The organism is Bradyrhizobium sp. USDA 372 (assembly GCF_053629095.1).
In genome coordinates this window covers 3779578-3836901 of the sequence record NZ_JBRJHR010000001.1, presented here as the reverse complement: position 1 = coordinate 3836901, position 57324 = coordinate 3779578, and the positions used below count along the sequence as shown (strand labels likewise).

At 64.7% G+C, this 57324-nt stretch carries 48 protein-coding genes, 1 tRNA gene and 1 pseudogene (2 of these 50 cut by a window edge); 22 read left to right on the top strand and 28 right to left on the bottom strand.

Annotated elements, in window-relative coordinates; translation table 11 throughout:
- On the bottom strand, window positions 1-472 hold the 5' portion of the coding sequence (locus AB7M16_RS18120) for an alpha/beta fold hydrolase (protein ID WP_453944709.1). The gene continues 293 nt to the left of window position 1, outside the view; the window shows 472 of its 765 coding nt (coding positions 1-472); the start codon lies at window positions 470-472; its stop codon lies off the left edge, out of view.
- 498 nt (window positions 473-970) lie between these two features.
- Here AB7M16_RS18120 and AB7M16_RS18115 point away from each other — a divergent pair, with 498 nt between their 5' ends.
- The 3 genes from AB7M16_RS18115 (at window position 971) to AB7M16_RS18105 (ending at window position 5246) form a co-directional block, all read left to right on the top strand.
- On the top strand, window positions 971-1462 hold the full coding sequence (locus AB7M16_RS18115) for a (2Fe-2S)-binding protein (protein WP_135163526.1): 492 nt from the start codon (window positions 971-973) through the stop codon (window positions 1460-1462).
- Entirely contained in the window at window positions 1459-3741 is a 2283-nt protein-coding gene (locus AB7M16_RS18110; RefSeq protein WP_453944708.1) for a molybdopterin cofactor-binding domain-containing protein, read from the top strand. Before AB7M16_RS18115 ends, AB7M16_RS18110 begins: the two co-directional genes overlap by 4 nt.
- 410 nt (window positions 3742-4151) lie before the next feature.
- The gene (locus tag AB7M16_RS18105; protein ID WP_453944707.1) at window positions 4152-5246 is read left to right on the top strand and encodes an HD-GYP domain-containing protein; all 1095 of its coding nucleotides are present in this window, start codon (window positions 4152-4154) and stop codon (window positions 5244-5246) included.
- A gap of 127 nt (window positions 5247-5373) precedes the next feature.
- Here AB7M16_RS18105 and AB7M16_RS18100 read toward each other — a convergent pair whose 3' ends face one another.
- Together AB7M16_RS18100 and AB7M16_RS18095 are read right to left on the bottom strand one after the other, a co-directional pair.
- Entirely contained in the window at window positions 5374-6954 is a 1581-nt protein-coding gene (locus tag AB7M16_RS18100; protein ID WP_453944706.1) for an AMP-binding protein, read from the bottom strand.
- Between the two features lie 226 nt (window positions 6955-7180).
- Window positions 7181-7600: a VOC family protein gene (locus AB7M16_RS18095; protein WP_453944705.1), complete on the bottom strand. Its 420-nt coding sequence runs from the start codon at window positions 7598-7600 to the stop codon at window positions 7181-7183.
- A 124-nt stretch (window positions 7601-7724) separates the two neighbouring features.
- Between AB7M16_RS18095 and AB7M16_RS18090 the strand changes: the two genes are divergently transcribed.
- The 4 genes and pseudogenes from AB7M16_RS18090 (at window position 7725) to AB7M16_RS18075 (ending at window position 10414) form a co-directional block, all read left to right on the top strand.
- A complete protein-coding gene (locus AB7M16_RS18090; protein ID WP_453944704.1) occupies window positions 7725-8699 on the top strand; it encodes a Bug family tripartite tricarboxylate transporter substrate binding protein in 975 nt (324 codons plus the stop codon).
- 166 nt (window positions 8700-8865) lie between these two features.
- Window positions 8866-9318, top strand: a complete 453-nt coding sequence (locus tag AB7M16_RS18085; protein ID WP_453944703.1) for an ArsR/SmtB family transcription factor — start codon at window positions 8866-8868, stop codon at window positions 9316-9318.
- Between the two features lie 11 nt (window positions 9319-9329).
- A pseudogene (locus AB7M16_RS18080) lies at window positions 9330-9662 on the top strand (SRPBCC family protein); the annotation flags it as partial.
- 14 nt (window positions 9663-9676) lie between these two features.
- The gene (locus AB7M16_RS18075; protein WP_453944702.1) at window positions 9677-10414 is read left to right on the top strand and encodes a DUF899 domain-containing protein; all 738 of its coding nucleotides are present in this window, start codon (window positions 9677-9679) and stop codon (window positions 10412-10414) included.
- 166 nt (window positions 10415-10580) lie between these two features.
- Here AB7M16_RS18075 and AB7M16_RS18070 read toward each other — a convergent pair whose 3' ends face one another.
- Window positions 10581-11825, bottom strand: coding sequence for a S1C family serine protease (locus AB7M16_RS18070; protein WP_212255626.1), 1245 nt, complete (start codon window positions 11823-11825; stop codon window positions 10581-10583).
- Between the two features lie 205 nt (window positions 11826-12030).
- Between AB7M16_RS18070 and AB7M16_RS18065 the strand changes: the two genes are divergently transcribed.
- The 4 genes from AB7M16_RS18065 (at window position 12031) to AB7M16_RS18050 (ending at window position 14366) form a co-directional block, all read left to right on the top strand.
- Window positions 12031-12648: a hypothetical protein gene (locus tag AB7M16_RS18065; protein WP_453944701.1), complete on the top strand. Its 618-nt coding sequence runs from the start codon at window positions 12031-12033 to the stop codon at window positions 12646-12648.
- Window positions 12635-13009: a transcriptional regulator gene (locus AB7M16_RS18060; protein WP_025033235.1), complete on the top strand. Its 375-nt coding sequence runs from the start codon at window positions 12635-12637 to the stop codon at window positions 13007-13009. Before AB7M16_RS18065 ends, AB7M16_RS18060 begins: the two co-directional genes overlap by 14 nt.
- 30 nt (window positions 13010-13039) lie before the next feature.
- Window positions 13040-13780, top strand: coding sequence for a di-trans,poly-cis-decaprenylcistransferase (locus AB7M16_RS18055; RefSeq protein ID WP_453944700.1), 741 nt, complete (start codon window positions 13040-13042; stop codon window positions 13778-13780).
- A gap of 100 nt (window positions 13781-13880) precedes the next feature.
- Complete coding sequence (locus tag AB7M16_RS18050; RefSeq protein WP_172787947.1) at window positions 13881-14366, top strand: Crp/Fnr family transcriptional regulator; 486 nt, start codon at window positions 13881-13883, stop codon at window positions 14364-14366.
- Here the strand turns inward: AB7M16_RS18050 and AB7M16_RS18045 are convergent.
- The 3 genes from AB7M16_RS18045 to AB7M16_RS18035 all read right to left on the bottom strand — a co-directional run bounded on the left by AB7M16_RS18045 (window position 14305) and on the right by AB7M16_RS18035 (window position 17751).
- A complete protein-coding gene (locus AB7M16_RS18045) occupies window positions 14305-15132 on the bottom strand; it encodes a metallophosphoesterase family protein (protein WP_453944699.1) in 828 nt (275 codons plus the stop codon). The genes AB7M16_RS18050 and AB7M16_RS18045 overlap by 62 nt on opposite strands.
- Before the next feature lie 150 nt (window positions 15133-15282).
- Window positions 15283-16353, bottom strand: a complete 1071-nt coding sequence (locus tag AB7M16_RS18040) for a hypothetical protein (RefSeq protein WP_453944698.1) — start codon at window positions 16351-16353, stop codon at window positions 15283-15285.
- Window positions 16354-16356: 3 nt separating this feature from the next.
- Entirely contained in the window at window positions 16357-17751 is a 1395-nt protein-coding gene (locus AB7M16_RS18035; RefSeq protein ID WP_453944697.1) for an MBOAT family O-acyltransferase, read from the bottom strand.
- Between the two features lie 256 nt (window positions 17752-18007).
- Here AB7M16_RS18035 and AB7M16_RS18030 point away from each other — a divergent pair, with 256 nt between their 5' ends.
- Window positions 18008-18694 (top strand): DNA-3-methyladenine glycosylase I, encoded by a 687-nt coding sequence (locus tag AB7M16_RS18030; RefSeq protein ID WP_453944696.1) that lies wholly within the window; start codon window positions 18008-18010, stop codon window positions 18692-18694.
- A gap of 204 nt (window positions 18695-18898) precedes the next feature.
- Window positions 18899-19192: a hypothetical protein gene (locus AB7M16_RS18025; RefSeq protein WP_172787942.1), complete on the top strand. Its 294-nt coding sequence runs from the start codon at window positions 18899-18901 to the stop codon at window positions 19190-19192.
- Window positions 19193-19292: 100 nt separating this feature from the next.
- On the opposite strand, the gene dinB is transcribed toward AB7M16_RS18025, so the two are convergent.
- Window positions 19293-20393, bottom strand: coding sequence for a DNA polymerase IV (gene dinB / locus AB7M16_RS18020; RefSeq protein WP_453944695.1), 1101 nt, complete (start codon window positions 20391-20393; stop codon window positions 19293-19295).
- Window positions 20394-20522: 129 nt separating this feature from the next.
- Between dinB and AB7M16_RS18015 the strand changes: the two genes are divergently transcribed.
- A complete protein-coding gene (locus tag AB7M16_RS18015; RefSeq protein ID WP_260381351.1) occupies window positions 20523-20732 on the top strand; it encodes a hypothetical protein in 210 nt (69 codons plus the stop codon).
- An 87-nt stretch (window positions 20733-20819) separates the two neighbouring features.
- Here the strand turns inward: AB7M16_RS18015 and AB7M16_RS18010 are convergent, their stop codons facing one another.
- From AB7M16_RS18010 to AB7M16_RS17950, 13 genes are all read right to left on the bottom strand, one after another.
- A complete protein-coding gene (locus AB7M16_RS18010) occupies window positions 20820-21608 on the bottom strand; it encodes an alpha/beta fold hydrolase (RefSeq protein ID WP_453944694.1) in 789 nt (262 codons plus the stop codon).
- Window positions 21609-21878: 270 nt separating this feature from the next.
- Window positions 21879-21955, bottom strand: a tRNA-Arg gene (locus AB7M16_RS18005).
- Between the two features lie 62 nt (window positions 21956-22017).
- Window positions 22018-23055 (bottom strand): sensor domain-containing diguanylate cyclase, encoded by a 1038-nt coding sequence (locus tag AB7M16_RS18000; RefSeq protein WP_453944693.1) that lies wholly within the window; start codon window positions 23053-23055, stop codon window positions 22018-22020.
- On the bottom strand, window positions 23055-26177 hold the full coding sequence (locus tag AB7M16_RS17995) for a bifunctional diguanylate cyclase/phosphodiesterase (protein WP_453944692.1): 3123 nt from the start codon (window positions 26175-26177) through the stop codon (window positions 23055-23057). The genes AB7M16_RS18000 and AB7M16_RS17995 overlap by 1 nt, the downstream gene beginning before the upstream one ends.
- 179 nt (window positions 26178-26356) lie before the next feature.
- The gene (locus AB7M16_RS17990; RefSeq protein WP_260381347.1) at window positions 26357-27442 is read right to left on the bottom strand and encodes a branched-chain amino acid ABC transporter permease; all 1086 of its coding nucleotides are present in this window, start codon (window positions 27440-27442) and stop codon (window positions 26357-26359) included.
- On the bottom strand, window positions 27439-28449 hold the full coding sequence (locus AB7M16_RS17985) for a branched-chain amino acid ABC transporter permease (protein ID WP_453944691.1): 1011 nt from the start codon (window positions 28447-28449) through the stop codon (window positions 27439-27441). The genes AB7M16_RS17990 and AB7M16_RS17985 overlap by 4 nt, the downstream gene beginning before the upstream one ends.
- Window positions 28446-29168 carry an ABC transporter ATP-binding protein gene (locus AB7M16_RS17980; protein WP_453944690.1) on the bottom strand — a complete coding sequence of 241 codons (723 nt, stop codon included), beginning with the start codon at window positions 29166-29168 and terminating at the stop codon, window positions 28446-28448. Before AB7M16_RS17980 ends, AB7M16_RS17985 begins: the two co-directional genes overlap by 4 nt.
- Window positions 29165-29938 (bottom strand): ABC transporter ATP-binding protein, encoded by a 774-nt coding sequence (locus tag AB7M16_RS17975; RefSeq protein WP_453944689.1) that lies wholly within the window; start codon window positions 29936-29938, stop codon window positions 29165-29167. The genes AB7M16_RS17980 and AB7M16_RS17975 overlap by 4 nt, the downstream gene beginning before the upstream one ends.
- A 155-nt stretch (window positions 29939-30093) precedes the next feature.
- Window positions 30094-31278, bottom strand: coding sequence for a substrate-binding domain-containing protein (locus tag AB7M16_RS17970; protein ID WP_453944688.1), 1185 nt, complete (start codon window positions 31276-31278; stop codon window positions 30094-30096).
- 106 nt (window positions 31279-31384) lie between these two features.
- Window positions 31385-33412 (bottom strand): acyl CoA:acetate/3-ketoacid CoA transferase, encoded by a 2028-nt coding sequence (locus AB7M16_RS17965; RefSeq protein ID WP_453944687.1) that lies wholly within the window; start codon window positions 33410-33412, stop codon window positions 31385-31387.
- 245 nt (window positions 33413-33657) lie between these two features.
- Window positions 33658-35100, bottom strand: a complete 1443-nt coding sequence (locus tag AB7M16_RS17960) for a sigma-54 interaction domain-containing protein (protein WP_453944686.1) — start codon at window positions 35098-35100, stop codon at window positions 33658-33660.
- A 255-nt stretch (window positions 35101-35355) separates the two neighbouring features.
- Window positions 35356-37092: a putative bifunctional diguanylate cyclase/phosphodiesterase gene (locus AB7M16_RS17955; protein ID WP_453944685.1), complete on the bottom strand. Its 1737-nt coding sequence runs from the start codon at window positions 37090-37092 to the stop codon at window positions 35356-35358.
- 439 nt (window positions 37093-37531) lie between these two features.
- The gene (locus AB7M16_RS17950; RefSeq protein WP_172787928.1) at window positions 37532-38497 is read right to left on the bottom strand and encodes a sensor histidine kinase; all 966 of its coding nucleotides are present in this window, start codon (window positions 38495-38497) and stop codon (window positions 37532-37534) included.
- 176 nt (window positions 38498-38673) lie between these two features.
- Between AB7M16_RS17950 and AB7M16_RS17945 the strand changes: the two genes are divergently transcribed.
- Window positions 38674-39513 carry an SDR family NAD(P)-dependent oxidoreductase gene (locus AB7M16_RS17945; RefSeq protein WP_453944684.1) on the top strand — a complete coding sequence of 280 codons (840 nt, stop codon included), beginning with the start codon at window positions 38674-38676 and terminating at the stop codon, window positions 39511-39513.
- Window positions 39514-39739: 226 nt separating this feature from the next.
- On the opposite strand, the gene AB7M16_RS17940 is transcribed toward AB7M16_RS17945, so the two are convergent.
- Both AB7M16_RS17940 and AB7M16_RS17935 read right to left on the bottom strand, forming a co-directional pair.
- Complete coding sequence (locus AB7M16_RS17940; RefSeq protein ID WP_172787926.1) at window positions 39740-41116, bottom strand: cytochrome P450; 1377 nt, start codon at window positions 41114-41116, stop codon at window positions 39740-39742.
- 321 nt (window positions 41117-41437) lie between these two features.
- Window positions 41438-42673, bottom strand: a complete 1236-nt coding sequence (locus AB7M16_RS17935) for an LLM class flavin-dependent oxidoreductase (RefSeq protein ID WP_172787925.1) — start codon at window positions 42671-42673, stop codon at window positions 41438-41440.
- A 637-nt stretch (window positions 42674-43310) separates the two neighbouring features.
- Here AB7M16_RS17935 and AB7M16_RS17930 point away from each other — a divergent pair.
- Entirely contained in the window at window positions 43311-44510 is a 1200-nt protein-coding gene (locus AB7M16_RS17930) for an extracellular catalytic domain type 1 short-chain-length polyhydroxyalkanoate depolymerase (protein ID WP_453944683.1), read from the top strand.
- A 192-nt stretch (window positions 44511-44702) separates the two neighbouring features.
- Here AB7M16_RS17930 and AB7M16_RS17925 read toward each other — a convergent pair whose 3' ends face one another.
- Window positions 44703-45383: an MBL fold metallo-hydrolase gene (locus AB7M16_RS17925; RefSeq protein ID WP_172787922.1), complete on the bottom strand. Its 681-nt coding sequence runs from the start codon at window positions 45381-45383 to the stop codon at window positions 44703-44705.
- Window positions 45384-45544: 161 nt separating this feature from the next.
- Between AB7M16_RS17925 and AB7M16_RS17920 the strand changes: the two genes are divergently transcribed.
- Window positions 45545-47143 (top strand): alpha-amylase family glycosyl hydrolase, encoded by a 1599-nt coding sequence (locus tag AB7M16_RS17920; RefSeq protein ID WP_453944682.1) that lies wholly within the window; start codon window positions 45545-45547, stop codon window positions 47141-47143.
- Window positions 47144-47317: 174 nt separating this feature from the next.
- Here AB7M16_RS17920 and AB7M16_RS17915 read toward each other — a convergent pair whose 3' ends face one another.
- Window positions 47318-49018, bottom strand: a complete 1701-nt coding sequence (locus AB7M16_RS17915; protein ID WP_453944681.1) for an alpha-amylase family protein — start codon at window positions 49016-49018, stop codon at window positions 47318-47320.
- Between the two features lie 315 nt (window positions 49019-49333).
- On the opposite strand from AB7M16_RS17915, the gene AB7M16_RS17910 reads away from it, so the two are divergent.
- Complete coding sequence (locus AB7M16_RS17910) at window positions 49334-49822, top strand: MmcB family DNA repair protein (protein ID WP_172788010.1); 489 nt, start codon at window positions 49334-49336, stop codon at window positions 49820-49822.
- Between the two features lie 345 nt (window positions 49823-50167).
- On the opposite strand, the gene AB7M16_RS17905 is transcribed toward AB7M16_RS17910, so the two are convergent.
- Entirely contained in the window at window positions 50168-51421 is a 1254-nt protein-coding gene (locus AB7M16_RS17905) for an IS110 family RNA-guided transposase (protein WP_172789764.1), read from the bottom strand.
- 524 nt (window positions 51422-51945) lie between these two features.
- Here AB7M16_RS17905 and AB7M16_RS17900 point away from each other — a divergent pair.
- The gene (locus AB7M16_RS17900) at window positions 51946-52917 is read left to right on the top strand and encodes an IS110 family transposase (protein ID WP_453944235.1); all 972 of its coding nucleotides are present in this window, start codon (window positions 51946-51948) and stop codon (window positions 52915-52917) included.
- A gap of 202 nt (window positions 52918-53119) precedes the next feature.
- Here AB7M16_RS17900 and AB7M16_RS17895 read toward each other — a convergent pair whose 3' ends face one another.
- Window positions 53120-53674: an ActR/PrrA/RegA family redox response regulator transcription factor gene (locus AB7M16_RS17895; RefSeq protein ID WP_271505019.1), complete on the bottom strand. Its 555-nt coding sequence runs from the start codon at window positions 53672-53674 to the stop codon at window positions 53120-53122.
- 102 nt (window positions 53675-53776) lie between these two features.
- Window positions 53777-55099 carry an ActS/PrrB/RegB family redox-sensitive histidine kinase gene (locus AB7M16_RS17890; RefSeq protein ID WP_453947220.1) on the bottom strand — a complete coding sequence of 441 codons (1323 nt, stop codon included), beginning with the start codon at window positions 55097-55099 and terminating at the stop codon, window positions 53777-53779.
- A 119-nt stretch (window positions 55100-55218) separates the two neighbouring features.
- Between AB7M16_RS17890 and AB7M16_RS17885 the strand changes: the two genes are divergently transcribed.
- The 3 genes from AB7M16_RS17885 to AB7M16_RS17875 all read left to right on the top strand — a co-directional run.
- Window positions 55219-56022: an ABC transporter ATP-binding protein gene (locus tag AB7M16_RS17885; protein ID WP_172787918.1), complete on the top strand. Its 804-nt coding sequence runs from the start codon at window positions 55219-55221 to the stop codon at window positions 56020-56022.
- Between the two features lie 109 nt (window positions 56023-56131).
- Window positions 56132-56947: an ABC transporter permease gene (locus AB7M16_RS17880; protein WP_453944680.1), complete on the top strand. Its 816-nt coding sequence runs from the start codon at window positions 56132-56134 to the stop codon at window positions 56945-56947.
- Window positions 56948-57067: 120 nt separating this feature from the next.
- Window positions 57068-57324: the 5' portion of a polyhydroxyalkanoate depolymerase gene (locus tag AB7M16_RS17875; protein WP_172787916.1), read on the top strand. 1072 nt of this gene lie beyond the right edge of the window; 257 of the gene's 1329 nt are visible here — the first part of the coding sequence; its start codon is at window positions 57068-57070; its stop codon lies off the right edge, out of view.

Here is a 57324-nt window from a genome sequence, read left to right as displayed (position 1 = left end):
CGCGCGTCGCCGCCTTCAACACGTCGAGGCCTTCGCGGTCGAGCCGCTCTGCGGTGGCAAGTGCCCGCGCGTTCCAGGCCTCGCGCGCATCGTCCTTCCTGAAGCCGGGGCCGGTGTCGATGATCAGCAGCGCGCGGGCCCGCTCCGGATGTGCGCGATAGAACGCGAGCGACATGTAGCCGCCGAGCGAAAGCCCGCCGATGATGGCGCGCTTCGCACCAACCGCATCGAGGATCGCCGCCATGTCGCCGACCGTCAACGCTTCGCTGTATGCGTTCGCATCGTCGGGATAATCGGACTGGCCGTGGCCGCGCATGTCCCACAGGATCAGCGTATGATCCTTCGCCAGCGCATCGATCTGCCCATGCCACATCGCCGATGTCGAGGAATAGCCGTGCGTGAGCAGCAGCGGCGGCCCGTTGCCATGAACCTCGTAGTAAATGTTGACGCCGTCCCGGTCGATCTTCGGCATTGTTTCCGCCCTTTCTTTTCCTCGCCACTAACTCGGTGCTTCACCCTCCCCTGGAGGGGGAGGGTCGGCTCACATGGAGCGCAGCGAAATGTGAGACGGGGTGGGGTGACGGTCTTTCCACATCCAACAGTGCCCGGGTGGAGAGATCACCCCACCCCGCTCGCGCTTCGCGCGATCGACCCTCCCCCTCCAGGGGAGGGTAAGGGTTTGCGTGCGGCTGCACTCTAGCTCGCCAAGTTACCTCGAAGAAACCGCTCGAACGCGATGGCACGCATGCCTGACGCACGCGCTGTTGTGTCCAGTGGCTGCGTCGCCGCCCTTGGCGCGGCGCACAACGGGCGAGTGTGGCGGTCGTTTTTTCGACTCGTTCCAAATTGCATTTGCCTCCGCGCCGGAACGCGATCATTCTCGCGGGCAAGGTTGACGCCAGCCCGGTGGGCGTCCGCCATTCAAGTTGCCGCCGTAAGCGGCTTCATGCACCGGCAGGGGAAGACGCCTATGCCAACTCTCACCATCAACGGGCGGAGTCTGTCCGTGGATGCGGCGAACGACACGCCGCTCCTCTGGGCGATCCGCGAGCAATTGCAGATGACCGGCACCAAGTTCGGCTGCGGTGCCGGGCTGTGCGGTGCCTGCACCGTGCACGTCAACGGTGAAGCCGTGCGCTCGTGCCAGACCATGGTCGGCGACGTCGCCGGCAAGAAGATCACCACCATCGAAGGTCTCTCCGCTAAGGGCGATCATCCCTTGCAGAAGGCCTGGATCGCCGAGCAGGTGCCGCAATGCGGCTACTGCCAGTCCGGGCAGATCATGCAGGCGGCTTCGCTGCTCGCAAAGAATCCCAATCCGACCAAGGAAGAGGTGGTCGCCCATATGGACGGCAATCTCTGCCGCTGCATGACTTATTCGCGGATCCAGAAGGCGATCATGCGCGCCGCATCCGAGATGCGCACTGCATCCGCCACCTCCAACGAGCGGAGGCCCACATGAACGAGCATGTGAAGAACGTGACACGCGAGACGACGGATCTCAGCCGCCGCTCCTTCCTCGTCGGCACCGCCGCGACCGGCCTCGTGCTCGGCTATGCCGGCGTGCCCGGCATCGAATCGGCAGCCGCCGCGCCGGCCAATTTCGAGCCGGGCGTCTGGTACGCGATCTCGCCGGACGGGCTCGTCACCGTGACCTGCGGCAAGGCCGACATGGGCCAGCACATCGCCTCCACCATGGCGCAGATCGTCTGCGAGGAACTGGGCGCGAAATGGAGCGATATGCGCGTGCAGCTCGCCTCCAACGATCCCAAGTTCAACGATCCCGTGCTGGGCGCGCAGATCACCGGCGGCAGCTGGTCGACCATGATGAACTTCGAGGCGATGAGCCGGGCCGGTGCGGCCGGGCGGATCGCACTGACCGAAGGTGCCGCCGCCGCCATGGGCGTGCCGGCATCGGAGCTCGTGGTGCGCGATTCCATGATCGTGCATCCGAAGTCGAAGAAGCAGATGTCGTTCGCCGATGTCGTGAAAAGCGGCAAGGCGACGAAGACCTTCACGCCGGACGAGCTCAAGGCACTCAAGCTGAAAACACCCGATCAATACACCATGATCGGCGTGTCGGTGCCGCAGCTCGACATCCCCTCCAAGACCAACGGCACGGCCAAGTATGGCATCGACGTGATGTTGCCGGGCATGGTCTATGGCGCGGTGGTCACGCCGCCGGTGCGCTTCGGCGCCACGGTGAAATCGGTCGATGACAGCGCGGCAAAGAAAGTGCCGGGCTTCATCAAGGCCGTCACGCTCGACGACAAGACCGCAACGACGTCGGGCTGGGTCGTCGCCGTCGCCGGCACCTACGCCAACGCCAAGAAGGCGGCACAGGCGCTGAAGATCGCCTATGACGCGGGTCCGAACGCGAAGCTGTCGAGCCAGTCGCTGCTCGACGAGGCCAAGCGGCTGCAGGGCCTGGAGGATTCCGGCCAGTTCTTCGTCAAGGACGGCGATCCCAATGCTGCCTTCGGCACGGCGGCGAAAGTGGTCGAGGCCGAGTACACCACCAGCATCAACATCCACGCGCCGCTGGAGCCGATGAACGCCACTGCGGAGTTCAAGGGCGACATCCTGCACATCTATTCCGGCAACCAGTTCGCGACGCGCTCCGGCGCGATCGCGGCGGGCGCTGCCGGGATCGATCCGAAATTCGTCGTGATGCATCAGCATTGGCTGGGCGGCGGCTTCGGCCGGCGGCTCGATGCCGACATGATGATTCCGGCGGTGCAGGCGGCCAAGGCGGTCGGCAAGCCGGTGAAGGTGATCTATTCGCGCGAGAACGACATGACGATGGATTTCTCGCGTCCGCTCACCTACCAGAAGGTCAAGGCCGGCGTGGACGGCGATGGCAAGCTCGTTGCGATCAGCCACGACGTGGTCTCGGCCTGGCCGACCGCGCGCTGGGGAATCCCCGATTTCCTGACGCCCTCGGTCGACAAGAAGGGCCCGCTCGATTCCTTCACGGTCAATGGCGCGGACTTCTTCTACACCGTGCCCAACCATTATGTGCGCGCGATCAAGAACGAGCTCGCGCACAACGCCACGCCGTCCGGCCAGCTTCGCTCGGTGGCGCCGGGCTGGACCTTCTGGGCCGTCGAAAGCATGATCGACGAGATCGCGGCGGCGACGGGCAAGGATCCCGCGCAGTTCCGCATCTCCTTGCTCGACGGCGCCGGCAAGAACGACGGCGGCGCGCAGCGCTTGCGCAACACGCTGCTCGCCGCGATGGGACTGTCCGGCTACGGCACCAAGCAATTGCCGAAAGGCGAGGGCATGGGCGTCGCCTGCGTCTCCTCGCAGGAGCGCGCAACCGCGAGCTGGACGGCGTGCGTGGCTCACGTCGCCGTCGCGCCGTCGGGGGAGGTGACCGTGAAGAAGCTCACGGTCGCAACCGACGTCGGCACGCAGGTGCATCCCGACAATATCCGCGCCCAGGTCGAGGGTGCGGCGCTGTGGGGTCTGTCGCTGGCGATGTACGAGAAGGCGACACTCAAGGACGGTGGCATCGAGCAGACCAATTTCGACAGCTACACGCCCTTGCGCATGAGCCAGACGCCCGAGGTCGCGGTTGCCGTGATTGCCAACGGCGAGAAGGCGACCGGCGTCGGCGAGCCCGCGGTCACCGTGGTCGCGCCGGCCATCGGCAACGCCATCTACAATGCCAGCGGCGCCCGCGTCCGGGCGCTACCGATCACGGCGGAGGCCGTGAAGGCGAGCATGAAGGCGTAAGCCGAGCTGCGATTGCAGAATTAAATGGTCCGCCGGAGGGCAACCTCCGGCGGATTTGTTTTTGGAGCCGCCTTCCACCCTCACTGTCATGCCCCGCGAAAGCGGGGCATCCAGTACGCCGCGGCATCTCGGTTCCAGCCTCGCCGTCTCGGCGTACTGGGTCGCCCGGTCAAGCCGGGCGACGACAGCGGAGGCAGCCTGTAGAAATTCCCCTGTGTTATCAATGCCCGTTCTACTGTGCATGGGGTTGTTTTCTCGCTTTTGAGGTTCCCCCTCCCGGAACCCAATCCCTAAAATTGCGTGCAATTCCCCAAGCCTCCATTGAGCACGCCTCTTAAGGGCCAGAGAACCTGATCCGGCTTAGGCTCATCGGCCAATACGCCCGAGTTCCCGGTCCTTGTGGGGAAGCCATGAACGCCACAGCCAAATCCGCCGCCAAACGCCGGCTTCTGCTCGCCTCCGATCGCAGTGACGGCAGCAGCGAGCTCGCCAGCATCTTGAAAGCGGTCGGCGACGTCTCGACGGTGAAGACCGAGGAAATTCCCGCCCAGCCGGCGCGCGATCTCTCCGGCCTCGTGGTCGACATCAACCTGCGCTCGCCCGAGAGCGTGCAGCGGGTCCGCAACAAGCTGCGCGGCGATGCCTATCGTTCGATGCCGCGGCTGTTCGTGCTCGCGGACGCCCTGCATCACGGCACCATGCAGGCCTGGGCGCTCGGGGCCACCGACACCATCTCGCGGCCGCTTCAGGCCGAGGCCATCCTGCAGCGCATCCGCGCCGCCTTCCCGGACACCGCCGCCTATGACGCCACCGATCGCGGCAAGACGCTCAACCGCGGCGTCGAGGCGGCGCATGCGGTGCTGACCAAGATGTTCGAGAAGCTGCCGCTCGGCGTGCCTCTGACCTTCGACGACGTCATCGCCGCCGAGAGCAAGATCCTGAAGGCGATCAAGCATTCCTCGCTGCGTGAATGGCTCACCACGGTGGGCTGTCATCATGTCGGCAGCTATCGCCATTGCCTGTTCGTCACCGGCTTCGCCGTCGCCTTCGCCCAGCATCTCGGTATGCGCGAGGACGACCAGCGCCGCCTGACTCGCGCCGCGCTGCTGCACGACGTCGGCAAGGCCTTCGTTCCGGCCTGGCTGCTCGACAAGCCCGGCAAGCTCACCGACGAGGAGATGGCCGAGGTCCGCCAGCACCCGCGCCGCGGCTATGACGCGCTCGCCGCCCAAGGCAGCTTCCCGCCGGAGATGCTGGACGTGGTGCTGCATCACCACGAATTCCTCGACGGCTCGGGCTATCCGAACGGCCTGTCGTCGAACCAGATCAGCGACATCGTGCGCCTGACGACGATCGTCGACATCTACGCCGCGCTCGTCGAGAAGCGCGCCTACCGCATGCCCTTCACCCATTCCCGCGCCTTCACCATGATGGAAGGCATGGGCGGCAAGCTCGACCAGCAGCTGCTGCAGGCGTTCCGCCCGGTCGCGCTGGGGTCGTTCTAGGATAAGGATCCCTCCGACCTCGTCATTGCGAGGAGCGAAGCGACGAAGCAATCCAGACTGTCTCCGCGGAGGAACGCTGGATTGCTTCGCTTCGCTCGCAATGACGGGTGAACTGTCTTCGCGCGCCTCACCCCACCATCTTCCGCAGCTCCGCCTTCGCCACCTTCTCCAGCGTCGAGCGCGGCATGTCGTCGACGAACCGGATCTCGCGCGGCAGCTTGAAGTCGGCGAGGCCCTTGCGGCAGGCGTCCATCACGCGATCATGCAGGTCGGGTGCAGCGCCCGCGACGCCGTCCTGCGGGATGATGAAGACCACTGGCACCTCGTCCAGCATCAGATGCTTCTTCGCCACCACCGCGGCCTCGCGCACGCCCGGCACGAGCGCGATCACCTGCTCGATCTCGGAGGCCGCAACGTTCTCGCCGCCGACCTTCAGCATGTCCTTGGCGCGGTCGCCGAACTTGATGAAGCCGTTCTGGAGCCGCTCGACACGGTCGCCGGTGAGAAAGAAGCCGTGCTCGTCAAAGCTCTCGCGCGTGGCCTTCTCGTTGTGCAGGTACTCGGCGAACAGCGACAGGCCCGGGATGCCCTTGATCGCGAGATTGCCGGTGTCGCCGACCTCCGTCGGCCGTCCGTCGTCGTTGGTGATGCGGATCTGATATTCGGGCGCGGCGCGGCCGATCGACATCGGGATGTTGGGCTGGTCGACCTCGCCGACGATGCCGTGGGTGATGGTCTCGGTCATGCCCCACCAGCCGATCATCTTGATGCCGAACGCGGCAAAGGCCGGCGGCTCGTTGATGGCGGTGCCCCACAGGCGGAACTTGTGGTCCTTCGGGATCTCCTGCTCGAGCAGCGCCTTCATGCAGAACGGGATGGTCGAGGTCCAGGTCGCGCCATGCTCGCGTGCGACGCCCCAGAACCGGCTGGCCGAGAAGCGCGGCTGGATCACGCAAGTCGCTCCGACCCACAGCGTCGCCAGCATGGAATAGGCCAGCGCGTTGGTGTGGAACAGCGGCAAGTAGGCCTGGTGCACGTCGCCGGCGTGCAGGTCCTCATGCGCGGCGTTGATCTTGGCGCCCCACAGCGCGTTGGCATGGGTCCACAGCACCGCCTTGGGCCGCGACGTCGTGCCCGAGGTGTATTGCACGCTGCATGGCGCCAGCGGATCGGTCGCGCGCCGGGGACGATCGGCATTGTCGGCGAACAGCGATTCGAAGCTGTCGCCGCGCGACACCGCTTGCGCGGGCGCAGCGCCCGCATCGTGCGAGGTCACCGCCAGCCAACGGATGTTGCGGCAGTTCTGCGCGACGATGTCCGCATAGGCCGGCTGCGTGATCGCGGCGACCGCGCCGCAATGATCGGCGAAATACGCGATCTCGGCCGGCGCCGAGCGCGTGTTGGTGGTGACCGCGACGGCGCCCAGCTCGACGCAGGCGAACCAGGCCAGCATCGCCTCGATGCAATTGTCGAGATGAATGAGCACATATTCGCCCGGCTTGACGCCACGCCTGGCGAGCCCGGCCGCGAGCGCGCCGACCCGCTCGTGAAACTCGCCGTAGCTCCAGCGCCGCGCCGGCGCATCGAACGGCGCCCAGATCAGGAACGGATGTGAGCTGCGGACCTCGGCGCGCATCTTCAAGAGCCAGGGCACGTCGAGCCCATCGAACGGGCCCACGATTCCGGCTGTGGTCTGTTGAACTGGCATGGCTCCTCCCGGTGCAGCCTGCATCTTGCTGGCGGCTGTCTTTTGATGATTGCGTCTTCCTGCCATCGGATGAGGCGTGAAGCAAATCGGGGGAGAGGGCCGAGCTCTCTCCGCCGTCATTGCGAGGAGCCCTTGCGACGAAGCAATCCAGACTGGTTCCGCGGAGGGATTCTGGATTGCTTCGCTTCGCTCGCAATGACGGTGTTTGGGGCGGGAAGCGGAGGTCCTACCGGCTACCATCCTCGTACGACGAGATCTCGATCAGGCTGCCATCGGGATCCCGGCAATAGACCGAGCGCAGCGTGCCGCGGGCGCCTTGCCTCGGGCCCGGGCCTTCCTCGATCGCGACGCCATGTGCCCGCAAATGCGCCACCACCTCGTCCGGCGTGGCGGAAGTGAGAAAGCACAGGTCCTCGCCGCCCGCCGTCGGCTGCTCCGCGGTGAACCACTCCACCTTGTCGGCGTCGCGTTGCCGGACGTTGATCCTCTGGTTACCGAATTCAAGGAAAGTCCGCGGCGCTTTGCCGCCGCCGGGATCGAACAGCTTGACATTCATGCCGAGAATCTTGCCGTACCACGCAGCACTTGCCGCGACATCGGTGACATTGATCACGAGATGATCCAGGGCATGAACCTTGACCGTCATGTCTCATCCTTTCGTCGTGAAGTGCCCCGCGCACTTTCCGCCCGCGGCCAGCTTTGTTACAACCGCGGCCACGCGGCCTTCAAGCCATCCGACCTTCAAGAACAACACTGGGAGAACCCTTGAGATGATCACTCGCCGTACCGCGCTGGGCCTGCTCGCCGCCAGTCCGCTTGCCACCACCCCGCTGTCGAAGGCCCTTGCCGCCGATTATCCGGCCCGTCCGGTGAAATGGGTGGTGGGCTATCCGCCGGGCGGCGCCACCGACATCCTGGCACGGCTGATCGGCCAGCGGCTGTCGGAAAAGCTCGGCCAGCAATTCGTGATCGAGAACAAGCCGGGCGCCGGAAACAACATCGCGACCGAATCGGTCATCAATGCCGAGCCCGACGGCTACACGCTGCAGCTGGTCAATCCGGCCAACTACATCAACGCCTCGCTCTACGCCAACCTGAAGTTCAACTTCGTGCGCGACATCGCGCCGGTCGCCTCGTTCCAGCGCGTGCCGAACGTGATGACCGTCAACAAGGACGTGCCGGCCAAGAACGTCGCCGAGTTCATCGAGTACGTGAAGGCCAATCCCGGCAAGGTGAACATGGCCTCGTCCGGCAACGGCACCTCGGTGCATCTGTCCGGCGAGATGTTCATGGCCATGACCGGCTGCAAGATGCAGCACGTGCCCTATCGCGGCGCCGCGCCCGCGATCACCGACATGCTCGCCGGCCAGGTGCAGGTGATCTTCGACAACATGCCCTCGATCATCCAGCACATCCGCTCCGGCAGCCTGCGCGCCATCGGCGTCACCACCACGGAACGCTCGCCGCAGCTGCCCGACGTGCAGCCGATCGCCGACACCGTGAAGGGCTATGAGGCGAGCGCGCTGTTCGGCATGGGCGCGCCGAAGAACACGCCGAAGGAGATCATCGCCAAGCTCAACGCCGAGGTCAACGCGGTGATCAAGGAGCCCGACATGGCCAAGCGCCTGGTCGAACTCGGCGGCGAGCCGCGGGTGCAGACGCCCGAGGCGTTCGGCGAGGAGATCAAGGCCGAGACCGAGAAGTGGAAGAAGGTCGTCGAGTTCGCCGGCCTGAAGGTCGAGTAGCGATCTCGTGATGACCGGGAAGAGAGCCCTGCCGTTCGGCAGGGCTTTTTTCTTTGCGTTGCTTGGTTGATGCAGCCTGCGTCCAGCAACAGATCACGCAGTCGTGCGGATCCGCGTCTGCGGGTTCCGGCTTGACGTTGTCGCGCTCGCGTCTATACTAAACCACATGGTTAAGTATAGGGACGAGACGCTGGACCGGACTTTTGCGGCGCTGTCCGACCCGACGCGGCGTGCCTTGCTGGCGCGCCTCGGCGAGCAGGACGGCCTGTCGGTGAGCGAGCTGGCGGCCCCGTTTGCGGTGTCGCTGCCGGCGATCATGAAGCATCTCGACGTGCTCACGGATGCCGGGCTGATCGTGCGCGAGAAGACCGGGCGCACGGTTGCCTGCCGGCTGACCGCGCAGCCGATGGAGCAGGCGATGAACTGGCTCAATCGCTATGCGCAGTTCTGGTCCCACAATCTCGATCGCCTCGCCGCCTTCGTGGAGGAAGAGACATGGCCAACGCAGTCGCCAACGCCGCCGAACGTCCGGCAGAACGACCAAGCCTCACGCTCACGCGCCGGCTCCGCGCGCAGCCGCAAAAGGTCTACGCCGCCTGGACGCAAGCCGCGCAGCTAGCGCAATGGTTCGGGCCGCCGAACATGAAGCCGGCGACGCTTAAAGCCGAGCTCGACGTTCGCGTCGGCGGCCGGTTTCGCATCAGCTTCACTGGCGATGACGGCGAATATTTCGAGGCCGGCGGCCGTTATCGCGAGGTGATGCCGAACGAGCTTCTCGTCTTCACCTGGGCCTGGCACTCGACGCCGGAGCGTGAATCGCTGGTGACGATCTCGCTGAAACCTGATGGCGCCGGCACCTTGATGATCTTCCATCACGCCCAGTTCTTCGACGAGACCGCACGCGACAACCACCAGCGCGGCTGGAGCTCGTTGTTCGACAAGCTCGATGCTTTCGTCGCCTGACCAAGGAGAACGCCATGCAGCAACATCAGATCGTCTCGCGCGAGCAATGGATCGCCGCGCGCAAGGCCCTTCTGGACCATGAGAAGGAGTTGACCCAGGCCCGCGAACGGCTTGCCGACGAGCGCCGCCGGCTGCCCTGGGTCAAGGTCGACAAGGCGTACGAATTTGACGGGCCGAACGGCATTGTGTCGCTGAGCGACCTGTTCGAGGGCCGGCCGCAGCTCATCGTGCAGCACGTGATGTTCGCACCCGATTGGGAGGCGGCGTGCAAGAGCTGCTCGTTCTGGGCCGATGGGTTCGAGCGCATGGTGCCGCATTTGGCCGCGCGCGACACCGCGATGGTTGCGGTCTCGCTGGCGCCAAGCGCAAAGCTCGAGGCGTTCAAGAAGCGGATGGGCTGGACCTTCGACTGGGTTTCCTCAGGCCGCAACGACTTCAACCGCGATTACGGCGTGACGTACTCACAGGAAGAGGTCGAGACCGGCAAGCCGATGTATAATTTCGGGACCACGCCGCTGTACGGCCCCGAGCTGCCCGGCATCAGCGTGTTCTACCGCGACGAGGCCGGCGCGATCTTCCATACCTATTCCTGCTTCGCCCGCGGCCTCGACATGATGAACGCCGCTTATCAATATCTCGATCTCACCCCGCTCGGCCGTCACGAGGAAGGCCTGCCCTATCCGATGGACTGGGTGCGTCTGCGCGACCAGTACGAACCGCAGCCGGCGAAGGCGGCGTGCTGTCACGGGTGAGGGGAGCGCTCGACGCACATCAAATGTGTCATCGCCCGGCTTGACCGGGCGATCCAGTACTCCGCGACAGTTGTGGTTGAATCGATGGGCCGCGGCGTACTGGATTCCCCGCTTTCGCGGGGAATGACAGCGGAGGGTGATATGCAGGGTGTGCCTTGCCCGATGGCTACCGCTTCGCGTCCGCCTGCTCCGTCGCATTGCACGAGATCAGCATCGTGTACGGCCGGGCGTTGGCGGCGATGTCGGTGGTCTTGAGCTCGCTCTTTGGCTCGGCGGTCTGATAGGGCACGATCGAATTGTCGAGGAAGTCGCGCAGCACGCCGGTCTTGATGGCGAAGTTGATGTTCTCGGGGATGTTGCCGGTCGCCACCGCGATGCGCAAGGCCGGGATCTTGCCGGTGACCACGCCCACGACCTGGCCGGTGTTGTCGAACAGCGGCCCGCCGCTATTGCCGGGCTGCACGGGTGCGCTGATCTGCAGGAAGCGCGAGTCGTTGCGCATGCCGCTGAGCGAGCTCACGATGCCGGTGGTCACGCTGAAGTCCGACGTCAGGATGCCGTGATAGGGAAAGCCGATCGCGACGACGGAATCGCCGGAGCGGATCGAGCGGTCGCGGATCCGGGCGAAGTCCTTGAAGGTCGTCGTCGACGGCGCCTGCAACAGCGCGAGATCGTTGTTGGCGTCGCTCGACACGACGCGCAGCACCATTGCGGCTTCGCCGGTGAGATTGCCCTTGATGTCGCCGACGCAGCCGTCGATCACATGGTGGTTGGTGACGATGTGCCCGCCCGTGCTGACGACGAAGCCGGTGCCGCTCCTGGCTCGGGCAGGCTTGCCGCCGGAGGGCGGTGCCGCCTGCTTCTCCGCCGTCGCCGCCGGCTTGGCCGCACCCTTGGTGAAATCGCCCGCCTTGTCGAGCCCGTCGGCTTTCACCTTGCTTACGCAGTTGGTCAGTGCCGCGATCACCGGCCCGGTCGATGTCAGATCGAAATTCAGAACGGCGCGACCGGCTGTCGCCACCATGAGGCTCGCCTTCTGAAAGGTACGCACGACTTTGAGCGGCATGACGGCGGTGAGCATGTTGGACTGATACGCCGTAGCGTACAGCCTGGCTTGCTCCTGCCCGTCGAAGGTCACGTCGATCGCGGCGCTCTCGCCCTTGTTGAAGCGGTAGCTCGGGCTCGCAAAAGCCAGCGTCCAGGTGCCGGTGGCATTGTAACCCACGACGAGAATGACGCCGTTCGCGTAAGGCGTCGTCGCCGCGCAATGGGAGAACGCGCCCGTCTCGTCATTGCTGAACGCGCCGCCGATCCAGTTGCCGACATTGACGGTGCCGAACGGCCCCGCCGCGTTCGCTCCGACCACACTCACCTGCAACACCAACGCAACGACCAACGACCTCAACCACATACCAGCCCCCGGCAAACGCGCTTGCATCCATCTTATCCGCGAGGGCAGGTGAGGCGCAACCGTCAGTTGTCCGCTCTAATCGTTTCGGCTGCCCGCAGCAATTCGGGCTTGCATTTACTTTGCGGCGCCATATACTTTGCAATACAAAGTAACGGGACCAGCTGTCCTGCGAATGCCCGGGTGGAACGAGGTTTTGGCGGTGCCGATGCGCGATCTCGACAAGGCGCTGGCCGACATCGTGGCGATCCGCAGCCAGATCGCGGCGGGCACCGCCTTCCGCGGCTACGGCCCGGCGGCGATGGCTGCGACCGGCGCCGTCGCACTCATCACCGCCATTCTGCAATTCTGGTTGCTGGATGATCCCACCGGCGAGCCGCTCGGTTTCTTCATCGGCTGGTTCATCGCCGCCGCGCTCTCGGGGCTGATCATCGGTATCGAGATGCGCGCGCGGTCGCGACGCCATCATTCCGGTCTCGCCGACGCGATGATTCACCAGGCGGTCGAGCAGTTCCTGCCGGCGGGCGTTGCCGGCGTTCTGCTCGCGGTGGTGATGTGGAAGTTCGCGAGCGAGACGCTGTGGCTGCTGCCGGGCCTGTGGCAGATCCTGGTGTCGCTCGGCATCTTCGCCTCGGTCCGCTCGTTGCCGCGCACCGTCGCGCTCGCCGGCGCCTGGTATTTCGTGTCCGGCTTCGCGGTCGTGGTGCTCGCGAGCCGAACCCACACGCTGTCGCCATGGACCATGGGGCTGCCCTTCGTGATCGGGCAATCGCTCATGGCGGCCATTCTGCATTTCGCCTCCGGAGACAACGATGTCGAAGACTGACAGCGCGCCCTTCTCCTATGAAGGGCTCGACCGCGTGATCCACGAGAAGGCGAGGCTCGGCCTGTTGACCTCGCTGATGGCGCATCCCAAGGGGCTGGCATTCGGCGATCTCAAGCAGCTCTGCGGCCTCACCGACGGCAATCTCAGCCGCCACCTTGCCGTGCTCCAGGAGGCCGGCCTCGTCGAGGTGACCAAGGGCTACGAGGGCAACCGTCCGCACACCACCTGCCGTCTCACCAAGGCCGGCCGCCGCCGCTTCCTCGACTATCTCGCCGTGCTCGAGCGGCTGGTGCGCGACGCGGCGAAGGCCGCCGGCCGCGAGGCGCCGCCGCTCGGCCGCCTCGGTATCGCCTCGACCTGATCCTCCCCCTTTTTGACCGGAGACTTTGTAATGCAAAGTGACATCACGCCCCGCAACGAGAAGCTTCATGTCGGCATCATCATGGACGGCAACGGCCGCTGGGCGACGCGGCGCGGCCTGACGCGCCTGCGCGGTCACGAGGCCGGCGTCGAGACCATCCGCCGCATCGTCGAGGCCGCGCCCAAGCAGGGCATCGGCACGCTGACGCTCTACGCCTTCTCCACGGACAATTGGCGGCGGCCGAAGGCCGAGGTCGCGGCGCTGATGACCTTGCTGCGCTTCTACCTCGCGAACGAAGTGCAGAGCCTCGTCAAGAACGGCGTGCGCCTCTCCGTCATCGGCCGCCGCGATCGCCTGCCCGACGGCATCGCCGCCGCGATCGCGCGCGCCGAGGCGGCCACCGCCGATGGCCGCACGCTGCATGTGCGCCTCGCCGTCGATTATTCCGCGCGCGACGCCATCCTCAATGCCGCGGCGAAGGCGGCCGCGCTGACCAGCCTCACCCGCGAAGCCTTCTCGCAGCTGGTCACAGGCGAGGCTGGCCTTCGCGACGTCGATCTCATCATCCGTACCTCCGGCGAGAAGCGGCTGTCGGACTTCCTGCTTTGGGAAGGCGCCTATGCCGAGCTGCACTTCACCGAGCGGATGTGGCCCGAATTCGACGCGGGCGATCTCGCCGAGGCGCTCGCCGCCTTCCACAACCGCGAGCGCCGCTTTGGCGGACTGCAGGCGATCCTGCCAGGCGAAGTGCCTTCGCTGTCCCAGGTGTGACGCGCCTCGCGCCCGCCGCTCCCCGCTGATTGCCGCCCGGCATGGATCGTGCTCTAGTGTTCCGGCACTGGGTATCGTCCCGCGACGGAGCTTTCGTACGATGCGTGCAGTCCTCGATTATTGCACCGGCGGAACGGAGCGGCAGCTTGCCGCCGGCACGATCATCGTCGCCGAGGGGGGCACCTCCGGCCATCTCTACGTGCTGATGCAAGGCAGGCTCGAGGTGCTCAAGGGCGAGATGGTGGTCGCCACCGTCACCGAGCCCGGCGCCGTGCTGGGTGAGATGTCCGTGCTGCTGGGCCAGCCGCACACCGCAACCGTGCGGGCCTGCTCCGACGCCATCGTCTACGAGTTCGAGGATGCCGCCTCGTTCCTCGAGAAGGAGCCGGGCGTGGCCCTGCTGATCGCAAAAATGCTGGCGCAGCGGCTCAACGTCGCCAACACTTACCTCGCCGATCTGAAGCGGCAATATGCCGGCCACGGTACGCATCTGGCCATGGTCGGCGAGGTGCTCCAGAGCATGATCAACCTGCCGCCGCTTGAGGTTTCGCCAGGCTCGGATCGGCAATCCGATCCAAGAATGTGAGCCAGTCGGGCGGCGCCTCGATGGCGGCGGCGGGCCGCTGCAGCGGCGCATTCAGGTCGATCCACTGCGCCGCGCCGGCCGCCAGCCAGAACGCCTTGTCGGCATCGAGATCGAGCACGATGTAGGTCGGCGGACGGCCGGGTTGCAAGCCCGTGTTGAAGACCCAGGTCTGGCCCAGCCGATCGAACCACGATCCATTGCTGATGAAGGGTGATTGATGCACATGGCCCGAGATCACCATCGACGGCTGGTATTGCATGATCCACTGCACCAGCTCGACGTCGCCGAAGAAGCGCTTGCCGCCCCAGCTCGTCGGTGAATCCGCCGGCGGCGCATGATGCGCCCAGATCCAGCGCTGCGGCCGGACGGCCCCGGCATCGCGCAACTGCCCCACGAGGCGTTGCTTGACCTCAGGTCCGTCCCACCACGGGCACACCGTGAACAGGGTATCGCCGACGTTAAGGCTGTCGCCGTCGCAGGCGATGCCGAGCTCGCGCACCTCCGAGATCCAGCGCGAAATCTTCTCACCTTCGGCGTTACGCTCGTCGAGGTCGTGATTGCCGGAGCAGAGGATCACGCGGGTCGTCGAAGCCAGCAGCGCGAGGTACTTCTTCACCACCACGATCTGGGCACGGAAATCCACCATCGATCCGATGTCGAGCGCGTCGCCGGCGAAGATCACGAGGTCGAATCGCGGCGCCGCGCTCACCAGCCAGTCGAGCTGAGGCAGCGAATAATGCAGGTCGGCCACGACCAGGCAGCGCATTGAAAATCCGTCAGGTCAAAGCAATCGGAAGGCTTGCGAATTGACGGATATTGCCACGACTGACGTCCAAGGCAAGAAACAAACCGGCCCTGTCGGCCCCGCCGGCGCGGCAAAAGGGCCGCGCCCGAGCCGATCGGGGCCGGCCGTCTTTCAGTTGCCCTTCTCCCTTCCCAGGATGCCGCGGCCCGCCAGAGCCTCGGCAAGCTGCTCGGTGTAGATGATCCGGCTCCATCGATGCAGATGCGAGGGATAGTGCGCGTACATGATGTCCAGCATCATATCCGGCGTATCGAGGAAGTGCGATCTGTCGATGCCGAGCATGGCGGCGATCCTTTCACCAGCCTCGGCATGAAAGCTCTGTGGACCGCCTTGGGCATAGAGCGAATTGACCGGCGTGATGACGAGGTACACCTTCGACCGGTCGAACTTCGATAGCGTTTCCGACAAGGAGGCGAGCGCCTTCTCGAATTCCGCGTTCATCACGAACGGCTTGATCTTGGGATCGGGCTTGAAGAAGACGTGACCGGCCAGCGCGGCCTTGTAGGCGTCCAGCGAAGGAATATCGAGCATCCGATTGGGATCGATCGCGCTGCCATGCTCGCGCCAAATGGTTGAAATGAACTGGTCCTTGCCGCCGTAATACACCGCGTAACCACCGGGCAGCGGATTGTAGACCGCTCGCTCCATCAGCAGGCGGATGTACTCCGGGCCACCGGCCGGAAACGTCAGGCCGGACGGAACTTCGAAGCGGTTGGTCCGGATGAAATTCACCCATTCATTCCACCTCGGATCGCGCTCGTACTGAATCGGGTTGAACACCAGAACCAGCTTCCTGGGTTGGCGCCCGCGCGCGATCATCTTTTCAAGCATCGCGCCATAGCCATCCGGACCGACGAATCCGATGGTGCAGAACGACTCGATTCCGGATCCCGGGAACGCCCGCAACAACGTCGGGACGTGAATCCCCATCAAGCAGGAGCTATCGCCGAGAAAGGCAAGGTCGGCCGCAGGCAGCCGCTCCGAGCGCCTGATTTGCTCCAGGACGATGTAGGTCTCGATGCCGCGCGACCATTGATGCAAGCTCTGCTGATGGATGTAATGTGCAACGCCGAGGATGAGGGCGGTGAGCACGCCCAGAGGAATGAGCCGTCGGGCAACGATCCATACCGCACCTGCCAGCGGCCATTGTCCGATCGATTCGATCGTCTGTTTCAGGGGCATGATCTAGAACTGGAAATAGATGAAGGTGGCATTGACGTGTCCGGAGGCGGCGATCGTCATCGCCGCCAGCGTAGCAAACAGCGGATATCTCAGCCATGCAGGCCACTGCAGGATCGAATAGTCGCCACGCGACCGAAGCTGCCACTCCAGCAGCATCAGCGGCACGGACAGCGACAGGATCGCGAGACCGGCGGCGCCGTGCACCGGAGCCCACTCCCAGTTGCCGAGGGCGTAGAGCATGCCCACCAGCAAGTTCCAATTGGACGCGCGGAAGAAGAACCAGCCCACGAACACCACCAGCATGGTGAGAGCCCAGCCGAGGCCGCGGGCGACCGTCGAGCCCGGCGCCTCCTTGCCGGAAAACGCGCGCCAGGCCACGAGGGCCAGGCCGTGAACAAGGCCCCAGAGCACGAAGGTCCATGACGCGCCGTGCCAGAGACCTCCCAGCGCCATCGTAAGCAGCAGGTTTCGGTTGGTGATGAGCTCGCCGCGGCGGTTGCCGCCGAGCGGGATGTAGAGATAGTCGCGCAGCCAGGTGCTGAGGCTGATGTGCCAGCGATGCCAGAACTCGCTGATCGAAACCGACCAGTAGGGGTAGCGGAAATTCCAGATCAGCTCGAAGCCGAACAGCAGCGCGACGCCTTTGGCGATCAGGCTGTATCCGTTGAAGTCGGCATAGATCTGGATGCCGAATGCGAGCGTGGCGAGGATGACCGACCAACCGAAGGGCTGCTCCGGAATGAAGAGCGTGTCCACGATCGGCGCGAGGCTGTCTGCCACCACGACCTTCATGGCATAGCCGTAGATCAGGAGCCAGAGCGCGCGCTCGGCGTGATCGGACGTGAAACGTCGCGGCGCCGAAAATTGATCCAGGAGGTTGCTCGCCCGCTCGATCGGGCCGGCCACGAGCTGCGGGAAGAACGCCTTGAAGGCGAGAAACTTGACGACGTCCCTCTCGGCGGCATGCTTGCCGCGATAGACGTCGACCACGTAGGCGATGCCCTGGAAGGTGATGAAGGAGATGCCGAGCGGCAGCACGATGCGCAATGTCGGCAGGTTCGGATGAAGCCCCACGCGCTCGGCGATCATCGAGAACGAATCGATGAAGAAATTGAAGTATTTGAAGATCGCAAGAACGATCATCGCCGCTGCGATGGCGAGAGTGAGCAGGAGCTTTCGGGTTTGTTCGCGCTTGGAAGCGGCGATGACGATCGCCGCGGCATAGTTGACGATGGAAATGCCGGCCAGCAGGGGCAGAAAGCGCCAGTCCCACCAGCCGTAGAATACGTAGCTAGCGACCAGTATGATGACGTTCTGAACCGCAAGCCTCGAGGTGGCGTGATAGAGCAGAAAGGTCGCGGGAACAAAGCAAAGGAACGCCAGGGAAACGAACGACATCGCAGCAGACAATCACTTGCTGAGCAGCAAGCGCGCCGCTCGCCATATCAATGGGGACGACGACGGGAAGGAAGACAGGGGCGTCGTGGTGACCAGGATCATTTCCATCACCACGGCATCAGAATAGCAACCCCGAGATGAAATCAACATAAATTCGCCTGAGCCGGCGGTGCGATCAGGACGCCTGATATTCGCGGGACTGGACCCGCCGCGTGAATTCTGATGTCGTGGCGCATCCTCGAGAGCGCATGTCCACATGACCTCCTTCAAGACCATTCGCGCCCGCGCCGAGAAGCGCAAGGGCGGGCCGAGGGCGCTGGACAAATTGATGCCGGCCAAGCCGGACCTCAAGCGGCTGGCCAAGCTCGGCGACGATCGTATCCTCGCCGAAATGACCAAGCGGGTGTTCTGCGCCGGCTTTGCCTGGAGCGTGATCGATTCCAAATGGGACGGCTTTGAAGCGGCCTTCCTGCATTTCCAGCCCGCCAAGCTCAGCTTCCAGCCCGAAGACTATTGGGAGGGCCTGCTGCGCGATGCGCGCATCGTGCGCAACGGCGCCAAGATCATGTCGGTGCGGGACAATGCCGCGTTCGTGCAGGAGATCGCGAAGGAGCACGGCAGCTTCGGCAAGTTTCTGGCGAAATGGCCGTCGTCCGACGAGATCGGCCTGCTCGATCTCCTCACCAAGCGCGGCAGCCGGCTGGGTGGCAACACCGGCCAGATGCTGCTGCGCTTCGTCGGCTGGGACGGCTTCGTGACGTCCAAGGACGTGGTGGCCTGCCTGCGCGATGCCGGTCTGGACATCGCCGAGGAGGTCAAGTCGAAGGGCGATCTCGCCAAGGTGCAGGCGCAGTTCAATGCCTGGGCCGAGGAGAGCGGCCTGCCGTACACATATCTGTCACGCATCTGCGCGCTGTCGGTCGGCGAGAACAGCAGCGAGTAGCGCGTCGATCGGCCGATCGTGTGCATCCTGTGGCGATCTTGTGCTGCGAACGCGGCCGATGAAACTCGCGATCACGAAATACATTTCGCAGGAACATTTGTCCGCAGCGCCTGTTCGGGACTCTGAGCCAGGCGCACAAAGGGCGCAGGGAATGCTCGCTCCCGCCCGGCTCAATGACAACCGGATCCAGCAACGGAGCAGCTCATGAAGCTCACATCGGAACAGGTGAAGCAGACCGTCCACCAACTCGGCGCTCAGGTGCTGCCCGACGAACATCCGGCGATGCCGCAGCTCAACAGCATGTTCGGCGAGCACACCTTCTTCGTCGACGAGATGGGGCTCAAGGTCCTCGAGCCGACGGGATCGCTGGGCAGCGACCGCGAGAGCGGCGAGGTCGTCAGCCTCGCCGATTGGGGCGATTCCGACCTGACGCGCCTGATGGCGCATGAGCCCGAACCGACCGGCGTGATCGTGGTGTTCGAGCATATGAAGCATTGAACGGCCCCGAGCGCGATCGACCTTCAACGGTGGCGGATCGGAACAATCCGCCACCGTTCGTCGCGCCTGGTGCGCTCCGTCGCCGAAGCTCGCGCCGCGGTCAGATGCCCAGCGTCAGCTGCGGCTCCGACTCGCCGGCAGCATGGAGCGAGGACAGCGAGATCCCCAGCAGCCTGACGCGCTTGGGCAGCGGCATCTCGGCTTCGAGCAGGCCGCAGGCCAGCCGCTCCAGATCGTCGCGTCCGGCAACGGCCGCGGCGACGGATCTGCTGCGGGTGATGATCTCGAAGTCGGCGAACTTGATCTTCAGGGTGACGGTGCGGCCGCGATTGCCGGTCGCCTCGCAATGCCCCCAGACCTTGTCGACGAGAGGCCTGAGCTCGGCGACGAGCGCGTCGAAGGCGTCGAGGTCGGTCGAGAACGTGTTCTCCGCGCCGACGGATTTGCGGATCCGGTTGGCGCGCACGGGGCGTTCGTCGACGCCGCGTGATATCCAATAATAATACGCACCCGACTTGCCGAAATTCGCGTTCATGAACTCCAGCGACTGGTTACGGATGTCGCGGCCGGTGAACAGGCCGAGCGCGTTCATCTTCGCCGCCGTCGCCGGACCGATGCCGTGGAATTTGCCGACCGGCAGCGTCTCGACGAAGGCCGGCCCCATCTCCGGCGAGATCACGAACTGGCCGTTGGGCTTGCGATGATCGGACGCGAGCTTGGCCAGGAACTTGTTGTAGGAGATGCCGGCCGACGCGTTGAGGCCGGTCTCGGCCTTGATCTTCGCGCGGATCTTCAGCGCGATGTCCCGCGCCAGCGGGATGCCCTGCAGGTTCTCCGTCACGTCGAGATAGGCTTCGTCCAGCGACAGCGGCTCGATGACGGGCGTGTGCTCGGCGAAGATGTCGCGGATTTGCCTGGAGATCGCCTTGTAGACCTCGAAGCGCGGCCTGACGAAGATCAGATCGGGACATTGCCGCTTCGCCGTCACCGACGGCATGGCCGAGCGGACGCCGAACCTGCGCGCCTCGTAGCTCGCTGCCGCAACGACACCGCGTTCCGCGGAGCCGCCGACGGCGACCGGCTTGCCGCGCAGCTCCGGATTGTCGCGCTGCTCCACCGACGCATAGAACGCATCCATGTCGATATGGATGATCTTGCGCACGGCCGCGGCTGCGCCAGGCATCGTGTCGGATTCGCTCATGGCAGGATGATACAATCGCGTGAAAAGAAGCGCGAGGTGATGGATGGGCGGTTGTCAAAGCGCGATCGCAGGCTTGTGAGTGGCAAGCAGGGGGACGCGACCCAATATGAGTCCGCGGAGGACAGGTCCATGCAATACAGCTCCGAGCTCATTCAAACGATGCGTCAAGCACTGGAGACCGTGATGGCGAGCGTGCCGGCGCATCAGTCGGTGTTCGGCCTGAAGGCGGCCGTGGCCGAATGCATCCTGAAGGCCGCCGCACACGGCCAGACGTCATATGACGGACTGGTGACGACCGCGTCCGACCAGATCCAGGCGATTGTCGCGATGCTGAATTGAGTGCCGGCACGATCTCGTCTGATCTTGCTCTGCCCGGCCAATGTAGTGTCCTCGCCGCGCTTGGCACAGGTCACGCTCATGCGAAGTTCATTCGCGTCTTTGCACGTAAAGCGAGATGAATCGATCGATCATGGCGTTGATCTGCTCCGGCACCTCGAGCGACAAGAAATGCCCGGAGCCGACAGCCTTGGCCGTAACCAGTTGCGGGCATAGTGCCGCAAAGCGGTCTAGATCCGCGAGCCGATGAGCGGCTTCGATATACAGCACCGGGACCCGGCACGCTTGGGCGCACTGACCCGCCCGATGCACATCCCAGGGAAACAGACTCTTGAACGTCGACACCAGCACGTGCTGTGGCGTCGCCAGGAAGGTCTGTTCGACATGGGCGTGGCATCTGTCGGTCGGCAGACAGGAGTCCGCCACGATTTTTCGGATCTCGTCCGCAAAGTTCGGCCCCTGCAGGCCCTCCAGGTAGCTGGTGAACACCGCTCCCGCCGAGGCAGGGAAGAGCACGCCGGAATCGAGCAGCACCAGCCCCGCAGGAAAATCCGGATAACGGGCCGCGATTTCGAGTGCCATGTTGCCGCCCATGCTTTGGCCCACGATGACCGGATTCGTTATCTCTTGCCGGGCACACAGCCAGACGAGATCCTCGGCGAAGCCTTCGATCGAGTAGTCCTGGTGCGGCTTGTCGCTCTCGCCGTGTCCTCGCAGTTCGGCATTCAATGCGCGACCGCGCCGACCGAAGTACTCCATCTGTCGCGCAAAGTGGGTGCGATCTCCGCCAAGGCCATGGACGAACAGGAACTCAGGCGATCCCTTCCCAGCGATGTCGAACGACAGTTGGATACCTTCACGCGCGAGCTTCATTGTCATCTCCGTATCCACCGGCATTCCAGGCTTCTCGGGCAATGATGCGGGTAAGGGGGCTGGGGCGACCCGTCGATCGCTGACGTCAAGCCTCAAACGGCTCCTTGCAATCGCGTATGGCCAATCTTCGAGCGCGTCCTAGCGCGTGGTCCGGAAAAGTGTGGAGCGGTTTTCCGAAAAGACTATGTCCAAACAACCATCTAAAGCGCGATGAGACCCATCCCAATCGCATCGCGCTGTTAGGAGACTCGCACGGCCTCGCGCAAAATCCTGAGCTGGCGCACCCGACACGATTCGAACGTGTGACCTTTGCCTTCGGAGGGCAACGCTCTATCCAGCTGAGCTACGGGTGCAGTTGCAGGTTCATTTAGCCGATTGGCGCGGGGTGGGCAACCGCTTCTCGCCGGAGTGCGCTTCAAGCCGATTTGCGTCTGACCGGGGCCGGAACCGGCTTTCCGCCGCGGGCGGCGAATTCGGCAAGCGCCCGATCGGCGCAGATGACGCGGTTGCGGCCGAGGCGTTTGGCGACATAGAGCGCCTCGTCGGCGGCGCCGAGCAGCCGGTCCGGGCCGCCGTCGCTCCCATCAGGAACGTGGCTGGCGACGCCGACGCTGAGGGTGACGTGATCGCCGGCACCCATCGCACCATGGGCGATCGCCAAGGCCATGACGGCATAGCGGATCTGCTCGGCCACCATGCAGGCGGTGTCAGAATCCATGTCGGGCAGAATCAGCGCAAACTCCTCGCCGCCATAGCGGCTGGCGAGATCGAGCGGGCGCACCGCGTGCCGGCTGACGACGCCAGCAACCGCGCGCAGGCACTCGTCGCCGCTCTGGTGGCCGTGCTGGTCGTTGAACAGCTTGAAATGGTCGACGTCGACGAACAGCAGCGCCAGCGGCTTCTGCGTGCGCTGGGCGCGGGCCCATTCGCCGAGCAGCATCTGGTCGAAGGCGCGGCGGTTCGCCAAGCCGGTCAGCCCGTCCTTGGTGGCGAGCTCCTTCAGCGCCATCTCGGCGCGCTTCTGGTCGGTGAGGTCGCGCAGCGTCTCCACCACCGCAATCAGGTTGCCAGCCTCGTCGTGGATCGGGCCGGCGTCGATGGCGAGATAGAGCTGGCTGCCGAGCTTGGGCATCACGCACCAGTTCTCCGCGGAGAAGCCGAGCCCGTTGTGGCCGCGCGCGGCATATTCCGGATAGTACTCCGGCAGCTGTTCGGGCCGGTCGAGCGCGACGAGGTCGGCAAGGCAGGGGCGCTTCGTCTCGTAGAACGCCTGCCAGTGCTTGCTGGTGCCGATCACCTCGGAGGCGGCGACGCCGGTCAGCCGCTCGCAGGCCCTGTTCCAGATCACGACGCGGCGCTTCGGGTCGATCACGAAGGTCGGCACCACCAGGTGCTGCATCAGCCGCACCGCGTAGGAATCGGCGACATCGACGGTCCTGCGCAACTTCGGCATCAGGCCACCGCCGCCACGGGCAAGGTTCCGGGCGAGCCATCGCCGGCACCGAACAGCTTGCGCACCTCGCTGGCCGGCTTCGGCGCGCTGAACAGATAGCCCTGCATCTGCGTGCAGCCGAGCGCGCGCAGCATGTCGCGCTGCGCCTCGGTCTCGACGCCCTCGGCCACCGTGGTCATGCTGCTGGCGGAAGCGATGTTCACCACCGCCTGCACGATGACCGGCGAGCCGGTGGTCTCGGCGATGTCGGCGACGAAGCAGCGGTCGATCTTGATCTTGTCGAACGGGAAGCGCTTCAGGTAGCTCAGCGAGGAATAGCCGGTGCCGAAATCGTCGAGCGCGATGCGCACGCCGATCGCGCGGAGCTGATGCAGGATCGAGAGCGCCGCCTCGTCATCGCGGATCAGCACGGCCTCGGTGATCTCGAGCTCGAGCCGGCGCGGATCCAGCCCGGAGGCGGCGAGCGCGCTCGCAATGCGCAGCGCCAGCGTGTCGCATTTGAGCTGTACGGGCGAGACGTTGACCGCGACGCGCACATGCGCCGGCCAGGTCGCGGCCTCGTTGCAGGCCATGCGCAGCACCCAGTCGCCGAGCTCGGTGATCAGGCCGGTATCCTCGGCGACCGGAATGAACTCGGCCGGCGACACCATGCCGCGCTCGGGATGGCGCCAGCGCAGCAGCGCCTCGCAGCCGGAGACCTCGTTGGTGCGCAGGTCGACCAGCGGCTGATAGTGGATCTCGAAGCCGCCGTTCACCAGGGCCTGGCGCAGATCCTGCTCCATGCTGAGGCGCGCCTTGGCGCTGGCATCCATCTCCGGCTCGAAGAAGCGGTGGGTGCGGCGGCCCTCGGCCTTGGCGCCGTACATCGCGAGGTCGGCGTTCTTGATGAGTTGATCGAGGTCTGAGCCGTCCTGCGGCGCCAGCGCAATGCCGATGCTGGCATCGGTCGAGAGCTGGTGGCCGAGGCAATGATAGGGCTGGCGGATCGCCTGGTAGATCCTCGTCACGAAGGACAGCACGTCCGCGGGGGACTGAATCCCGGTCTGGATCACCGCGAACTCGTCGCCGCCGAGCCGCGCGATCAGGTCGCCCTGCTTGAGGCAGCCGCGGAGGCGGCCTGCGATCGCCTTCAGCAACTCGTCGCCGACGTGGTGGCCGAGCGAATCGTTGATGCCCTTGAACTCGTCGACGTCGATATAGAGCAGCGCGAACTGGCAGCCATCGGCGACGTTCGCCAGCTCGCGTTCGATCTGCTCGCGGAACAGGGTCCGGTTCGGCAGGTCGGTCAGCGCATCGTAATGCGCCATATGCGCGATCTTCTCGTCGGCGCGCCGACGCTCGGTGACGTCGTCGATGACATGAATGAGATAGCGCGGCTCGCCGGCGCCGTCGTTGATGCCGATGCGGGTCGAGGTGATGTAGCGCAGGCCCATGCCGGGCATCTGCCAGGCGTGCTCGTCCTTGAACAAGCCCTTGGCCGATTTCAGCGCCCTGCTGTCGTCGTCGGTGATGTGGGCGGCGGCCCCCTCGGGGAAGATGTCGAAGGCGGTCTTGCCGACGACGTCCTGGCGGGACTGGCCGAACAGCTGCTCGGCGACAACGTTGAGCAGCAGATATTGCCGCGTCCGGGCATCCTTCACGGTGATCTGCGACGGGATGTGGTCGATGATCTCGCGCAGGAAGGTGTAGTTGCGGTCGCGCTCCTGTTCGAGGTTGCGGCGCTCGGTGATGTCCTCGATCGTGGCGACCCATCCGCCCTGTGCGAGCGGCGTGTTGATGACCTGGAAGGCGCGGCCGTTAGCCAGTTGATGGGTCAGCGTCGAGACCGCGCCTTCGGCGACGACCCGCATGACCTCGGCGCAAAACGCCTCGACGTCGCCGTCGAACGCGCCGCGCTCCTTGCGATGATACATCGCCTCACGGATGTGACAGCCGGGCTTGATGACGTCGTGCGAAAGGCCGAACATCTCGGCGTAGCGGCGGTTGCAGGTGACGATGGTGCCGCCGGCGTCGTACAGGATCAGCCCCTGCGACATGTTGTTGAGGGCGGTGTCGAGTCGGAGCCGCTCCGCCTCGATCCGCTGCTGGGCCTCGCGGTTCTGCCGGTTGATCTGGCGGATGATCAGATAGAGGATCAGCGCGATCACGCCCGCCGAGAAGCCCGCCGTTGCCACCATGAAGCCGGTCTGCTGCCGCCAGTCCGCGAGCGCCGCTGCCGTGATGTTGGTGGCGATGATGACCAGCGGGAAATGCGTCAGCGACGCGGCCGAGCCGAGCCGCTCCTCGCCGGTGACGGGGCTCTTGCCGCGGAGCGTCTGCTGGCCGCCTTCGGCCAGCACTTTCTGCATCAGCGGCGCGTCCTTGAAGTTCCGCCCGATCAGTTCCTCGGCGTGCGGATAGCGCGCCAGCAACTTGCCCTCGCGGTCGAGCAGCGAAATGGCCGTGCCGTCGGCGAGCGCGACCGATGCGAAGTATTGCTGATAGCTGTCCGGATCGATCCGCCGCACCATGGCGCCGAGGAAGGTGCCGTCCGCGCCGCGCAGCCGGCGTGCGACGACCGTGGTCCATTTGCCGATCAGGAAGCTGCGGACCGATTCCAGGATCACCGGCTCGGCCGCCGGGTTAAATTTGAACGACTGGAAATAGGCGCGCGAGGAGACGTTGATCTTGGGCAGCGGCTGGGCCCGCGACCAGTTGATCAGCTCGCCCTCGGCATCGTAGATCGCGATGTCGCCGAGATACGACACGGAGCTGATCTTGCTGCGCAGCATCTGGTTGGCCGCAGGCCCGGACATGCGCTCGCGGAACATCGCAGGCGAGGTGATCTCCGGCAGGTTCATCTGCCCGATCAGGTCGGCGGCGACGACGTCGGAATCCTCGAATTGCTGATCGAAATGCCGCGCGATCAGCTTCACCGTGTTTTCAAGCTCGCGTTCGCGGTTGGCGAGGGTCCGCTCGCGAAACTCGCCGACGGCGACCGCCGTGGCGATGAAGATTCCCGCGACCAGAAACACGCCGCACAGGGTCAGCCACAGGACGGGACCACGGCGCGCCAAGGCCTCCCAGCCGTTTCTCGCGGCTAGAGACATTCCGGCTGCTACCCTGGCAAAGACCTGGCGCATTCCCCCTCACTGGAGGACCAGGAATACACCGCACAAATGGCGCAAACCTTAGGAAAGCCAGTTACCTAAGCATTAATGCAGCTGGGCTGATCGCACATCCATATGCAGCACCGCGGGTATCACGCACGAGGATTGTGTCGCGCGCGCCGCAATCGCAGCGCTGCATCATGAATCATCGGTTAATGCGAGGGGCCGGCGGTCTTCTTGCCGCCGCCATGGCGCAGCCGTCCGACCACGCCGGTCGGGAAGAAATAGACGCTGGCGATGAACAGCAGCCCGAGCCACAGCAGCCAGCGGTCGGGATGCAACAGCCCGGGCAGCAACGGCAGGCCGGCTTCGTCCGCCGCCTTGGAGGCGACGCCCATCAGCGACTGCAGATAGTTCTGCGCGAGGATGAAGATCGTGGCGCCGATGATCGCGCCGTAGATCGTGCCCATGCCGCCGATCACCACCATCAGCAGGATGTCCAGCATGATGGAGAAGCTGAGCGAGGTGTCGGGACCTGCATAGCGCAGCCACAGCGCGTTCAGGATGCCGGCGCTGGCGGCGACCAGGGCCGCAAGGCAGTTGGCGTAGGTCAGGTGGAACACGGTGCGGAAGCCGAGCGCCTCGGCGCGAAAGCGGTTCTCGCGGATTGCCTGCAGCACGCGCCCGAACGGCGAGTTCACCACCCGCAGCAAGGCGAGGATCATCAGCGCCGAGATCGCGAACACCAGATAGAAGGTCAGGATGCGGCCGTTGACCTCGAAGCCGAACAGGTTCTTGGAGATCAACACCGTGCCGGGACGCAGCAGTTCGGGGAGCTGGAAGCTGCGCCCGTCCTCGCCGCCCGTGAGCCATGAGAGCTGCGAGGCCAGCACCTGGAAGGCCGAGGCGACCGCGAGCGTGATCATGGCAAAGAAGATCGCGGCGACGCGCAGCGAGAACAGCCCGATCGCCAGCGCGAGCAGGGCGGCGAGCGGCAGGCCGGTGACGATCCCGGTGCCGACCGCGGCCCAATTCGGACCCATCCCGTACAGCGCGATCGCGATGGCGTAGCTGCCGATGCCATAGAACATGGTGTGGGCGAACGACACCGAGCCGGTATAGCCGAGCAAGAGATCGTAGGAGGCGACGAGGGCTGCGAAGACGCAGATCTTGGCCGCGACGTTCAGCGCCTTGGCACCCGGAAACAGGAACGGCGTCGCCGCCAGCGCCAGGATGATGACAACGAGAACGAGGGTCAGGACGCGGCTGCGCGGCGGATCGCCCGAGAGGATCATCATCGGCTGGTCACCGCATAGAGGCCGCGCGGCCGCCACATCAGAATGGCGACCATCAGCAGGATGTTGGAGACGAGGGCGAGCTTCGGCACCAGGAAGCCGCCGTAATTTGCGACCATGGCGACGAGGATGGCGCCGATGAAGCAGCCGCCGATCGATCCCAGCCCGCCGATGATGACGACGATGAAAATGAGCACGGTGAGGTCGTCGCTCATGGAGGCGTGGACCTGCTCGCGATAGAGCGCCCACATCACGCCGCCGAGGCCGGCCAGCGCCGATCCCGTCATGAACACGCCGAGGAACAGGCGGCGGATGCGATAGCCGAGCGCCTCGACCATCTCGCGGTTCTCGACGCCGGCGCGGATCAGAAGGCCGAGCTTGGTGCGGTTGAGCACGAGCTGGATCGCGATGAAGACAGAAAGCCCGATCAGCATCGCCAGCACGCGGTACTTGGCGATCGCGACGTCGCCGAGGATGAAGGAGCCGCGCAGCGAGGCCGGCAGCGGCATCGGAATGATCTGCGGTCCCCACAGCGCATAGAGCGTCTGTTCCGCAACAATGAGACCGCCGGTCGTCATCAGGATCTGCTTCAGATGCTGGCCGTAGACGGGGAGGATCAGCACGCGCTCGACGACGAGGCCGAGCGCGCCCGACACCGCCATCGAGAGCAGCGCGGCCGGGGCCAGCACCGCGAGGTTCGTCCAGAGCGAGTCGGCCTGGATGGAGGCCGCGAACGGCGCCAGAACGAGCGTGGCGACATAGGCGCCGACGGCGATGAAGGCGCCGTGGCCGAAATTGAGCACGTCCATCAGGCCGAACACCAGCGTGAGCCCTGAGGCCATGATGAAGATCATCATGCCCATGGCAAGGCTCGCGGCGGTCAGGGTCAGCCAGGACGAGGTCGACCCGATCAGCGGGATCATCAGCAGCGCCAGCGCGAGTGGCAGCAGGATCGGCGCGAGGTCGCGCTTCGGCTTCGGCAGCGGATCGGTTGCGGCAAGGTCTGTCACTGATGCGCCTCCAGGCTCAGGCCGAGCAGCCGCTCCTGCAGCGGCACGTCGGCGGCGAGCGCCGCCATCTCGCCGCGATGAACGATGGTGCCGTTGTCCATGACCAGCACGTTGTCGCCGAGCTCGCGGGCGGCAAAGAAATTCTGTTCGACCAAGAGGATCGTCGCGCCCTTGCGCTTGATCTCCTTCAGGCACTCGATCAGCGCCATCACGATGGCGGGCGCGAGGCCCTTGGTCGGCTCGTCGATCAGGAGCAGCTTGCGCGGCTCGATGATGGCGCGGGCGATCGACAGCATCTGCTTCTGCCCGCCCGACAGGCTCCCCGCGCGCGACAGCCAGAAGCGGCGCAGCGCCGGGAAGAAGCCGAAGATCCAATCCAGCTGCCTGTCGTCGAGCGGCGCGTCGCGCGCCGCCAGCACCAGGTTTTCCTTCACCGTGAGGTCGGAGAACACCGCCATGCTCTCCGGCACGTAGCCGACGCCGAGCCGCGCGATGTCCGGCGTCGCAAGGCTCTCGATGCGCCGGCCGGCGAGGGTGATCTCGCCTTTTGAAGCCTGCCACAGGCCCATGATGGTGCGCAGCGTCGTGGTCTTGCCGGCGCCGTTGCGGCCGAGCAGCATCGTGACCTGTCCTTGCGGCACCGTGAGATCGATGCCCTGGAGGATGTGATAGCGCCCGATATGGGTGTGCACGCCGGACAGCTTGAGGAGATCGCTCATGCTGCACTCCCTGCGTTCTTGGGCGCGACGCCGAGATAGGCTTCCTGCACGATCGGCGAGGCGATCACTTCGGCAGGCACGCCGTCGGCCACCAGCTGTCCGTTATGCAGCACGATGATGCGGTCCGCGAGCGAGCGCACCACGTCCATCTTGTGCTCGACCAGCAAAATGATCTTGCTCCTGTCCTTCTTGAGCTGCGCGATCAGGTTGAGGACGACGGGCACCTCGTCGATGCTCATGCCGGCGGTCGGCTCGTCGAACATGAACACCTTTGGCTCCAGCGCGATCATCAGGGCCACTTCCAGCTTGCGCTGGTCACCATGCGACAGCGCGGTGGCAGTGACGCCGCGGCGGTTGCCGAGCGCAACCTGGTCGAGAATGGCATCGGCGCGCGCGATCAGGTCGCGCCGCACCATCCAGGGCCGCAGCATGTCGTAATGGGTGCCGCTGGCAGCCTGCACCGCGAGGCGGACATTCTCTTCCACCGTCAGGTTGGGAAACAGGTTGGTGAGCTGGAACGCGCGTCCGAGACCCGCACGGGTCCGCATTGGCGCGGAATGCTGGGTGATGTCGGTGCCGTCGAACAGGATGCTGCCGCCAGATGCCCGCAGCTGGCCCGAAATCAGATTGAAATAGGTGGTCTTGCCGGCGCCGTTCGGCCCGACGATGGCGGTGAGCTCGCCCGGGCGAAACGTGCAGGAGACATTGTTGACCGCGACATGGCCGCCGAAGCGGATGGTGAGATCGCGGGTTTCGAGGGTGAGGGGCATGGGTTCAAGCGTGTCGGCTGGTTGTGACACCTCTCCCCGAAGGGGAGAGGTCGATTTGCGCAGCAAATCGGGTGAGGGGCACAGGTCCCACGAGAGGGTGGTACCCCTCACCCGGCGCTTCGCGCCGACCTCTCCCTACGGGAGAGGTGAAGAAATCACCGCTTGTTCTTGATCGGAACGTCCATGTCCTCGATCTTCAGCTCGCGCACCGGCTCGAGCACGGCCCAGGCGACGTTCGGATCGACCTTGACCTTGAAGTGATACATGCTCTGCAGCGCCTGATGGTCCTCTTTCCGGAACACCATCTTCCCCTTGGGCGTATCGAACTCCAGGCCTTCCATCGCCGTGATCAGCTTCTCGGAGTCGGTCGACTTCGCCTTGGTGACGGCGGCGACGACGGACATCGCGGCCGCAAAACCGCCCGCGGTGAAGAAGTCCGGCGGCGCGTTGAAGCGCTTCTGGTGCTCGGCGACCAGCCAGTCGTTCACCGGGTTCTTGGGGATCTCATAGAAGTAATAGGTCGCGCCTTCCATGCCGGGCAGGCCCTTGTAGGCTGCGAGCGCCGGCAGGATGTTGCCGCCGGTGGAGAGCTCGATGCCATAGCGCTTCGGATCCATGTCCTGGAGCTTGGCCAGCGGATTGCCGGCGCCGGCCCAGATCACCCAGATCACCTTGCGACCGGGCTTGTCCTTCAGCGCGTCGAACAGGCGTTGGCCGACCGCGGTGAAGTCGGTGGTCGAGGTCGGGGCATATTCTTCCGCCGCGAGCGTCGCACCGGTCTTGGCGAGCGCCTCCTTGAAGGCGGCGACGCCGTCGCGGCCGAAGGCGTAGTCCTGCGCCAGCGTCGCCACGGTGACGCCCTGCTTGCCGATCGCGACCGCGTTGGAGATCGCGTCCTGCGAGGAGTTGCGCGCGGTGCGGAAGATGTAGCGATTCCACTTCTCGCCGGTAATCTGGTCCGCGACCGCGGGCTCGACGATCAGGATCTTCTTGTTCTCCTCGGCGACGGGAAGAATGGCCAGTGCTGCGGCCGACGACGTCGTGCCGATCGCGATGTCGGCCTTGTCGTCCTGATAGGCTTCAGCGAGCGCGGCCTTGGCGAGGTCGGGCTTGCCCTGGTCGTCCTTGGTGATGATGACGATCTTGCGGCCGTCGAGCGTCATGCTGCCCTTGGTGGCGTATTCGAAACCCATCTTCAGGCCGGTCTCGGTCTGCTTGGCGTAGGCTTCGAGCGGACCGGTCTTGCCGTAGATCAGCGCGATCTTGAGATCGTCGGCCAGCGCGGAGGTGCCCGCGCCGAGCGCGAGAATGGTTGTTGTTATGATGAGTGATCGACGCACGATGGTCCCTCCTGATTCAAAGTTTCTCGGCAACAGCGATTTGCACAACGTTACAGACATTGCAATTGAACCTTCCGCCTGAGCATCTCGGCCTTTCGAACATGCATCATTTTTGAGCTGGCCGCGCATCGCGGGCTCCCTCGGCTTGGCGCCGATCAGACTGCGCTTCCTCCGCGCTCTCGAAGATGTGCGGCGCGACGCCGCGCTTCTCCAGGGCTTCGCCGAGCTTGATGCGCAGGAAGCCCGACGTGGTGTAGCGCGACACGCCGGAATAGAAGCGGTCGACGAGGCCGCGGACCATGGCCGAATAATCGTCCATCAGCTCCGGCAGGATGGAAAAATTGTCATAATTGACGATGGCGTAGACCCGGCGTCCGAGCGGCGCGAGCCTCGCCTCGACGATGGCAGCGATGGTGTCGATCTCGGCCTTGCTGCGCAGCGGATAGCGCTCGAGATTGACGAAGAACAGGTTTTGCTGCTCGTCCAGCGTGAAGCGCTGGTCGAGCGGGATCGTGAGCAGCCGCTCGCGCAGCTCCATCAGCCCGTCGCCGAAAATGCGCGGATCCATCAGCGCCGGGTCGCGCGGGATCAGCGGCTTGAAATCCATCAGGCGCAGGATGTCGCGCTCGATGTCGATGCCGGGCGCGATTTCGGTGAGCTCGAGCCCGCCCGGCCGGAGCTCGAACACGCACCGCTCGGTGACGTACAGCGTGCGCTGCTTGCGCGCGGCGGCAAACGGGCCGCTGAAGGTGACGTGCTCGACGTGATCTACGAACTTGCGCGACTTGGCCTCGTCGAGGATGGCGAGCCTGCCGTCCTTCACCGCGATGCGTTGCTTGCCCGCACCGAAGGTGCCGACGAAGATCACTTCCTTGGCGTTCTGGCTGATGTTGATGAAGCCGCCGGCCCCGGCAAGCTTCGGTCCGAATTTGCTGACATTGAGGTTGCCCACGCGATCGACCTGGGCGAGGCCGAGGAAGGCGGCATCGAGGCCGCCGCCGTCGTAGAAATCGAACTGATAGGGCTGGTCGATCACCGCCTGCGTGTTGATCGCCGCGCCGAAATCGATGCCGCTCGCGGGGATGCCGCCGATCACGCCGGGTTCCGCCGTCAGCGTGATGAGATCGATGATGCGCTCTTCGTTGGCGACCGAAGCGATCCCCTCCGGCATGCCGATGCCGAGATTGACGACGCTGTTGGCCTTCAGCTCCAGCGCGGCACGCCGGGCGATGATCTTGCGCTCGCTGATCGGCATCACCGGCAGCGAGGCGGCGCGGACGCGGATCTCGCTCGAGAACGCCGGATTGTATTGCGTGCCGAACGTCTGCCAGTGATTCTCCGGCTTCGACACCACGACGCAGTCGACGAGGATGCCGGGAATCTTGACCTGGCGCGGATTGAGGCTGCCGGCCTCGGCGACGCGCTCGACCTGGGCGATGACGATGCCGCCGGAATTGTGCGCCGCCATGGCGATGGTGAGCGCTTCCAGCGTCAGCGCCTCCTTCTCCATGGTGAGATTGCCGTCGGGATCACCCGTCGTGGCGCGGATGATCCCGACGTCGATGGGAAAGGTCTTGTAGAGCAGGCACTGCTCGCCGCGCAGCGTGATCAGTTCCACCAGGTCCTCGGTGGTGCGCGCATTCAGCTTGCCGCCGCCGTGCCGGGGATCGACGAAGGTGCCCATGCCGACGCGGGTGATGTGGCCGGGGCGGTGCGCGGCGATGTCGCGGAACAGATGCGTGATGACGCCCTGCGGCAGGTTGTAGGCTTCGATCTGGTTCGCGATCGCGAGCTGCTGCAATTTCGGCGCAAGACCCCAATGCCCGCCGATCACGCGCCGCACCAGGCCTTCATGCGCGAAATGATTGAGGCCGCGCTGCTTGCCGTCGCCCTGCCCGGCGGCATAGACCAGCGTCAGGTTGCGCGGCTTGCCTTGCGTATAGGGCGCATCGCCCTCGTGGGACAGATACAGCTCCTCCAGCGCGATCGCGATCTCCTCGGCAAAGCCGATGCCGACGAAGCCGCCGGTCGCCACCGTGTCGCCGTCGCGGATCAGCATGACGGCTTCATTCGCCGAGACGACCTTGCCCTTCTCGGAGTTGCGCAGATAAGGCAGAGCTGGATGATGGCTCACGGCGTTCCTCCCGCTCCCTGGACCGTAGGCCTTGTTGTGCTTGATCTTATCGCGAAGAGCTGCCCCGGAACAGGTTGCTCCTCGCGAAGGAAAGACGGCAAAGCGGATAGCAAGGTCCGCGCCAGATCCCGCAGTGCCGCGCAAAACGGCTGAAATCTGCGGCAATTGACTGCAATTCACCCCCGAAGAGCGGCCGGATGCGGTGTCCGGAATCCGAGACTCCGGACACTCCCATGTCTCGAAACTCAGACGGGCGCCGATCCCGAGGCGAGGCCGAATTTGGCGAGCTTCTTGTAGAAGGTCGCACGCGAGATCCGCAGCATCCTGGCGGCTTCGGTGATCTGGCCGTTGCTGGCGGCGAGCGCCTGTTCGAGCGTCTGCTTCTCGAACTCGGCCTCGGCCTCGGCATAGGGCACCACCGATCCGGCCGGGCGCTCGGGCGGTGCAAGCCTGACCTCGGTCTCGATCGGGAGAATGCGGGCGACATCCTCGCCGGTCAGCCGCCCGGAATCGCTGAGGATCAGCGCGCGCTCGAGGATGTTGCGGAGCTCGCGGACATTGCCCGGCCAGTCGTAACGGGCGAGCGCAGCGAGCGCGCTCGGCGTGATCTTCGCCTTGACGTAGTCGCGCGATGCGCTGATGTCGTCGAGCAGCCGGGCGCAGATGTCGGGGAGATCGTCCAGGCAGTGGCGCAGCGGCGGCAGGTCGACCGAAAGCACGTTGAGACGGTAGTAGAGGTCGGCGCGAAATGCGCCGTCGCTGACGCGCTTGCGCAGGTCCACATTGGTCGCGGCGATGACGCGGACGTCGACCCTGGTGATCTTGTCCGAGCCGAGCGGCTCGATCTCGCGCTCCTGGAGCACGCGCAGGAGTTTTGCTTGGAGCTGCAGCGGCATCTCGCCGATCTCGTCGAGGAACAGCGTGCCGCCGTCGGCAATGCGGAATTTGCCCTCGCGTCCCCGTCGGTCGGCGCCGGTATAGGCGCCCGGCGCAGTGCCGAAGAACTCCGATTCGATCAGCGTCTCGGGGATGGCGGCGACGTTGACGCTGACGAACGGCCTCTCGGCGCGCGAGGAGGCGTTGTGGATCGCCTGCGCCAGCATCTCCTTTCCCGTCCCGGTCTCGCCGGTGAGCAGCACCGTGACGCTCTGCCGCGCGGCGCGGCTGGCGAGCTCCTTGGCGCGCGCGATGGCCGGCGTCGCGCCGACGAAATCGGCGAAGGTGAAACGCGCCGCGCGGGCGTTGGACAATTGCCGCCGCGCCAGCCGCAGATCGCTCTCGAGCTGGGCGACGCGGGCGAGCAGGGGCTTCAGGCTTTCGAGATGATCGTAGAGCACGAAGCCGATCGCGCCGATCACCGTCCCGTTCTCGTCCTCGATCGGCATGCGGGTGACGACGAGCTGCTCGCCGCCGAGCTCCATGATGTCGAGCAGGATCGGCTCGCCGGTCTCGGCCACCCTCCGCATCAGGCTGTTCGGGATGACCTCCTCGATCGACCGGCCGATCGCCTCGCTGGGGTGGTTGAGGCCGAGGGCTGCAAGATATTTCTCGTTGACGTAGACGACGCGCCCGCCGCGATCGATCGCAATCGCGCCCTCGCAGAGCTTCTCCAGCCGCTCGAACAGCGTCTCCATCGCGCGCGCACGGAGATAGGCGGGATCGCTGATCGAGGAGGAAGCGGCAGGCATGAGATACCTCGGGGAGGTCCGCCCGTGTATTACCAAAAGTGTAGCGATTTCAAAGGGGGAAATGGGGATTGAAGCCAGCTCCAGCAATTGCTGTCGTCCCGGGGCGCGAAGCGAGCCCGGGACCCATACCCCCAGGGAGCAATTTGGCGAAGACTCTGAGTGGGAGCGTCGCGCAGCAACTGCGCTCTGTGGTTATGGGTCCCGGGCTCGCGCTTTGCGCGCCCCGGGACGACAGCGGGATGTGTTGCGCTGCCCCTACCGCCGATACCCGCTCGCCCGTGAATAGCCCTGGCGGTTCTGTTGCGCCGGGCGGCTTGCCACGCTGACCCGCGCCTCGCTCGAGGAGGGCGTTGCGAGCTTCAGCTCCTCCAGGAAGATCGGCCGCGAGAAGTAATAGCCCTGCGCGTAGCGGATCTTGGTGGCGGCCTGCAGATAGGCCAGCTCCTCGTAGGATTCGAGGCCTTCGGCGATCACCGTCATGCCGAGCGCCTCGCTCAAGGATTCGATCGCGCGCAGGATGCCCTGGCTGCGCGGACGCTTATGGATGTCCGTGATGAAGGAGCGGTCGATCTTGATCTCGTCGGCGGTGATGTCGGCCAGCGCCGAGAGCGAGGAATAGCCGGTGCCGAAATCGTCGATCGAGATGCCGACGCCGAGCTTGCGGAACATCGGCAGGATCTCGGCCTGGAAGTGATTCTTGGCGACGAAGGCGTCTTCCGTCACCTCGATCATGAACCGCTGCGGGAAGCCGGTCTCGTCCAGCGCCTGCGCAAAGCTGCGCATGAACTCGGGATTGCCGGCCTGCTTGGCGGCCATGTTGATGCTGATGGTCGCTTCCGGGCCGAACGTGTCGTTGATCAGGTCGATCGACTTGACGATCTCGGCGAGCACGAGATGGGTCAGCTCGTCGATCAGGCCGAGCTCGCCGGCAAGATTGATGAACGAGCCGGGTGCCTGGATCACGCCTTCGTCGTCACGCAGGCGCACCAAGGCCTCGATGCCCTTCACCGCCTGCGTGCGGATGTCGACCTTGGACTGGAAGGCGCAGCAGAAGCGCTTTTCCAGGATCGCGAGCCGCAGCGACTGCTCGACCTTCATCCGCGCCTGCGCCTCGCGCTCCATGCTGGCATCGAAGAAAGCGGCCAGTCCCTTGCCGTTGTTCTTGATGCGGTACATCGCGATGTCCGCGTTCTGCCGCAGCGTCTCGAAGCTGCTGCCATGGTCGGGATAGAGGCTGATGCCGACCGAGGTCGAGGCGAACACTTCCGAATGGTCGATGAAGAACGGCGCGGTCAGCCGCTCCAGCGTCGATTGCATGAATTCGGCGACTTCCTCCTGTCCCTGGATCGGTGACAGCAGCAGCAGGAATTCGTCGCCGGAGATGCGCGAGAGCATGTCGGAATCGCGCAAGTCACGTCCGAGCCGCTTCGACAGCTCGACCAGCAGCGCGTCGCCTACGGCGTGGCCGTAATAGTCGTTGATGTGCTTGAAATTGTCGACGTCGAGAAAGGCCAGCGCAAAGCGTTCGTCGCCGCGGTCGCGCGCGAGCAGGGCATTGGCGCGGTGCTCGATCACGCGCCGCGAGGGCAGCCCGGTCAGCTCGTCGAAATAGGCCGAGCGGAACAGCTGGTCCTCGAAGTTCTTCTGCTCGGTGATGTCGGAGGATGCCGAGATCAGGAGCTCGCGTCCGTCGAGACGAACCGGACGATGAGTCGTGAGCAGCACCTTTCGCGCGGCGCCGGCGTGAAGCGCTTCCTCGGTCACGACCGGCTGGCCGGCGCTCAGGGCCTGCCGGCAGGCTTCGCGGCGCGGCGTCAGATCGGGTGAAGGACGGCTGCCATCCAGGCCGAGCTGCGCGGCGGCGGCATCGTTGACCAGCAGCAGTTCGCCATTCGCGTCCTGCACGGTGAGGCCGGCCGGCAGCATTCTAACGATTTCCTTGAGAAAACCGAGCTCGGCTTCAGTCGCGCCGGAATATCGATTGTCGTTCATAGAAGTCATGAATCTTGTTGTTTGAGCGCGCCTTTAGCAATGGGCGCGATCTTCCGCGGTTCCCTCTTAAGTTTGGTTAAGGGGTCGGGAGAAATACGGGGGTGTTTTGGAGAAAACTTGCGACGATCCGACGCGCGCCGACGATCGTCATTAACAGAGCGTCAACGCGCTCAGCAAAACAGCGCGAGGTACGCGCGTGGGTGCGATTTCGCCTGCGGCCATCCTTCGAGACGCCGGCCGTCGGCGGACCCTCAGGATGAGGAGCGGAGTGCGCTGCGCCAGTTTCAGCGAACACCGAGGCCGCTTAGCCTCATCCTGAGGAGACCGCGAAGCGGTCGTCTCGAAGGATGAGGCGCTTGCTCAGGTCGCGCAAATGCCGCACGCGATTGCGCCACCGCGCAAGCGGGGGGAAGGATTACACCTTTCATGTCGCGATGTTCTATTCGCTTCGTGGAATTCGACACTGCATGATGCAATGCAGACCGGTTTTCAGATACGAGATCTCGGTCCTGCCGTCGAAAGCCGAGAGTGCCGATTTCAAGAGCTTGGTGCCGAAGCCGGGCTCCGACACCTTGTCCACGCTCGGTCCTTCGGTTTCGTCCCAGGTGACGGTCAGGCGGTCGTCGATGATGGTCCATGACACCTGCAACAGACCGCGCGGTGCGGAGAATGCGCCGTACTTGCCCGCATTGGTGGCTAGCTCGTGAAACATCAATGACAGCGTGACGGCGAGCTTCGGCGGCAGGAACAGCCGCTCGCCGTTGAGCGTGAAGCGGACATGGCCGTAAGGCCCGAGCTCGGAGATCAGGAGGTCACGGATGTCGCAGCCGGCCTTGTCGATCCGCGAGATCAAATCGTCGGTTGCGGCCAGCGAGCGCAGCCGCGGATCGACCCGGGCCCAGACCTGCGGCTGGTCGTGCAGCACCTGGTGCAGCACGGCATGCACCGTGGACAGCTTGTTCTTCAGCCGGTGCTGGAGCTCCTCGACCAGCAGCTTGCGATAATCTTCTTCCTCGATCAGGCGTTTGGAAATTCGGCGCTGCTCGGCCAGCATGGTGCGATAATGCTCGACACCCCAGATGGTCATCGCGCACACGGCCCAGTAAAGCGCCAGCAGGGCAAACCGCGCGCGATCGGCAAAAGCATCGCCGAAATTGAGGACGACGCCGAGCACGCCGCCGACGAGCGCCGTCACGATGCCGATCCGGAAGCCGCCCAGGGCCGCAGCAAAGAACACGGCCGGGAAGTAGGGCGTGAAATAGATGTCGGGACGAACCTGAGCGAGGCCCCAGCGGACCAGGGTTGCACCCAACAGGCAGACCACCGCAAAGCCGATGCTCAGACCGAGCGAAGGCGGCGCCGTACCCTGCCAGCCCTTGCGGAACTCGTCGATCAGCTTCTTCATGCGCTGCCCGGTTGCGATGGGCGTACGACGATCGAGCGGCCCACGAGGATGTTACGCATGCCGCTCGTCCAAGCATAGCTTGCCTTGTCGGAAGCGGGCAGGGATAGTGACCGCTGCGGCGACGGCGGCCGGCATTCGCCATTTGGCATCAAATCGCTCGAAAACAGGAACATTCCATGGGCAGGCTGGACGGCAAGGTTGCGGTGATTACGGGAGCGACGAGCGGCATCGGATTGCGCACTGCGGAAGTCTTCGTTGCCGAAGGTGCCAAAATTGTGATCGCGGGTCGGCGCGTGCCGGAAGGCGAGGCGTTGGCGAAGCAACTCGGGGAGAGTTGCATCTTCCGTCAGACCGACGTCACCGTCGAAGCGCAGATGCAGGCGCTGATCGCGCTCGCGGTGGACAAGTTCGGCAGGATCGATTGCCTGTTCAGCAATGCCGGCGGGCCGGCACAGACCGGCGGCATCGAGGGCCTCGAGGTCGAGCGGTTCGATGCGGCCATGGCGACGCTGGTGCGCAGCGTCATGCTCGGCATGAAGCACGCCGCGCCCTACATGAAGAAGCAGGGCGCGGGCAGCATCATCAACAATGGCAGCATTGCCGGCCGCCTCGCCGGCTTCTCGTCGTCGATGGTCTATAGTGCGGCCAAGGCGGCGGTGATCCACCTCACCAAATGCGTGGCGATGGAGCTCGGCGAATCCAACGTCCGCGTCAACGCGATCTCGCCCGGTGCGATCGCGACCGGCATCTTCGGCAAGGCGCTGGGGCTCTCGACCAATGCCGCCGAGAAGACGCCGGCAGTGATGCGCGAGGTCTACAAGACCGCGCAGCCGATCCCGCGGGCCGGCCTGCCCGACGACATCGCGCAGGCCGCAGTGTTCCTGGCCGGCGACGAATCCAGCTTCATCAACGGCCACGACCTCGTCGTCGACGGCGCCATGACCGGCGGCCGCAATTGGAGCCAACAGCAGCAGGGCTATGTGGCCCTGCGCAAGGCGTTCGACCAAGGGGCGTAGAAGCCCCACCGACGGTGCCGTAGGGTGGGCAAAGGCGCGCTCTTCGCGCGCCGTGCCCACCGTCGATGTTTGAACCCGGCGAGGCGTGGTGGGCACACTTCGCTTTGCCCATCCTACGAGACTAGGCTTCCGTCATTGCGAGGAGCCCTTGCGACGAAGCAATCCAGACTGTTTCCGGGGAGACAGTCTGGATTGCTTCGCTTCGCTCGCAATGACGGTGGTGACGCTAAACCGCCCTCACTCGCACCCGCAGCCCGTCCCGCGGCTTCGGGATCGGCCACATCTGCCAGTCCGGCTTGTAGCCTGGCGCGAGCGACACCTCGATGTTCTCCAGGAAATGCCGCGCGAAACACTTCGCCTGCATGTAGGCGAAGTGCAGGCCGAGGCACATATGCGCGCCGCCGCCGAACGGCACGAAGGCGAAGCGGTGGCGGCCGCGCTGCGCGTCCTCGGTGAAGCGCAGGGGATCGAAACGGTCCGGCTCCGGCCAGATCTCCTTCATGTGGTGCGTATAAAGCGGGTTGATGCCGACCGCCGTACCGGCGGGGATCGCAAAACCCTTGAAGCTGAAATCGCGCATCGCGCGGCGCGGCATCGACGGCACCGGCGGCTTGATCCGCAGCGCTTCCTTGAACGCCATCTCGGTCAGCGGCATCTTTTCCAGATCGTCGAAGCTGGTCGGCGCGCCGGAGACGAGACCGAGCGCGAGCACCTCCGCGCGCAGCCGGTCCTGCCAGTCCGGATTGGCGGCGAGCTCGCCGATGAAGGAGGTCAGCGACGAGGTCAGCGTGTCGTGCGCGGCCATCATCAGGAAGCTCATATGGTCGATGATGTCCTGGTCCGACAGCAGCGCGCCGTCCTCATGGGTGGCGCGGCAGAGCTGCGAGAACAAATCGTCGCCGCCGTGATTGCCGCGTCGCAGCGGAATCTGCTCGCGGAAATAGGCGATGATGCGCTTGCGTCCCTTCACCCCTCGCGCCATCTGGGTGCCGGGCAGGGGCCGGCGGATCGGGGTGACGGCGGCGGCGACCATGTCGATGAAGGCGCGGTTGATCTCGTCGACCTCGGGCCCGATATCGGCGCCGAGGAACGAGGCCGCGGCGAGATCGAGCGTGAGCTGCTTCATCGCCGGATAAAGCTGCATCTCGCCCGGCTTGGCCTTCCATTGCGCGACGCGCGCGGAAATGCCGCGGTCGAGATCTCCGAGATAGGACTTCATCGGCCCGGATTTGAAGGCGACCGAGAGCGCCTTGCGATGCAGGCGATGCTCCTCGAAATCCAGCAGCATCAATCCGCGCGGAAACAACAGCCCCAGCACCTTGTCCCAGCCATGGGTCGAGGAGAACAGCTTCTGCTGGTCGAACAGCACGAGCTCGTTGGCCTCGGGCCCGAGCAGCACGACATTGGTCTCGCCGAAAAAATGCGTGCGGTAGACCAGGCCGTACTTGGCGCCGTTCGCTTCGATGTGGCCCTTGGGATCGGCGAGCACCTGAAAGGTCTTGCCGATGATCGGCCAGCCTTCGTCGCCGGGAATGTGGGTCAGCTCGTTGCGCCGCGGCGGAGTGAACGGAAGCGCAGGGGCGGCCAAATTCTGCATCGACATGACGATTGCTCCGATTGGCTGGCTCCGCGAGCATAGCATATCGAGGTAGGCCAGCGCGCCGATCGTCTCATGCACAATGTCGTCAGCCGCCATCGGCGTCGCAGCGAGGGCAACGGCGCTTGAGAGCCTCCCTGCGGCCATCCTTCGAGACGCCCGCCTTCGGCGGGCCCTCAGGATGAGGACGGAGTGCGCGGCAGCAGTTTCAACGGATTCCGATGCCGCCTAGCCTCATCCTGAGGAGACCGCTGAAAGCGGTCGTCTCGAAGGACGAGGCGCTCGCTCAGGCGCCGCCAAGAAGTTCTGTATGAGCTGAGCCTTGCCCTACCGCTTCGCCGCTTCCTTCTGCAGATCTGGCGCGTTGACGGCGGGAATGGCGACGCGGCCGGGGCCGGTGACCTTCAGTGCCTCGGCGGCCTTCTCGTTCTCCATGATCTTGGCCATCACGGCCTGACCCGCGCGCTCGAAGATCGCACGGTTCTCGATCACGAATTTCTGCGACCTGCGCAGCCCGTCGATGTAGCCGTTGATCTCGGGCACGACGTAGCGCGCCACCATGTCCCAGCTCCGGCGTGTGTTTTCCGGATTGGCCCAGTCGTGCACGAAGCCGATGATGGCGCCGACGCCGCCGGAGACCTGCATCACGTTCTTGATGGTTTTGACGAGATCGTCGGGCGTGCCGATGGTGGACGCCGCGCCCTCGACGAAGGCGGTCTTGTCGACGGCCTCGTCGGGCGAGGAGAACGCGGTGAGGCCCGGCCGCTGCAGCGTGCCGACATTATACTCGTTGTGCCAGCGCATCAGGCCCGCGCCGGCCTCGCGTCGGGCTTGTTCACGCGTCTCCGCGATGTGCCAGGTCAAGAGCACGCGCCAGTCGGCGCGGTCGACCTTGGTGCCGTGCTTCTTGGCGGCATCCTCGGCGAACTGCCATTGCTGCTGCAGCGACATCAGGCCCTGCGTCGTCATCGAACCCAGCGAGATGATGCCGATGCCGTATTTGCCGGCCAGCGTCATGCCGGAGGGCGAGATCTGCGAGGCCACCACGAACGGCATCTCCTCCTGCAAGGGCAGGATCTGCAGCGCGGCGTCGTTCATGGTGAACCAGTCGCTCCTGGCGGTGACGCGCTCGCCGTTGAAGAGGCGGCGGATCACGCCGATCGCCTCGTCCTGGCGGTCGCGCTGCGTCATCGGATCGATGCCGAGCGTGTGCGCATCGGAGGCGAGCGCGCCCGGTCCGGAGCCGAAAATGGCGCGGCCGCCGGTCATGTGATCGAGCTGCACCATGCGCTGGGCAACGTTGAAGGGATGGTGATAGGGCAGCGACACCACGCCGGTGCCGAGCTTGATCCGCTTGGTGCGCTCGCCGGCCGCGGCCAGGAACATCTCGGGCGAGGCGATCATCTCCCAGCCCGAGGAATGATGCTCGCCGCACCAGAACTCGTCATAGCCGAGCGCATCCAGCTGCTCGACGAGGTCGAGATCGCGCCGGAACTGCAGCATCGGATGCTCCCCGATCGGGTGATGCGGGGCAAGAAAGGCTCCGAACTTCAGGCGCGCCATGTGTTCTCTCCGGCTGAATTTTCTGTTTGTTGGTCGTGTCAGGCTACGTGCCTGACCGCACGAACGCAATCACGCGATGTCCCGCGTGGTGGAATGCAGGCATGCGCCGAAGCGAGGAGGGGAGCCTCAGCGGGGGCTGATGTAATTCAGTGTCACGATGGTGCCACGCCGTCATTGCGAGCGCAGCGAAGCAATCCAGAGTATCTCCGCGGCAAGACTCTGGATTGCTTCGCTGCGCTCGCAATGACGTGTCGAGAGGGCGTCGCTCAAGCGATATCGGACTCGCGGAGAGGCGAAGCGATCTGCGATCGAATGAAGAGGCGCACGCGCTGGCGCCCACGATGATCGTCTTCAGCTATGGCACGACGAAATGCGGCCGGAATGGCCGCAATCAGCACGCGTAGCCTTTCTCGTCTCGCTCGCGCTGTTTGTGACATTAATCGTGACCCCGCGCCGCATTTCCGGCGCGGAAGCGCCGCGCCGCTGCAAGAAGTCGGGGCATTGCTGTTAATACCTGCGGAATCCTGCGGTCTTCCGCGAATTTCACCGAGATCGACAGCGCACGGTCTTTTTATTTTGCAACGCAGCAACTATCTGGTTGGGCTGGACGTTGAACGTCGCTCACCAGGACATTGCCGTGTCGTTAGCCAGAAATATCGATCTCTTGAGACGTCTGCCCAGGCTGGACGGACTGCGCTTCGCCGAGCCCGGCCGCGGTGCAGGTGGATTCAGCCCGCTGCAGGAGGTCACTGGCTTCGGCGACAATCCCGGCGCCTTGCGCATGTTCGCGTTCGTGCCGGCGCAATTGCAGCGGCCGCGCGCGCTCGTCGTCGTGCTGCATGGCTGCGGGCAGACGGCGGCCGGTTACGATCTCGGCGCGGGCTGGTCGACTCTCGCGCAGCATTACGGCTTTGCGCTGCTGATGCCCGAGCAGCAGCGCATCAACAACGCCAACACCTGCTTCAACTGGTTCAATCCGGAGGACATCGCGCGGGACAGCGGCGAGCCGCGTTCGATCCGCGCGATGATCGCGCACATGGTGAAGGCGCATCGCATCGATCCCAGGCGCGTCTTCATCACCGGCCTGTCGGCCGGCGGCGGCATGACCTCGGTGATGCTCGCGACCTATCCGGAAGTCTTTACCGCGGGCGCGATCATTGCCGGGCTGCCTTACGGCATCGCCTCCAATCTGCGCGAGGCGCTCGACGGCATGTTTCATTCTCCGGTGCGTCCAGGGCGCGAGCTCGGCGATCTCGTGCGCAGCGCCTCCGATCATCGCGGGCCATGGCCGAGGGTTTCGGTGTGGCACGGCAGCGCCGACCGCACCGTCAATCCCGGCAATGCCAACGAGATCGTCAAGCAGTGGCTCGACCTGCACGGTCTGCCCGAAGTGCCGATGGCGGAGACCAATGTCGACGGCTATCCGCGCCAGGCCTGGTGGGACAAGGACGGCGAGACGCTGGTCGAGTCCTTTGCCATCACCGACATGGCGCACGGCACGCCGCTTGGGCTGGCCGACAACGATCAGCGCTACGGCATCGAAGGCGCCTTCCTGATCGAGGCCGGCATCTCATCGTCCTATCACATCGCTAAGTTCTTCGGCCTCACCGGCTGGATTCCGGACGCCGCCACGAAGAAGGCGGAGGCCAAGCCTGCCATGAAGTCCGCTACGAAGCCTGCCGCGAAACCGGCGCTCTCGCCTGCGCCGCATCTCGCCCGCTCGATCCGCACCGCGGTTGCCGCAGAGCCGGCCGAGCCGCAGCGCGAAATGGCGCGCGGCTTCGACATCGGCCAGATCATCACCCGCGCGCTGACGGCCGCGGGATTGATGAAGTAGTTGGTCGACACACATTCAGCCGTCGTCCCGGACAAGCGCGCCTCAAGCGCACGCAGATCCGGGACCCATAGCCACAGGACAAAGTTGGGCACGAAGAGGTAACTCCGAGTCCCGTAACCACATCTCCCTGTGGTTATGGATCCCGGATCTGCGCTTGCGCTTGTCCGGGATGACAGCGGAGTTTGTAGCGCCTCACATCTCGCCGGTGATGAACGGATTGGTCATCCGCTCCTGGCCGATGCTCGAGCCGGCGCCGTGGCCGCAGATGAAGCCGACGTCGTCGCCGAGCGGCAGCAATTTCGTCTTGATCGAGTCGATCAGCGTGGCGTGACTGCCGCCGGGCAGGTCGGTGCGCCCGACCGAGCCGGCGAACAGCACGTCGCCGACATGGGCAAAGCGCAGATCCTTGTTGAAGAACACCACGCTGCCCGGCGAGTGGCCGGGGCAATGCAGGATGTCGAAGTGCAGGTCGCCGATCGACACGCGCTCGCCCTCGTCGAGCCAGCGGTCGGGCGTGAAATCGCGTCCTCCGGTCATGCCGAAGCGCGCGCCGCTCGCCACGACGTTGTCGAGCAGGAACTTGTCCGCGACATGCGGACCCTCGATCGGCACCTTCAGCGCATCGCGCAGCTCGGCTGCGCCGCCGACGTGATCGATATGGCCATGGGTCAGCCAGATCTTCTCCACGGTGACGCCGGTCTGCTTGATCGCATCCAGAATCTTCGGCACGTCGCCGCCGGGATCGATCACCACGGCCTTCTTGGAAGGCTCGTCCCAGATGATGGTGCAGTTCTGCTCGAACAGCGTCACGGGAACGATGATCGCGCCCGCCTTGGCTTGCCGGGATTCTTGGGTGTCGTTTTGCTCGGTCATGGCCTCACAATGCCGATTTTTGCCGGGCCGCCAAGCAAAAGATTCGTGCCCGCGCCGGGGAACAACCGTCACACGGCCGTCCCAATTGGCCTGCCAATTTGAACCGGGGCGTTGCTGTCGCGTTCTCCCGCGCAAGGCGGCGGATTTGGGTGGTCTTCGGCATGGCTCACGACAACGAGAATTGGTGGCGCGACGGCATCTTCTATCAGATCTATCCGCGCTCGTTTCAGGACTCGAACGGCGACGGCGTCGGCGATCTCGCCGGCATCCTGCAGCGGCTGCCTTATGTCAAGTCGCTCGGCGTCGACGCGATCTGGCTGTCGCCGATCTTTCCCTCGCCGATGGCGGATTTCGGCTACGACATCTCGGACTATGTCGGCATCGAGCCGCTGTTCGGCACGATGGCGGATTTCGACGCGTTGCTCGCGGCCGCCCATGACAATGGCCTGAAGCTGATCCTCGACCTCGTGCCGAACCACACCTCCGACCAGCACCCATGGTTCGTCGAGAGCCGGTCCTCGCGCGACAATCCCAAGCGCGATTGGTACATCTGGCGCGATCCGGCAGAAGGCGGCGGCGTGCCGAACAATTGGCTGTCCGAGTTCGGCGGCAGTGCCTGGCAGTTCGACGAGACCACGGGCCAATATTATTACCACGCCTTCCTCGCCCAGCAGCCGGATCTCAACTGGCGCAATCCGGACGTCCGCGCCGCGATCTACGACGTGATGCGGTTCTGGCTGGACCGGGGTGTCGACGGCTTTCGCGTCGACGTGATCTGGCATTTGATCAAGGACGTCGAATTCCGCGACAATCCGCCCAACCCGCATTATGTCGAGGGCCGGCCGCCGAACGAGAGGATCCTGACGCAATATTCCACCGACCAATCGGAGGTGCACGATGTCATCGCCGAGATGCGGCGTGTCACCGATTCCTATGGCGCGCGCGTCCTGATCGGCGAGATCTATCTGCCGCTGCACCGGCTCATGGCCTATTACGGCAACGATCTCACCGGCGCGCAGATGCCGTTCAATTTCGCGCTGCTCTCGACCTTCTGGAGCGCCCGCTCGATCGAAAAGATCATCGAGGATTACGAGAAGGCGCTGCCGCGCGGTGCCTGGCCGAACTGGGTGCTCGGCAACCACGATCGCCCGCGCGTCGCGAGCCGCGTCGGGCCCGAGCAGGCCCGCGTTGCCGCCATGCTGCTGCTGACGCTGCGCGGCACGCCGACGCTTTACTACGGTGACGAGATCGGCATGCACCAGCTCGCGATCGCGCCGGAGGACGTGCGCGATCCCTTCGAGAAGAACGTGCCCGGCATCGGTGTCGGACGCGACGGCTGCCGCACGCCGATGCAATGGGATTCCTCGAACTTCGCCGGCTTTTCGCAAGCAAGGCCGTGGCTACCGCTGCCGGAGGACCACATCCGCGAGAATGTCGCCAATCTCGAATCCGATGCGCGCTCCATCCTCAACCTCTACAAGCGCCTGATCGGCTTGCGGAAGAGCTGTCCCCCGCTGATTGCAGGCGACTATCATCCGATCGCCGCGCAAGGCGATCTCCTGATCTACCGCCGCGAGGCCGGCAGCAAGGCTGTGATCGTGGCGCTCAATCTCGGCCCCGATCCGGTCGCGGTGACCACCAGCGCGATCCGTTTCGGCAGCAGCATCCTGCTGTCGACGTTCCTGGATCGCGAAGGTGAGGAGATCGAAGGCGTGCTGAACCTGCGCGGCAATGAGGGCGTGGTGGTGGCGTCGCCGTAGGCGTCGCTTTCGCTGGGAGAACGGCGGAGAAGGTGGCCACCGCTATCTCCCCGTCATTGCGAGCGCAGCGAAGCAATCCAGTCTGTCTCCGCGGAAGCAGACTGGATTGCTTCGTCGCAAGAGCTCCTCGCAATGACGATCGTTGAATCGGCCGGGCAGACCCGACATATAGAGCTACCCCGGATGCTTCTTCCCGCCCACGGCGTCGTCGTCGATATCGCTCCGCTTCAACAGATAGTCCAGCCCGCCGACGCGATACCAGCGGTAGCCGTATGGCTCCAGCACGATGCGATGCTGGCCGCGCTTGTCGGCGTGGCTGTGGTCCTCCGCGAGCAGATTGATCAGGTGCGCGCCGGTCTCGCCTGACAGCCCTGTCGAGAACGCGACCTCGCGCGGCTTCTCGTCGAGATTGTGCACGAACAGCACTGAATTGTTGCGCCAATCGTAGCGCATGATGAACACCGCGGGATCGCGCACGGGAATGACGGTGAAATCGCCCCAGCCGACCTCAGGCACTTCCTTCCGCATGCGGATGATGCGCTCGGTCCAGTTCAGCATGGAGTTCGGATCGCGCCGCTGTTTTGCGACATTGACGTGCGGAAAGCCGTAAGGGCCCTCGTCGATGACGGGACGTGCAGGCTTGTCGCTCTTGGTGAAGCCGCCATGCGGCTCGGTCGACCATTGCATCGGCGTGCGCGCGCAATTGCGCTCGGGCAATGAGAGATCGTCGCCCATCGCGATCTCGTCGCCGTAGCGGATCACGGGCGTCCCCGGCAGCGTGCACATCAGGCTGTAGGCGAGCTCGAGCCGCCTGCGGTCGCCGCCCAGCATCGGCGCGAGCCGCCGGCGGATGCCGCGGTCGTAGAGCTGCATGTCCTTGTCGGGTCCGAAGGATTTGAAAACGGTGTCCCGCTGCACCTTGGTCAGGCGCCCCAGATCGAGCTCGTCGTGATTGCGCAGGAACAGGCCCCATTGCGCCGTCGCCGGCCGCGGTTTTGTTGCTTTCAGCGCCTTCGCCAGGGGGCGCGTATCGGCGGATGCCAGCGCATAGAACAGGTGCTGGTTGACGTGGAAGTTGAACATCATGTGCATGCGATCGCCGTCGCGCCCGAAATACTTCATGTCCGTCTTCGGCAGCACGTTGGCTTCGGCGAGAATGATGGCGTCGCCCTGCCGCCATTGCAGGAATTCGCGGAAGGCGCGCAGCATGTCGTATTGCTCGACCGGCTTTTTCACCTTCGCGCCTTTGGTGGCGATGATGAAGGGCACGGCGTCCATGCGGAAGCCGGAGACGCCGAGCTGGATCCAGAAGCCCATGATCTTCAGGATCTCGGCCTGCACATGCGGGTTCGAGGTGTTGAGATCCGGCTGGAAATCGTAGAAGCGATGGAAGTAATACGCGCCCGATTCCTTGTCGCGCGTCCAGGTCGATTTCTGCACGCCGGGAAACACCATGCCCTTGTTGGCACCGGCCGGCTTCTTGTCCGACCAGACGTACCAGTCGCGATAGGGCGAAGCCTTATCGCGCCGCGCTTCCTTGAACCAGCGGTGCTGGTCCGAGGTGTGGTTGACGACGAGGTCGATGATGACGCGGATGCCGCGCTGCTTGCAGCCATGGGTGAACTCGACGAAATCGCCGAGCGTGCCGTAGCGAGGATCGACGCTGTAATAGTCGGCGACGTCGTAGCCGTCGTCCCGACCCGGCGAGGTCTGGAACGGCATCAGCCAGATCGTGGTGATGCCGAGCCCGTGCAGATAATCAAGCCGCCGCAACAGCCCCTTGAAATCGCCGACGCCGTCGCCGTTGGCGTCCATATAGGAGCCGACGGACAGGCAATAGATCACGCCGTTCTTGTACCAGAGATCGTCGATCATGCGCGAGCCGCTCGGTGGGTGGTTCCGCCCGGGTGGGCGGCTGCGTGATAAGTGTTGAAGGCCGAGCGCGGTTCCGCGCTCTCACGTCACACTCGCTGTCGTCCCGGGGCGCGCGCAGCGCGAGCTATGATGCGCAATTGCGCATCTGAGGACCCATAACCACAGGCAGCAATCTTGCGAAGACTCGGAGTTACCTGCTTTGCCCAACACGTCGCCCCGTGGTTACGGATTCTCAGATGCGCAATTGCGCATCATAGCTCGCGCTGCGCGCGCCTCGGAATGACGGGCGAGATGGAATCGGGTACTCTCCCCGCCATGGACAACACCGCCCGCATCACCCTCGTGCCGCCGCCGGATCGCCGCCAGTCGGAGACGGCGCTCGCCATCGCGCGCGGCACCGCGCGTCTGCTGCGCTCGCTCGGCTTCTCCTGCATCAGCGAATTGCCGCTGCCGTCCGGCCGGCGCGCCGATCTCGTCGCGCTGAACGAGCGCGGTGAGATCTGGATCGTCGAGATCAAGTCGTCGGTCGAGGATTTGCGCGCCGACCAGAAATGGCACGAATACCGCGCTCATTGCGACCGGCTGTTCTTCGCCTTCACGCAGGATCTGCCGTGCGAGATTTTTCCTGAAGACACCGGCCTGATCATCGCCGACGCTTACGGCGCGCACCTGCATTGCGAGGCGCCCGAGCACAAGCTCGCCGCCGCCACGCGCAAGCAGATGACGGTGCGGTTCGCGATGGCGGCGGCCTTGCGGATCAACCGCCTGGTCGATCCGCAGGGCCACGCGGATTTTTGGGAATAGAGGACGGTCTCGTGTCCCGGACGCGCTGCAGCGTGAAACGCTGCTGCGCTGAGCCGGGACCCACAAAGCGGCAATGTACGATGAGTTATGGGCCCCGGCTCTGCAGCGCATCACTTCGTGCTGCGCTGCGTCCGGGGCATGAGATACCGTAGGACCTCCTACCCTTGGTCAAGGGGAACGTCCTTATAGGGCAATATGGTAGCGCCGTGCTCGATGCAGTCCAGGACGCTGCGCGCCGGCTTTGCCGGTGCCTTCGGCATCCTGGACAGCATCTGCGGGCGGCGCTCTGGCGCTCGGCAGGTCGGGACGAAGGAATGGTCGCCCGGCCGAACAAAGGAATGGGGCTCACCCGTTCGCGGAGTTCTTTGTGCCGTTATGGTCCGCATCGTATGGGGTCTGTCGCTTGAGCGTCGTGCACAGGGCAAAAAGCAAGCGATCTCCCACGCTGCGCAGAGCCCGCGCGTGACCGTGTCCTTTTCTGCGCAAGGCATCATACCGTCGCCTGCTGGCAGCGTCGTGTTGGATGGCGACACGCGACCAGTGATGGACGGCGCTCTGTAGCCGCCTGTTGCAGGCGAGGCGGCGGATCACGAAGCGTTGTTTGCCGCTTTGCCGCGTCACCGGCGCAGCCCCTGCCAAGGCGCGCAGAGCATGGTAATCTCGTCTGCGCAGGGGCTCTGCGGCCTCGGCGAGCAGTGTGGCGAGATTGATCCTGCCGATTCCTGGCCAGGAGCGTAGGATCGTCACGTCGCACTGCTCCGAGCTCTGCCCCGACGGCTTCTCCTCTCCTTCGAACTCGGCACATAGCCGGTCCAGGTTCTGATGAGCCTCTTTGATCTGCCGATTGACCAGGTGCAGACGTGCCGCCAGGCTGCGGATGTGAGCGCAGGCTGCCTCCGTCGTGCCGGGGGCTACGAACAGCGGTGCCTCGCGCAAAGTCCCGAGCACCGTCGCCGCATTGAGACGGCGGATACGATAGTCCCTGAGAACACCTGCGATGGCCTTCTCGCTGGCCTTGACCGCACTGGCGGGGGTCGGCACCTTCTGCCAAAGCGCCAGGAACCATTCGTCGGCGACATCGTCGGTCAACTTGGTGGCCTGGGGATAATATCGCCACAACTGCTGACGCAAGCGGTTGGCAAGCCGCGTGCGTTCCTGCTGCAGTTCGTCCGCCAGGCGCGACCACTCCCGTAGCTCAATCATCGCCGCATCGTCTGCCACAAGCCGACGGAAAGCAGCACGGTCAGTGCGCAGCGAGGCGCCGAGCACATGAGCATCGCGGCGGTCGTCCTTGGCACCGGCCACCGTGAAGCGATCGCGGAAGCGATCCAGTTGCTTGGGATTGATGGCAAACACCGCAAACCCGTGCTCGAGCAGCATCTCCACCACCGGGCCGTGCGGCATCTCGATCGCCACGGCGATCTGTCCCGGTGCGGCCTTGGTCTTCTCCAGCAGCCAGTCACGCAACTCCGTCAGCCCGGCGCCGCCATGGTCGAACTCGTGCTGCGCAACCTGTCTTCCCGCGGCATCCAGCAGGCAAACGCTATGGCTCCGCGTTGCCCAGTCGATCCCGACGAACCAGCGTACATCTTCGATCATTGTTGAGACCTCCTTGCTCGCAAGGCGGGCCACCACGATCCTGATCAGTCCCTGTACCGGCGCTCTTGGCGCGACCTCCTACCGGATCTCGATCGCGGTCGCTCCGCCGGGGCGCGGTTCCTACGTCGGTGCTCGAGGCACAGGTGGACAAGGCTGCTCCCGGCGGATCGGCCCGGACGGCCAGTCTACATCCGAAGGCCGCCACGAACCCCACAAGGGTACAGGGTGGGCAAAGCGAAGCGTGCCCACCATTCAAACCGATGAGGATAGAAGCAGAACGGTGGGCACGGCGCTGCGCGCCTTTGCCCACCCTTGTATTAGCGCGCCGGGTTAGGATGGCCCCGTTCCGTGAGGAATGGCCCAGCCCGGGTGGCCGCCCGAGCTGGGCCGCCGATCGATCGGATCGATGCCCACCGAAGCCTTGAAGGGCTGCGTTTCGTAGCAAGATCGCGGTCGGCACTTCATCGGGACCCGCATGGTTGAACGAACTTCAGGTTCGCATTCACAAGGGAGGGTCGAGGAAGATGGCCAAGCGTATCACGATCTGTGCCGGGATCGATACCGGCAAACATAAGCTCGACGTGGCGGTCGACGGCAGCTCGGAGCAATGGCAGGTCGACAACACGGTAGAAGGCCACCAGGCGCTGGTGGAGTGGCTGAAGCGCCGCAAGGTCAAGCGGATAGGGATCGAGGCCAGTGGAGGCTACGAGCAGGCGGTGGTCGCCGAGCTGCGGCGCAAGCGGTTCGTCGTCATCCTGTTTCAGCCGAAGCAGGTCTGTGCCTATGCCACGTTCCATCAGCTGCTGGCCAAGAACGACAAGATCGACGCGGCGCTGATCGCGATGTGCACTGCTGCGGTCAAGACGATCCATCCCGCTCCGGATCCGCGCCTGCAGCCCTTTGCCGAGCATCTGACGATGATCGACCAGATCACGGAGGACATCGCAAGACTGAAGAACCGGCTCGAGAGTTGCCGCGACACGCGGATTCAAGGGATTTGGAAGGCGCAGATCGCGCTCCTGGCCAAGTCCAAACGAGCCGAACTCAAAGCGCTGCTGGCGGCGATCCGCCAGCACCCTGATCTGGCCGCACGGCTCGATCTGATCTATAGCGTCGCCGGCTGCGGCCTGCCGACCGCCGTTGCCGTCCTGGTCAGGATGCCCGAGGTCGGCAACATCACGCGCGGGCCCGCTGCAGCTCTCGGCGGGCTGGCGCCTTATGACGACGACAGCGGCAATCACGCCGGCGCCCGTCACATCGAGGGTGGCCGCGAACGCCTGCGCCGGGCGCTCTACAACGCGGCTCTCGCGGCATCCTTCCGCTGGAATCCGCAGCTCAAGGCTCTGTACGCCCGCCTGATCGCAGCCGGCAAACGCCACAAATGCGCGCGCATCGCCTGCGCCAGAAAGCTGCTCGTCACCATCAACGCCGTCGTCGCCCGCGGAACTCCCTGGGTGGCCGAGGTGCCTCAACGCGCCAAGCTGCCCGCCGTCTGACCGCGTTTCTTTGTTCGATCAGGCGACCGTTTCTTCGTCCCGACCTGCCGCCACAACGACGCCGCGCGCAGCGGCCGTCAAGGCTGGCCGTCGCTCTGCTCTCGCCTCACACCCGCTGCTGAAAGGCCACGCCTTGACGGTCGCAAGCGCGGCGTCATGCTCAAGGCAATCGGGCGCCGCTTTAATGGTTGCTACGACACCTTTACCTCGGCGCGCGCTTGGCCAGGATCCGCTGCAGCGTACGCCGGTGCATGTTGAGCCGGCGCGCCGTTTCCGAGACGTTGCGGTTGCACATCTCGTAGATGCGCTGGATGTGCTCCCAGCGGACGCGGTCGGCCGACATCGGGTTGGCCGGCAGCTCGGATTTCTCGGTGTTGGTCGACAGCAGCGCGGCGACGACGTCGTCGGCATCCGCCGGTTTGGAGAGATAATCGATCGCGCCCATCTTCACCGCGGTCACCGCGGTGGCGATGTTGCCATAGCCGGTCAGCACGATGGCGCGTGCATCCGGGCGCTTCTTCTTCAGCGCCGAGACCACGTCGAGGCCGTTGCCGTCGCCGAGCCGCAGATCCACCACCGCGAAGGCCGGCGCCGATTTGCCGATCTGCGCAAGGCCATCCGACACCGTGTCGCATGACGTTACGGCGAAGCCCCGAGTTTCCATGGCGCGCGACAGCCGCTCCAGAAACGGCTTGTCGTCTTCCACGATGAGAAGCGAGCGGTCGGTCTGTTCGTTCAGTTCGGCAATGGCGTTCAAGGTTGTGTCCTCTCTCCAGCGCATTGACATATGGCGTCGCAATGGCGCGGTGCCAAGGCGGCAAATGGTCGACCCGGCCCGTTGTGCGACGCAAGGTCGCGGCTATCCTATTGTTTCTTCGAGCGTCTCGATAGCCTCAAAACGCTGTCTCGGCCATGTGATCTGCACCACCGCACCATGGTCCGGAAAGATCCGGTTGGTAAACGAGACCTTGGCGCCGGTGCGCTCCAGCAAGGTGCGCGCGATGAACACGCCGAGGCCGAGGCCGCGCCGTTCGCCGCCGCCGTCGTCCTGGGGGCGCCGCCGCGACAGATAGGGCTCGCCGATCCGGTTGAGGATATCGGGCGGAATGCCGGGTCCGTCGTCGGAGATCAAGAGCTCGATATGGTCATTGTTCCACCAGGCATTCACCTCGACCGTGGTGCGGGCGAAATCGACCGCGTTCTCGACGATGTTGCCGATGCCGTAGAGGATCGCGGGATTGCGTGAGCCGACCGGCTCGGCCGCCGCGGCCACCGCGATCCGCACCTTGATCTCGACGCCGAAATCGCGGTGCGGCGCCACCACCTCCTCGATCAGCTCCGACAGCTTCATGTGGTCGAACGGCGCGCCGGTGGAGGAGAGCTGGGTGATCTTGCTGAGGATGTCGCGGCAGCGCTGGGTCTGCTCGCGCAAGGTCTTCAGGTCGGCGGCGATGCTTGCGTCCTTCACCGTCTTTTCCAGCTCGCGCGAGATCAGGAAGATCGTCGCGAGCGGCGTGCCGAGCTCGTGCGCGGCCGCGGCAGCAAGGCCGTCGAGCTGGGTCAGGTGCTGCTCGCGCGTCAGCACCAGCTCGGTCGCGGCCAGCGCGTCCGCGAGCTTGCGCGCCTCCTCGGTCACCTGGAACGAGTAGAGGCTGGTGACGCCGATCGCGAGCGCGATCGAGAGCCAGACGCCGACGAGATAGATCGGCGGCAGCACCAGGGGATCGTCGGAATCCCACGGCAGCGGAAAATGATAGAAGAACAGCACCGACGCGCAGGCCACGGCGAGCAGGCCGAGGCCGAAGGTGAAGCGGGCCGGCAGCGCCGTGGCCGAGATCAGCACGGGCGCGAGGAACAGGAACGAGAACGGGTTCTGCAGCCCGCCGGTGAAGAACAACAGGCCCGCCAGCTCGACGATGTTCAGCGCGAGAAGGCCGGCCGCCTGCAGCGGCTCCAGCCGCCGCATCGGATTGGCCGCGGTCTGGAGCGCGAGGTTGAGCGCCGCCGACAGCGCGATGATGCTGACGCAGGGGACGATCTCGACGTTGAACTCCAGCCCCTGGGCCACGATGAAGATCGCCGCGAGCTGGCCCAGCACCGCGAGCCAGCGCAGCCGCAGGATCGTGTCCAGCCGGATATGCCGCTGCGCGTGGCGGAAGTCGGAATCGGCAATTTCGGTCATATCGGCCAATGTAGCGGCGCCTTCCAAGGTCACGAACGCTGGGCTTGCGGAACCGCCCGCGGAGGAGCCCTTACATCAAGCCTTGCGCTCGCCGATGCAATAGCAGAAGAACGGCCAGCATGACCGAGAATGGCAAGGCTTCAAGTCGGCCGACTGTCGCGGATCGAAATTCGTCCGCGGCAATTGCGGTCGAGCACCTCGTCAAGGTCTACAAGCAGACCCGCGCCGTCGACGACATCTCCTTTTCGCTGCCGCGCGGCAGCATCACGGGGCTTCTCGGCGGCAATGGCGCCGGCAAGACCACGACCATCGCGATGATCATGGGCCTGGTGTTGCCGACCTCCGGCCGCGTGCAGGTGCTCGGTCATGAGATGCCCGACGAGAGCGCGTCCGTGCTGGGACGGATGAATTTCGAGAGCCCCTATGTCGACATGCCGATGCGGCTCACGGTGCGGCAGAACCTCACCGTGTTCGGCAAGCTCTATGCCGTGAAGAACCTCACTGAGCGCATTACCAGGCTCGCCGCCGATCTCGACCTCGGCGATTTCATCGACCGCGCCAACGGCAAGCTCTCCGCCGGGCAGAAGACCCGGGTTGCGCTGGCGAAGGCGCTGATCAACCAGCCCGAGCTGCTGCTCCTGGATGAGCCGACCGCCTCGCTCGACCCCGATACCGCCGACTGGGTGCGGGCGCATCTGGAGCAGTACCGCCGGGACAACAACGCCACCATTCTCCTCGCCTCGCACAACATGCTCGAGGTCGAGCGGCTCTGCGACCGCGTCATCATCATGAAGCGCGGCCGCATCGAGGACGACGATACGCCCGAGGCGATCATGGCCCGCTACAACCGCACCACGCTGGAGGAGGTGTTTCTGGACGTCGCCCGCGGCCGGGCAAACGGCGCGAAGGAGGCGGTGCGATGAGGGATAGCACGGGCACGGGCGCTCCTTTCGTCATTGCGAGCGCAGCGAAGCAATCCAGGATCGTTCCGCGTCGGCAGTCTGGATTGCTTCGTCGCAAGGGCTCCTTGCAATGACGGCGTACCTCGCCCGCGGCATCTCCGTCCATCGCATCGGCGCGATGATCCTGCGCTATTGGTATCTGCTGCTGTCGTCCTGGCCGCGGCTGCTCGAGCTGCTCTATTGGCCGGCGCTGCAGGTCATCACCTGGGGCTTTCTCCAATATTACATCGCCGAGAACGCCAACTTCTTCGCGCGCGCCGGCGGTACGCTGATCGGCGCCGTCATCCTCTGGGACATCCTGTTCCGCGGCCAGCTCGGCTTCTCCATCTCCTTCCTGGAGGAGATGTGGGCGCGCAACATCGGCAATCTCATGATGAGCCCGCTGCGGCCGATCGAGTTTCTGCTGTCGCTGATGGTCATGAGCCTGATCCGGCTTGCGATCGGGATCATTCCGATGACGCTGCTGGCGCTGTTCCTGTTTCACTTCAACGTCTATGCCCTTGGCCTGCCGTTGATCGCGTTCTTCTGCAATCTGATCTTCACGAGCTGGTCGGTCGGCATCTTCGTCTCGGGCCTGGTGCTGCGAAACGGCCTCGGCGCCGAGAGCATCGTCTGGACCTTGATGTTCGCGATCCTGCCGCTCGCCTGCGTCTACTATCCCGTCAGCGTGTTGCCGGCCTGGCTGCAATACGTCGCCTGGGCGCTGCCGCCGACCTATGCCTTCGAGGGAATGCGCGCGCTCTTGATCGAGCAAACCTTTAGGAGCGATCTGATGCTGGAGGCGTTGCTCATCAACGCCGTCCTTTTGGTTGCATCTTTTGGGGCATTCCTTGCCCTTTTGCGCAGCGCAAAGCGGCACGGCTCGCTGCTGTCCAGCGGTGAATAACGTCACTTTCCCGTGGATTCAGGCTGATTTAGCCGTTCCGGGCACGTAGATGTACGGAACGATGCATTGACGCAATATTGCGCATTCGGCAGTATGCTGCGATGCGAAGAGGATTATAATATGCCTATTGGTGAGTTTGGCGGCGCGCCGCCCCTGGCGGCAGAAGGCAGTCCGGTCCTGACGACGCCGATGTACTGGATGTATGAGATGGCTCACGCCTCTCTCAATCCGGCTCGTGCGGTCACCGACGCGACCAAGCTGCTGTTTCAGAATCCCCTCAATCCCTGGTCGCGCACCGAGGTCGGCAAGTCGGTCGCCGCGGCCTGCGAATTGTTCGAGCGCACCACGCGCCGCTACGGCAAGCCGGAATGGGGCCT

Bases quoted from the DNA above. Each gene is read 5' to 3' on its own strand.
- AB7M16_RS18115 (WP_135163526.1), top strand. From the start codon at position 971: ATGCCAACTCTCACCATCAACGGGCGGAGTCTGTCCGTGGATGCGGCG.
- AB7M16_RS18110 (WP_453944708.1), top strand. From the start codon at position 1,459: ATGAACGAGCATGTGAAGAACGTGACACGCGAGACGACGGATCTCAGC.
- AB7M16_RS18105 (WP_453944707.1), top strand. From the start codon at position 4,152: ATGAACGCCACAGCCAAATCCGCCGCCAAACGCCGGCTTCTGCTCGCC.
- AB7M16_RS18100 (WP_453944706.1), bottom strand. From the start codon at position 6,954: ATGCCAGTTCAACAGACCACAGCCGGAATCGTGGGCCCGTTCGATGGG.
- AB7M16_RS18095 (WP_453944705.1), bottom strand. From the start codon at position 7,600: ATGACGGTCAAGGTTCATGCCCTGGATCATCTCGTGATCAATGTCACC.
- AB7M16_RS18090 (WP_453944704.1), top strand. From the start codon at position 7,725: ATGATCACTCGCCGTACCGCGCTGGGCCTGCTCGCCGCCAGTCCGCTT.
- AB7M16_RS18085 (WP_453944703.1), top strand. From the start codon at position 8,866: ATGGTTAAGTATAGGGACGAGACGCTGGACCGGACTTTTGCGGCGCTG.
- AB7M16_RS18075 (WP_453944702.1), top strand. From the start codon at position 9,677: ATGCAGCAACATCAGATCGTCTCGCGCGAGCAATGGATCGCCGCGCGC.
- AB7M16_RS18070 (WP_212255626.1), bottom strand. From the start codon at position 11,825: ATGTGGTTGAGGTCGTTGGTCGTTGCGTTGGTGTTGCAGGTGAGTGTG.
- AB7M16_RS18065 (WP_453944701.1), top strand. From the start codon at position 12,031: ATGCGCGATCTCGACAAGGCGCTGGCCGACATCGTGGCGATCCGCAGC.
- AB7M16_RS18060 (WP_025033235.1), top strand. From the start codon at position 12,635: ATGTCGAAGACTGACAGCGCGCCCTTCTCCTATGAAGGGCTCGACCGC.
- AB7M16_RS18055 (WP_453944700.1), top strand. From the start codon at position 13,040: ATGCAAAGTGACATCACGCCCCGCAACGAGAAGCTTCATGTCGGCATC.
- AB7M16_RS18050 (WP_172787947.1), top strand. From the start codon at position 13,881: ATGCGTGCAGTCCTCGATTATTGCACCGGCGGAACGGAGCGGCAGCTT.
- AB7M16_RS18045 (WP_453944699.1), bottom strand. From the start codon at position 15,132: ATGCGCTGCCTGGTCGTGGCCGACCTGCATTATTCGCTGCCTCAGCTC.
- AB7M16_RS18040 (WP_453944698.1), bottom strand. From the start codon at position 16,353: ATGCCCCTGAAACAGACGATCGAATCGATCGGACAATGGCCGCTGGCA.
- AB7M16_RS18035 (WP_453944697.1), bottom strand. From the start codon at position 17,751: ATGTCGTTCGTTTCCCTGGCGTTCCTTTGCTTTGTTCCCGCGACCTTT.
- AB7M16_RS18030 (WP_453944696.1), top strand. From the start codon at position 18,008: ATGACCTCCTTCAAGACCATTCGCGCCCGCGCCGAGAAGCGCAAGGGC.
- AB7M16_RS18025 (WP_172787942.1), top strand. From the start codon at position 18,899: ATGAAGCTCACATCGGAACAGGTGAAGCAGACCGTCCACCAACTCGGC.
- dinB (WP_453944695.1), bottom strand. From the start codon at position 20,393: ATGAGCGAATCCGACACGATGCCTGGCGCAGCCGCGGCCGTGCGCAAG.
- AB7M16_RS18015 (WP_260381351.1), top strand. From the start codon at position 20,523: ATGCAATACAGCTCCGAGCTCATTCAAACGATGCGTCAAGCACTGGAG.
- AB7M16_RS18010 (WP_453944694.1), bottom strand. From the start codon at position 21,608: ATGACAATGAAGCTCGCGCGTGAAGGTATCCAACTGTCGTTCGACATC.
- AB7M16_RS18000 (WP_453944693.1), bottom strand. From the start codon at position 23,055: ATGCCGAAGTTGCGCAGGACCGTCGATGTCGCCGATTCCTACGCGGTG.
- AB7M16_RS17995 (WP_453944692.1), bottom strand. From the start codon at position 26,177: ATGCGCCAGGTCTTTGCCAGGGTAGCAGCCGGAATGTCTCTAGCCGCG.
- AB7M16_RS17990 (WP_260381347.1), bottom strand. From the start codon at position 27,442: ATGATGATCCTCTCGGGCGATCCGCCGCGCAGCCGCGTCCTGACCCTC.
- AB7M16_RS17980 (WP_453944690.1), bottom strand. From the start codon at position 29,168: ATGAGCGATCTCCTCAAGCTGTCCGGCGTGCACACCCATATCGGGCGC.
- AB7M16_RS17975 (WP_453944689.1), bottom strand. From the start codon at position 29,938: ATGCCCCTCACCCTCGAAACCCGCGATCTCACCATCCGCTTCGGCGGC.
- AB7M16_RS17960 (WP_453944686.1), bottom strand. From the start codon at position 35,100: ATGCCTGCCGCTTCCTCCTCGATCAGCGATCCCGCCTATCTCCGTGCG.
- AB7M16_RS17955 (WP_453944685.1), bottom strand. From the start codon at position 37,092: ATGAACGACAATCGATATTCCGGCGCGACTGAAGCCGAGCTCGGTTTT.
- AB7M16_RS17950 (WP_172787928.1), bottom strand. From the start codon at position 38,497: ATGAAGAAGCTGATCGACGAGTTCCGCAAGGGCTGGCAGGGTACGGCG.
- AB7M16_RS17945 (WP_453944684.1), top strand. From the start codon at position 38,674: ATGGGCAGGCTGGACGGCAAGGTTGCGGTGATTACGGGAGCGACGAGC.
- AB7M16_RS17940 (WP_172787926.1), bottom strand. From the start codon at position 41,116: ATGTCGATGCAGAATTTGGCCGCCCCTGCGCTTCCGTTCACTCCGCCG.
- AB7M16_RS17935 (WP_172787925.1), bottom strand. From the start codon at position 42,673: ATGGCGCGCCTGAAGTTCGGAGCCTTTCTTGCCCCGCATCACCCGATC.
- AB7M16_RS17925 (WP_172787922.1), bottom strand. From the start codon at position 45,383: ATGACCGAGCAAAACGACACCCAAGAATCCCGGCAAGCCAAGGCGGGC.
- AB7M16_RS17920 (WP_453944682.1), top strand. From the start codon at position 45,545: ATGGCTCACGACAACGAGAATTGGTGGCGCGACGGCATCTTCTATCAG.
- AB7M16_RS17915 (WP_453944681.1), bottom strand. From the start codon at position 49,018: ATGATCGACGATCTCTGGTACAAGAACGGCGTGATCTATTGCCTGTCC.
- AB7M16_RS17910 (WP_172788010.1), top strand. From the start codon at position 49,334: ATGGACAACACCGCCCGCATCACCCTCGTGCCGCCGCCGGATCGCCGC.
- AB7M16_RS17905 (WP_172789764.1), bottom strand. From the start codon at position 51,421: ATGATCGAAGATGTACGCTGGTTCGTCGGGATCGACTGGGCAACGCGG.
- AB7M16_RS17900 (WP_453944235.1), top strand. From the start codon at position 51,946: ATGGCCAAGCGTATCACGATCTGTGCCGGGATCGATACCGGCAAACAT.
- AB7M16_RS17890 (WP_453947220.1), bottom strand. From the start codon at position 55,099: ATGACCGAAATTGCCGATTCCGACTTCCGCCACGCGCAGCGGCATATC.
- AB7M16_RS17885 (WP_172787918.1), top strand. From the start codon at position 55,219: ATGACCGAGAATGGCAAGGCTTCAAGTCGGCCGACTGTCGCGGATCGA.
- AB7M16_RS17880 (WP_453944680.1), top strand. From the start codon at position 56,132: ATGACGGCGTACCTCGCCCGCGGCATCTCCGTCCATCGCATCGGCGCG.